The sequence below is a fragment of the Kitasatospora sp. NPDC054795 genome (genome assembly GCF_053611565.1).
Genome location: NZ_JBSHAP010000052.1, coordinates 1 through 56,371 on the forward strand (window position 1 = coordinate 1; position 56,371 = coordinate 56,371).

Here is a 56,371-nt window from a genome sequence, read left to right on the forward strand (position 1 = left end):
CCGTCCTGGACCGCCTGGCGGTCCTGCCGCTCGCCGCCGACGACCCCCTCGCCCCGCTCGCCCGCCACCTGCCCGCGGCCGTTCTGCCCGCGCTCGGCCGGCCCGCCACGCCGCTTCGGCCCGTCCGGGAGGCCGTGGAGGCCGCCCGCCGGGCAGGGGCCGACAGCCCGGTCGACCTGGTCCAGCTGTGCGGCGCCACCCTGGTCCTCGGGCGCGACGAGGAGACCGCCGAACTCGCTGCCGAACTGATCGCCGAAGCCCGCGCCAAGGGCACCGTCGGAGTGATGCCCACCCTGCAGTTCTTCCTGGCCGAGGCCGAACTCTTCCACGGCCGGCACCGCGACGCCGAACTCACCGCCACCGAAGGCCTCGGCCTCGCCCGGGACACCGGCCAGCACCAGTGGGTCAGCCAACTCGCCGCGCTGCTCGCCTTCCTGGCCGCGCTGGACGGCCGCGCCGACCGCTGCGCCGAACTCGCCGCGACCGCCCTCGCCACCACCGGCCCGCAGACCGCCGCCCCCGCGGCCGGCCTGGCCTGGGTCCAGTGGGCGCTCGCCCTGCTCGACCTCGGCCAGGGCCGCGCCGGCGACGCCGCCGACCGGCTGCACACCCTCACCACCGGCCCGCACCGGCACCACATCAGCGCCACCCGGGCCGTCCCCGACCTGGTAGAGGCCGCCGTCCGCCTCGGCGCCCCCGAACGCGCCGCCGAACCCTACGAGCGCTTCGCCCGCTGGACGGCCGCCGCCGACCGCCCCTGGGCCGACGCCCTCCGCCTGCGCTGTCAGGCCCTGCTCGGCCCCGACGAACTCGCCGAGACCGCCTACCGCGCCGCCCTCTCCCGGCACGCGACGGCCCACCGCCCCTTCGAACAGGCCCGCACCGCCCTCCTCTACGGCGAATGGCTGCGCCGCACCCGCCGCCGCACCGACGCCCGCCCCCACCTGCGCGCCGCCCTGGAGACCTTCGACCGCCTCGGCGCCCACCCCTGGGCCGCCCGCGCCCGCACCGAACTCTCCGCCACCGGCACCCCCGCCCCGGCCACCCCCACCGGCACCCCGCAGTCCCCCCTCACCCCCCAGGAACTCCAGATCGCCCGCCTCGCCGCCCAGGGCCTCACCAACCGCGACATCGCCGCCCAGCTCTTCCTCAGCCCCCGCACCGTCGCCCACCACCTCTACAAGGCCTACCCCAAGCTCAACATCACCTCCCGCACCGAACTGACCACCGTCCTCTGACCCGACGCCGCCCGGCGCGCCGCGTCCACTCGCGCCCGCGTGCCCGCCCCGCTGGTGGTCCGAGACCCTTCCCGGCGTCCGCTCCGGAGCTTTCCAGGGGCCGAACACGGCGCGAACCACGACCTGTTCCGGGGGCCGCGCGGCGGGCCCCTCCGCGACGATCGCGATGGCCCCGTCCGTCGATGCCGAGCGCGATTCCGGGGCCGGAGCGGAGGCGGCCGCGGGCGAACCGGCCGGCGACGGCACCACGGGCGTGCAGGGAGCTCCGACGGGCCGTCCGGACGGGGCGTCGCCGCAGGTCCGCGATCCGGAGCCCGGTCGACGGCCGGACCCGGCACACCTGGACGGCGGAACCCGCCGGCCACCGACCGGCGGACTCGGCGGCAGGCCCCCACGGCCGGAGCGGCTGAGGGTCGGTCACCCGGGCGGCCTCGCACAACGACAGAGGGCCTGCCGGATTTCTCCGGCAGGCCCTCTGTACTGGGTCGGGGTGGCGGGATTTGAACCCACGGCCTCTTCGTCCCGAATGACGTCCGGGATGGTGGACGACGTGCGCAAGCTTACGGACGCGCAGGTCAATGCGTTGGTCTCCGTTGGTCCTGCCTCGGCTCAAGCGGCCCCAATCTCAAGATCTTCTCCCAAGCTTCTCCCAAGGTCGGTCGCGGCACGGGCCCACGGTGTGGGCCCCGGATCATGCTCGGACCCAGACCAGACAGGACGCTAGCCAAAACCGCTTCGCCATCCGAGCCGCGGCAGCTTCCCATCGATCTCCTCAGGAAATTTTCGTCATTCCTCGACTCGAACCCACTTCCCGGTGGGGGACCGCAACGGTCCAGTTTGACTCACGCGCCCAGCTGACCTCAGATGCCTCAATCGGTGTAGCACTACGTGGGTTGGCAGCTCCAATGCCGCCTCAATTTCTGCCCTCGAAAGGGGACCTGAAGCGAGCAGATCAAAGATGTCTTCGGCGACTTCATCCAGATGCGGTACCGAGGATTTCTTCTCAGCGCTTTGCATCCCTTGCGGATTGCCCAGGCCTTCCTCCAGTGGAAGCTGAGCCGCAACAGGTTTAGCCTCCGCGATCGGAGCGCCTGGGTCTCCCAGAGTGTAGGTGGCCCAGCGGCGGGAACCAGATTGGACTACCACGCCCCTGTCCACTAGATCACGCAGCTCAGATGTCGCTACTCGGCTGTCTACCCCGAGGTGAGAACGGTAGCTGTTGTTATTCAGTGATTCACCATTGCGCATCCGGGCCAACGCCAATGCCTGTGAGTCGCTGAGCCCCTGGAGGCCAAGAGATCCGATCCAACGCACCGTATCTTCATCGAGGAGGGAAGCGTTCGGGAACGTCACCTGGAATGCAGAGATCTGATCCTCAAACTCGGGCAAACCCATGCCGGCCGACCTCAAGGAGTAGATCATTGAGCTGATCCCGGAACCACGAGCTTCACAGACCTTGCCTCCATCTGGCAGGTCAACGTTCTGCAAGATATGAACCAGTGCCTGATTTCGCGCCGACGAAATATGGGAGGTCGCCAAATCCATGAGATTCACTGGCCCATACAGCCCTCCAGGGTTTCTTACGATGAGTCGATCGGGATACATCTCAACCTGCGTGGGCGTGCCAAGCGACCCTTGGGAGAGATCCCTATGCACCAGAGCATTTACCACTGCTTCGCGCAGGGCCGTCTCCGGATATTCCCAGACATCCTGTCGAGAAATTCCAGAAATTACACTTCTCCGTCGCATATTCCGCCGAAGCATAGCCAGGGCAGAGCTGACCACATCTGGGATTGGGCCGCTGAGGGACGCGTTGTCCAGGAATCGCTCTCCGCTTGGCCCGGGCACCCCAGCTGTAATATTCGGATATACGACAAATGTGACATTCAGCTGCGGGAAGAACTGCTGCGGATAGGCCCCCATGCACAGCAATCCAGCAAGTGTCGGAACAACCCGCCCGTCATGCTCCTTTGCGGCCTTCATCATAACAAGAAGCTGATCGTCAGTCTTATTCTCGAATGCCCTCCGTCGCTCCCTCCTCTGGCCAGCAACGAACGACTGGACAATGGTAGGGTCAAGATCTTCAATGGCCGCCTCAATTACGATTCGCTCGTCGTCCCTAGGCTGCCCGCGGCCAGCAAGGAGGAGATTCACCTCGTAATCTGTCAAGCGGCGATCATTGTCGCCCACGCGAATATAGGAGCCACCATACGCCCCCAGTCCCCGATAAAAGCACGGCTTCTGTCCAGATCCCATAGGGGGGATCTCCACGACCACTACATGCTTTCCCTCAACCTCGTGGGTCTGAATTAGTGGTCGAACTGGGGGTTCCATCGTGTCGCCGCTGCAAATATTTGCAATCGCAACCTCCATGGCTCCTGGCTCATCCACACCCGTGACCGAGAATCCCTCCTTTTCATCGATGCCCAAAAGAATTACTCCGCCTTGGGCATTGCTGAAGGCACTGACCGTCTCCCAGAGCTTCTCTGGGAGTCCCCCCTTTGCCTTTTTTGCTTCGATGAATGAAGTGTCAGTCTCCAGGGCGCGAAGAGTCCCCAGTGTGCCGATGAGGTCAGCGGTCTCCATGGTCGCCCCTTGCTGCTTGTAGGTTGCTTGTAGTCCAGACTTCAGCAGACAGCTACAAGTAGCCTACAAGCAGCAGCTTGTTCTCGATAAGTAGCTCACTGTGTCCTCCTCTCCTCCGGGCGGGCTGCATGCGGATCGGCAAACCGCCAACCAGGCGTGGAAGGACCTGGTCAGCCTGTACGTAGCGTGATGGCGCCCGCGAGGCTCCAGGGCCCGCTGGGCGTAGCCTCGGCAGCGCCTGAGTGTCTTACTGCGCTACAACGGCCCCGTACTTCGGCGGACGACCACGGACGCCCAGGGGACGCGTGCCCGGGCCAGTGGCGGTGTACGTGACTTCCTCCGGGAGAAGGGCATCCTGGTGCTGGGACACCAGGACCTCGATCCTCACGTTGCACGAAACCTCGGGCTCGATGTTCCCTTGAAGGGGCAGTGCATCTGTGCTCGCGTTGTTCCTGCGCCAGAGGAGTCCGAGGGGCGCTCGGTTGCTGTCATCAGTGGCACGGCCTGGGTCCGTGCTCGCGAAGGCGATCCGGTCGTGCCTGCCCCGGTTGTGCCGAAGCGCTGACCCCGGCAGACCCCTGCGGAAATGTCAGCCGGTGCCCGTACGATCCGCTCATGCAGAAGGGGAAGTTGAGCCGGGAGTCGATCCTCCGTGCGGCTGCCGAGTGCGATGGCCTGGGTGATGAGGCGTTCCTCGCCGAGTACGGGTACGGCAAGGCACTGGACTACGTCTTGCTGGTCGACGGCCGCGAGTACCACTCGAAGGCAGTGGCCGGCGTGGCCCACAAGTACGAGTACGGCCGCGCCCTGCGACACGATGAGTTCTCGGGCGGCAAGACCGGCGCTGCCGCCTGGCTGAAAGCCGCTGGCTTCACGGTCAAACAGGTCCGCAACCCCGCATGGACCTGGGACGAAGCGGTGCTGGCCTGCGCACTCGTGGTGCAGAACGGTTGGCGGGGACTGCCGGCCGAGCACGAGGAGGTTCGCATGCTGTCGGCTGTTCTGCAGACGATGACGGCGCATGCTGGTACTCCCCGGGATGAGGCATTCCGCAGCTTCAACAGCGTGGCCCGCAAGACGTACGACCTCGCCACCAACCGGCCGGGCTATGTCGGCAAGCCGACCAACGCTGGCAAGAACGACCACAAGGTCATCAAGGCGTTCCTGGACGACGAGGCTGCCATGCTCGAAGTCGCCCAGCGAATCCGCGACCTGGTCACTGCACCCGGGTACGTCCCGGTGCCCGCCGACGATGGCGACATCGACGAGTTCGAGGCCAGGGAAGGCCGCGTGATCGCACGCGAGCACCTGCGCAGGGAGCGGGACGGCAAGCTGAAGAAGCAGAAGATCAAGGCAGTACTCAAGAGCGGGGGCAGCCTCGCCTGTGAGGTATGCAGCTTCGACTTCGAGGCGGTTTACGGGGAGCGCGGCGCCGGCTATATCGAGTGCCACCACATCGTGCCCCTCCACGTTGCCGGGGAAAGCACCACCAGGCTCTCTGACCTCGCACTCATCTGCTCCAACTGCCACCGCATGATTCACCGCAGTGCTCCGTGGCCCACGCCGGCGGAGCTGCGGGTGCTGGTTCAGAAGCAGGCTGGCGGGATCCTGCCGCTGCTGCCGAACCAGCGACCCGAAGCTGAGCACAGCACCACGACCACCTGACGAACTTCAGCTGACCTGAAGATCAGGCTGGCAGTCCGCCTTCAGGTATCGGGAGCGCTAGCCCGTGGGGGCGGCCAGGAAGACAGTTTTCAAGATCAGAGCCGCCTCGCTATGAGTCAGGTCCTCCTACCTGGGACGGAGCGCTCCCACTTCGAACCCTCCGTCACCGCTGGCCCACAACTGGCCCATGCTCACGAGATCTGGCAGAACGCGACCGCCGCGTCGTCGCCTCGCTTGTAGCGCGGCCAGCGAACGCCATCCGGGTCCGTGGCCTCGGCATCACGCACAGCGGAGATCAGCCCATCGGCACCGGCCGCCCTCAGCATCGCGAAGACCTCCGGCCAGGAAGCCGCGCCGTAGTCGGTCACCAGGGTGGAAGCGCCGTCCGACATGACCGCGACCGCGCTGACGCCGGCGGCCGGCACCGCCCCCGTGACCGCGTGCCCGGCCGCCTCCCCGTTGGACGCTGCCACCCAGTAGCCCCCCGCCGTGTTGCGCGTGAGCCTCTGCGCCGTGACCATGCGCCGCACACTCTCCGTGTGCTCCGGCGTTCCGGTGGCGAAGCGCCCTGTCGCCGCCCGGAGTTCCGGCACTACCGCATCCACCCGTAGATCCGTCTTCACCAGGTACTCGCCGTTCCGCTCAAAGACGATCGGCGAGTCGGCAAGCACCAGGTAGTCGAACTGCTCACCGCTGGCCCGGAGGACCGAAACCGTCGCCGACGGGGTCCCCGGGTTGGCCAGGTCGCAGGTGGAGTGCAGCGCCGCCACCTGCTCCAGGGCCTGGGCAAGCCCATCGGTCAGCGGGCGCTCGGCGTCCGCCAGCGCAGCCAGCAGGTGGCCACCGAGTTGGGCGACGTACCAGGGGACGCCGTGCTTGCAGCCGGTGTCGAGCCCGACCGTGCTGAGCCCGTCCAGAACGACGGCCAGCGACGGGGTGGCGCCCACCCAGTCCTCGTTAGCGCCCAGGCCGCCGGGCGCGGTAGCAAGAGAGACGCGCATGTCAGCCCTCGTGTCGGTAGATCGGAGTAACCCTGTTGCTCTCCAAGACCTCAAGGGTCTTCGGGTCGTAGCGGCACGAGATGAGCGTCGAGAAGCGCTTCGTCCTCACCTCCCGGTACAGCTCGCCCAGGTGGTTCTCCAGGTAGTGGACGACGCCGTTCGCGCCGATCGCGTGGATGCCCGCGATGTACAGGAACGTGCCCTTGCCGTCGAGTCGGGGCAACCGGGCCAGATAGCCGACGTCCCCGGCCGTTCCGTCTTCGTCGAGCGGCGAGCGGTACTCGGTCTCAGTTCGCAGGTCCACGAGGTGCCAAGCGCGGTCCTTGCGGAAGCGCAGGTTGTCATCCCCTTCAAGCACCTGGGCCACGATCGGCGACAACCGTGGCCCGCAGACGACCACCAGGTGATCGCGGTTCAGGTTCACAATGCCGGACGGCGCGATCACCTCCGAGTCCGAGTCGAGCTTCAGGCTGGCGAACAGCTTGCGCAGGTGCTCGTAGTTGCTGAGGTCTTCCCTGGTCACGACCTCGCTGGGGTTCTCGTCCTGCGACTTCCCGGCCTCGTACTTGCCGCCGAGCGCCACCGTCATCGGGCCCAAGCCGAAGAACGCGCGCTCCGGAGCGGGGCCGGCGGACGCGAGCTGACCGACACGCCCACGGCTGACACCGAGCAGGGCGGCGATCTCCGTCTGCGACATGCCCGACGCCGACGCCTCTTCGATGGCCTCACGGCGGACACGGGACAGTTCGACTACCCGGTTCTGATAGTCCGCCATCAGCGAGATTGCCGCCTTGGCCCGTTCGATCGGGACGGCGACGTTGGCCACCCGCTCCAGTTCCTCGTGCATGGTCATCCCTTCACTGCCTAGGGGGGCGAAGCAAGAGTACCGCGAGGGGGACTTGACGCCCAGTCGGCCACTGCCTACCTTGGGTATCAGGCAAGCACGAAAGCCCCCCTAAGCACAGCTTGGGAAGGCTTCTCGCTTCTCTGACCTGCATGAATGCGTCCGCGAGTGGTCGGCTACCGCCGAGCCCAGGGCGAAGCGGCCTCACGGGGCCATGGTTCCCGGCGCCTTTTCAGTCCGGAGGGCAGTGATCGCAAGATCCGCGTCTGCCTGAAGCGGGAGCACGCTCCCGAAAGACGCGCCAGATCAACAACGAGTGTCTTTGGTCCCCGATCCGTGCCGCCCGTGGCGGGTCGGGGGTCATGGCTGCTCGTACATCGCGAGTGGTCTGGGCCCGCATGAGTCGGGGCCGCCGCGCGTTCCTTGGCCGGAGCGCGGCAGCCCCTGGGGCCCACCCTCAGCTGGGAGAGGTAGACCCGTGAAGTCGATTGTTGCAGGCCAGTACGCGGTGGACTCCGAGGAGTTCGCGGAGCTGGCGTTGGGCGTGGACGAGGAGCTGTTCGCCGGGGGGCCCGGTGAGTCGGCGCTCGCGTACCGGGCCCGGATGGACGTGGCGCTGGAGGTGCTGGCGGACCTGCGCCGGGAGGACCCGGAGCTGGCCGCCTACGCCGAGCGCCTGATGGACGAGGCGCCCGTGCTGCTGCACGCCGCCCGCCGGCCGGTCGTCCGCGCCGAGCAGGGCAGGGCGGCGGCATGAGCGGGCTGAGCGAGTACCGCGCCGAACGGCGGGCGGACCGGCGCGACGAGCGCGAGCAGGACAGGCTGGACGCCGAGGCGGCCAGGGTCCGCCGGGAGGCCGATCGGCTCGCCGCCGAACAGGCCCGCAACCGGGCCCGCGCGGCCCGAGCAGCCCGTCTCCGCCGGGTGCCCGGCTGGGTGGCCGCGAGTCCGGCGCGGGCGTTCGTGCGCCTGGTGCAGGTGTGCTCGATCGTGCCGGCGGTGGTCTCGCAGGTGGCCGCGCTCGACCACGCGGACGTGGCGCTGCTGCTGGCGGTCCTGCTGGCCGCGATGCTGGAGGGCGGCGCGTGGGCGCTGGTCGCCATGGGCGCGCAGGCTGAGGGCGAGCGTTCCACCCGCACCTACCGGCTCGGCGCGTGGGCGGCCGGCACCGTGGCCGGGGGCATCAACTTCGCCCACGGCTGGTCGCAGTACCCCGACGCCCGGTGGGTCGCCGCGGTGCTGGCCCTGTCCAGCATCGGCGCGGTGTGGCTGACCGACCTCCAGACCCACGGCGGCCGGGGCCCGACCACCGCCGAGAAGAGGACGGCGAAGGAGCGGGCCGAGCACGCCCGCCGCCGGGCCGAGCATCACCCGGAGGTGCGGGCCGTCGCCGACAGGCTCCTGTCCGCCGCCGCGTACGGGGCGCTGGCCGCCGACGACGCGTGGCGCATCGCCTGGGAGTACGTCCACGGCGTCACGGTGCCGGGCCTGACGGCCGATCTGCTGGCCCGCCGGCTCAACGCCCGGGCCCGGGTCGCCGAGCTGAGCGCACTCCCCGCGCCGGCCGATCTGTGGCCGGGAATGCCCGACGACCCGTTCCCCGCCCTCACTCTCCCGCTGCCCTCCGGCCCGCCGGACAGCGTCTACCTGGACACCGTTCCCGAGGCTCTGCGGAACGCTTCCCCGATCACGCTCGAAGCCCTCGAAGCCCTTTACGGAAAAGGGTCGAGCGCACCCGCACCGATCCCCGGCACGACGGTGAACACGCCTCCGGTGGACGACGGCGGGAACGCTTCCGGCGCCGGGGAACGCCCGCTCGACCCGGCCGATCTGGCCCGGGTCCGGCTGCTGGCCGCCGACCTCGCCGCCGCCGGCGAGGAGCTGTCCACGAAGAAGGTCCGCGCCCTGATCGGCTGCCGCAACGACTACGCCGTCCGCCTGCGCGCCGCCGTCCACGCCGAGCGCCACATTCCCGGCACCGACACCACCGAGGAGGCGTCATGACCACCCTCACGAGCGAGGCCGACGCCGCGCACGCGCTCATGATGCTGCTCGCCGAGCACCCGCACATGCCCCGGGCCGACTTCGACGTGCACGAGTACGTGAGCGACGCCGGAGCGCCGGAGTGGGGTGTGGTCCTGGTGGTCGGCGACTCGCTCACCCACTTCGAGCAGTGGCGTTCCGTACTCGACCTCGACCCGGTGTTCGTCGACTTCAGCGCCTGCCCCCACGGCGCCTGCCTGAACGCCGTCGGCGATTTCGACGGCGTGCCGGTGGAGCTGTTCGCCGTCGCCGACACCCCGGGGAAGTAGCCGTGGGCCGTCCCCGCTTCTGGGACCCGGCGGGCGAGCGGCACGGCGGTATGCCCACCTATCCGTGGCGCATGGCCCCGCCCGACCTGCTCACCCGCCGCCAGCTCCGCGCCCGGGGCCTGCGACCCGGCGGCCAGCCGGTCGCCGCGCAGATCCTCTGGCGCGCCCGCCGCAGCAAGGGCGAGCGGGCCGCCTACCTCTACCGCCTGGACCTCGCCAAGCCCGTCCGGCCGATGACGGTCGGCCGCTGGCGGGCCCTGGCCAGCGCCAACCGTGCCCGCCGCACCTGCCCGCGGTGCAGCCGCGACGCCGGCTACGTCCTGCCCGCGCACCTCGGCACCTGCCTGCCCTGCGCGGATTCCGCCGCCCTCGCGGCCTGAACCCCCCTTTCGCTCTGCTCCGCTGCCGATCCGGCACAAGGAGGTCCCTGTCATGTCCATGACCGAGATCCGCGTGATCAGCTTCGGGTACCTGCACGGTGCCCCGCCCGAGGCCCACCTCACCCTCGACCTGCGTCGTCACTTCCGTGACCCGCACGTCGACCCCGCCCTGCGCGAGCTGTCCGCCGCCGACCTGCCGGTCCGCCGGGCCGTGCTCACCACCCCGGGTATCCGCGAGGCCATCGTGGCCGCCGCGCTGTTGGTGGAGGCGTTCGACGCCGGGCCGAGCCCGGCGCCGCTGACCGTCGCGGTCGGCTGCTCCGGCGGTCGGCATCGTGCTGCCACCGTCGCCGGGGCCCTGGCCACCCGCGTGTCCAAGACCGTCGGCCCGGTCGACCTCATCCACCGCGACCTGGGCAAGCCGGTCGTCGAGCGGAGCGCCACCGGGGACACCGTCGCCCCGGCGGGCGCGTGACCAGGGGAGACGCCATGTCCGAGACCCTGATCCCGGCCGAGGTCGCCCCGGCCCGGCCGTCCGCGCCGCAGCCCGTGCCGGACTCCACCGCGGCGGCCCTGCCGATGGAGCCCGCCGCGCCCGCGGCTGCGGCCGGTCGTCGGTCCCCGGCCCGCCCCGCACACACCCGTGGTGGTCTGCCGGTGGTTCCGCTGGCGGTCGCGACCGGGAACACCGCCGTCGGCGCCGTGTCGGCGGCCGCGCTGGCGGGCGGGCCGCTGGCGCTGGCCCTGCTCGCCGGCGGAGCGGCCGCGGCGACCGGTGCCGCCGCCCTGCGCTCCCGCACCGGCAAGACCGCCGGCAGGAAGGGCGCCGGGCCGACGCCGAACCGCTCCGCTGCCCGTCAGCAGTCGGCCCCGGGTGGCCTGTTCGGCACGCCGGGCCCGGCCGGAGCCCGGTCGCCGCTCGGCCAGCAGCACCGTCCCGCACGCCCCGGCGCTGCTGGTGCCGGGCGCCCCCAGGGCAGGACCGGCGTCCCGGCCGGGTCGAACGGCCTGTTCGGCGCCGGTGCGGCGGGCCACCGGAGCACGGGTGCCTTGTCTGCCGGGCGTCCCGCCAGTGCCGTTGGCCGACCCGGCCGGAACGCCGCCGCTGTCGCGGGCTCGCCCTCCGGGTCCGGTTCCCGCGCCGTGGCCGGTCACCGTTCGGTGGCCGGTGGCGGTTCGGGGTCGGGTCTTGGGGTGCGGGCGGCGCAGGTGCGGGCCGCTCGTGCCGATCGGGCCGGGGCGGCGCCGACCCGGCGGGAGAAGCGGGTGCAGGACACCGCGGCCCGCCGCACCGTCGCCGACGCCCGCCGTGCCGCGAAGGTCGCGGCGCGGGAGGAGAAGCGGGTGGCGAAGGCCACCGCCCGCGAACTGGCCCGCACCGGCCACACCAACCCCGGCCCGGCGACACCCGGGGCTGCGGGTTCGGTGAAGCGCACCGCGCGCCAGGCCGCGCGGGACGCGCGCCGCCAGGCCAAGCAGGACCAGCGCCTCGCCGCGCGTCAGCAGGGGCGGCAGGACAAGCGTCTGGCCGGTCGGGTGGCGCGGGACGGGCGGGCGGACGACCGGGTGAGGGGGCGTCGGGTGGCGATGCGCAGGGGCGCGGTGGCGCGGGCGGCCCGCAAGCGGCTGCGTCGCTCGGCCGCCCGGTACTGGGCCCGGTGGGCGCTGGCCGCGCTGCTGGCCGGCGCGGTCGGCCTGGTCGGCGCCGTCACCACCCCGCTCGGCCGGCGCCTGGACATGCCGTGGCTGATGTATCCGGGCCGCAGGTTGTTCGCCCGGATGCTCGGCCGGGCCCGTGACGACCGGCAGGCCCGTGACCAGGCGATCGCTGATGGCCTGGACGCCGCGCTCGCCGCCGCCGAGACCCTCGACACCCCCGACCCCGACACCGACGAGGGGGAGGTCGCGGACACGGTGCCGCGCGCTCCCCGCAACCACAACTCGACCGACAGCACCGCCGTTTCCCCGGGAGGAACCGTGAACACCGCCACCAGCAGCGCGTTCAGCTTCGCCGAGGTCGCCGCCGAGATGGAGGCCCTGGCCAACACCTTCGACCCCGACGGGATGATGCAGGTCCTCGCCATGTGCGAGGAGATCCCGGACGCCCTCCAGTCGATCGCCAACGTCTTCCGCATCCTCGCGGAGAAGGCTGACGCGGAGTTCCCGCTGGAGGCCCCGATCGCCGAGGCCCTGACCGAGGTCTACTCCCACATCCAGCTCGCCGTGCAGACCGCCGGCGAGATCGGACAGGTCTTCCGCCGGCTCCACGAGCAGGACATCCGCCGCCACGAGGACCCCCGCAACGGCGAGGAGAAGTGGGACACCAACAACAACTAGCCCACCAGCAGGGCTAGTTCGTCAATCTCTCCACCACCCTCCGGGGCGGGCCGCACAGTACGTGCGGCCCGCCCCGGCCCACACCCGGAGACTCGCATGACCGACCGCCTGAACCTCACCAACCTCCCGCCCGACCACACCCCGCAGGCCCAGACCGCGCCGTCGCCGGTGGAGAAGCCCGCCAAGGCCCTGCGGCCCCGGACGCCGAAGCGCGGGGTGCCGTTGGACTGGGCCGCCCCGCACGGCCCCGCCACCGGCGCCCTGTCGGCTGCGACCGGCGCGGGGGCGCTGGCCCTGCTCGGCGCTGCGACCGGCATGCCCGAGGCCCTGCCCCTCGCGGTCGGTACCGCGGGGGCGCTCGGCCACGGGATCGGTTGGAGCGTGCGCCGCCGCCTGACCGCCATGTCGCTGGTGACGCGCTCGGCGTCGTGGCTGCTTGCCGGCGGCTGGACCACTTGGGCCATCCACACCGGCCCCCTGTCCTGGGCCGCCGCCGGCACCCTCGCCGGTCTCGGCGTCGGCATCGGGGCGATGGCCTCCGCCGCCGCCGTCCACGAGGAGGCCGCCGAGGAGGAACGCCTCGCCGTCTCCCCGCAGACCGCCAAGGCCGCCGACGCCCTCGACCGGCGCCGACGCGCCGTCGCCCGCGAGTGGGAGGAGCGCATCCAGCGCGTCGCCGGCGTCCAGACCCGGGTGTTCGCGGTGGAGTTCTGGAAGACCGGCGGCGGCTTCTCCCTCGCCGCCGAACTCCCCGGCGGCATGGCCACCTGGGACCAGATCGCCGGCCGCGCCCGGGCGCTTGCGGGGGACGCCCGCCTGCCGCTCGGCTGCGTCATCGCCGTGGAGGAGGGAGACATCCAGGGCCGCGTGGTCCTGGACATCCCCACCGTCAACGGCATGGCCGACGCCCAGCCCTACCCCGACGACTACTCGCCGCTGTCGATCCTGACCGGCATCCCGTGGGGCATGCTCCCCAACCTCGACCCGGTCACCGTGTTCCTGCGGGAGGCGTGCGCGCTGCTGCTCGGCCCGCCCGGCTCCGGCAAGTCCACCCTGGTCGACGGCGTGCTGACCGGGTTCGCCCGCTGCACCGACGTGCTGACCTTCGTCATCGACCTCAAGGCCGGGGCGGTCGGCATCCCGTGGACGCGGCCCTGGCTGGAGGCGACGGGCCGCAAGGCCCCCAAGGCCGGGACCGCTCCCGCCCCGGCCGGCACCCGGCCCGGGGTGGACTGGATCGCCTCCACCCCCGAAGAGGCGCTGCGGATGATGCGGGCGGCGCTGCGGATCAACGCGGCCCGCCAGCAGCACTACCAGGACCTGCTGGACGAGATGGACACGACGCTGCTGCCCGTCTCGCCCGCGCTGCCGCAGATCATGGTCGTCGTCGACGAGGGCGCCGAGCTGCTGTCCATCCAGCCCACCGCCCCCCAGGTCCTGAAGGAACTGCGCGAAGCGGTCCGCAAGGCCATGCGCACCACCCGAGCCATGGGCGTCCGCTTCGTGCTCACCGCCGTCGACGGCAACGTGAGCGCGCTCGGTGACACCGAGGTCCGCAAGTTCTCCCCCGTCGGCGTCGCCCTCACGTCTGGGGAGAGCGCCGGGAACAACCTCGCCAAGATGTTCCCGCGGGCGAAGGTCGACACCCGCCAGCTCAACGCCAAGGGCTCCGGCGTCATCGGCGCCGCCGGCGCCGACGGCTTCGCCCCCACCCCCTTCAAGACCTGGAAGACCTCGCCCTCCCAGGTCCGGGCCGCCGTCCTCGCCACCAACCACCTGCGGCCCGCCCTCGACCGCGTCTCGGCCGACGCCGCGGGCGAGGACTACACCCGCCGCTGGGACGACGACCGCGCCGGATGGCTCTGGAACGCCACCGCCACCGCCACCGCCAAGCCGGACCCGACCACCCACGACGCCCCGGCCCGCGGGGCGGGCGGGCTGAACCTGTCGCCCTTCGTAGCCCCGGGCGGGCGGACCGCGGCCGGGGACCGGCTCGTGAAGCAGCCGCGCTCCGGCGGCCTCAACCTCTCCGCCCACCGCACCAACCCCACGCCCACCGCCACGACGGACGAGGGCGACGACAGCGTCTACGAGCCGGTCGTCGACCCCGCACCGGGCCTGCTCGTCCGCGCCCACGCGGCCGTCGTTGCCGCCGGCGGACGGATGTACGTCTCGGCGCTGGCCGAAGCGCTCGGCGTGGACCCGCAGACCCTCGGCATCGACCTGAACGAACTCCTGCGCGGCGTCGGCGTCGAGCGCCCCGGCCAGGGAACCCTGCGTGTCGACGGCGGCCCGGCCCGCTCCGGCTTCTACGCCCGCACCCTCGCCGACGCCCTCAACAGGTACAGGCAGTAACCAGAACAGGCCCATACAGCCCCATACACCGAGCCCCGTACGGACCGTATGGGCCATACAGCCCGTATGGGGTCCCTGACCTGCCTGTGTGGGGCGTATGGGCCATACAGCGGGCCCTGTACAGCCCCCGCCCCGCGCCCCGGATCCGGGCCTATACCCATGCACCGGACCGGCCGTATGCCCCACACAAGCTCATGACGCACCGTCACCGAAACCAGTACGGGAAGGACCGCCACCATGGCCGTCACGCTCAGCGTCACCGTCCTGCTCGCCGTCGCCGCCGTCCTGCTCCTGCGCGCCCGCCGCACCGGCCCCGGCACCGCCGCCGTCATGTGGCTGTCCGGCTTCACCGCCGCCACCACCGGCCTCGCCGGACCCGTGAACGACTTCCTCGGCGCCATCGCCCGACTCGTCACCGGCCACTGACCCCACCCACCCGAACCGAAGGATTTCCCGTCCCGGGCGTGGAACTCCACCCGCCCGACGGGAAATCCTTCGGCCGCCGACGGGAGACCCCGATGGACCGCACCGCCAGCACGCAGCCGATCGCCGCCCCGGTGCACCACGGCCCGGACGGCACCCCCTACTACTTCACCCCCGCGCCCGCCTTCACCGCCCCGCCTGCCGTCTACCACCCCGCCGCCCCGGCCCCGGTGGCGTACGGCCCGGCGCTCGCCCCCACCGCCGTCTACCTGCCCGCCCCGCCGCCCGTCGCCGAGGCTGCCCCGGTCCGGGACCCGTGGCCCGCGCGCCTGCTCGCCGGAGGCTTCGCCCTCGGCGCCGGCGGCCTCGGCGTCGGCTATGCGGTCCAGGCCGTCGCCGCAGCCGCAGGGAGCATCGGCGGCCTCGCCGCGCTCGGCGTCGGCGCCTATGCCCTCGCCAAGACCACCAGCGGGAGCGGGGGCCGGGGCGGCGGGCAGGGCGCCGTGAACGTGCACGTCAACGTCACCAACCGCAACCGCTGACCAGGAGAAACGTCATGGCCCGCATGCGACTGCGCTTCAACCCCTGGCCCCGCCCGGTGATCCAGCTGACCGACACCCCGAACCCCAAGTGCCGCACCTGCGGCGGACACGGCGGCTGGCCCGAGGACTACGCCGGCGAGCACGGGGAGTACGGCGGCACCGAATGGTGGGACTGCACCTGCTGGAACCCGAACCGTGTCCGGCCCCTGCTCCCGCTCCCCGGCTGGATCGCCCACCTGCTCTTCGGCTGGATCCCGCCCGTCTACTCCACCGAGGCGCCGTTCTAGCCCGGCCTGCCCGACCGGCCGTGCCACCCGCGCCCCGCCGCACCCAGCGGCAGGGGCGCGGGCGGTGCGGGGGACCGGACAGACCCGCTCCCGAACAGCACAAAGCCCCACACCAGCCAACGTTTCCTGGCAGAGACCGGCTGATGCGGGGCCGTGCATCCCACAACGAGACGGGACCAAGCATGCCCGAGTTCGACCGCTTCACGCTCGCCGTCATCGACGACATCGCCGACCGGGAGCAGGCCAGCGACAGCCACTCCCGCTACGGCACCTACCTCGCCCGGCACGCCGAGGACTTCCACGAGGACGGGGAGCCGCTCCGGCCGGTGGACTTCGCCGCCGTCGCGTGGTCGGTGGCCACGTTCCCGGTGATGGCCCCCGGGTACGTCGCCGTGCGCCCCGACGTCCACCCGCTCACCGTGCGCCGCGACCACGACGGCCGGGCCGTACTCGGCACCAAGGTCGGCCTGCAGCACGGCGACCTCGCCCGCCGCCCCGCCGGTCGCTTGCGCACGCTCGACTGGGAGCGCAACCCGTGGCACGCCCACGAGCCGTGGCCCGTGCTCATCGGCCCCGACCGCACCGACCGGCCCGCCGTCCTGGTCACCGCCACCCTGCTCGTCCCCGTCCCGGACAGCATCCTGGTGCAGCCGACCGCGGCCCGGCCCGGCCGCACCCTCACCCACGAGGCCAAGCAGGCCGTCGCCGCCCTCGCTGCCCACGCCAACAGCACGCTGGCCCCGCTGGTCGACGACCTGCTCGGCGGTGCCCGGTGAACACGACTGCTGCCCTGGGCGCCCTGTTCCTGGCGGCCCGCCCGTCCGCCGCGTGGCTGCCCGCCCGGCCGTGGAACGGCCTGACCGTCCTCGACACCTACGGGTGCCAGGGCGGCGCCGGCATGGGCTACCACCTCGCCGGATACCGCGTCCTCAGCCTCGACAACGCCCCGCAGCCGCGAAACCCGCTCGCGTTCGTCCAGGCCGACGCCGTCCGGTTCATCGCCGAGTACGGGCACCTCTTCGACCTCCTGCACGCCTCCCCGCCCTGCCAGCGCTACACCCGCTGCCAGAAGATCCGCGGCCGCGAACACCCCGACCTCATCGCCCCCACCCGCGAAGCCATGCAGGGGACCGGGCGCCCGCGGGTGATCGAGAACGTCGAAGAAGCCCGCGACCAGTTGCGGGAGCCGGTGATGCTGTGCGGGGCCGCGTTCGGCCTGCGCACCTACCGCCACCGCCTCTTCGAGCCCGGCGGCGGCCTCACCATCACCCCGCCCCAGCACCCCGTACACACGGCGCCGCTGGCGAAGATGGGCCGCCCCGTGGCCGACGGGGAGTTCATGCACGTCGTCGGCAACTTCTCGAACGTCCCCCTCGCCCGCAGCGCGGCCGTGATGGGCATGCCCTGGGCCACCCGCGACGGCCTGCGCGAAGCCGTCCCCCCGGCCTACACCGAACTGATCGGACGCCAGGCCGCCGCCCAGACCGGCGCCGGGGCCGGGGCGGTGGCGGCGTGAGCGGCCGGATCCCGCCGCTCGGCGACACCACGGGCCTGTGGCAGGCCGTCCTCGCCGCCGCGGCCGGGCGCTGCCAGTGCCGCGGCACTTGCGGCAAGAGCCACGCCAAGGACGGCGGGCGCTGCCCCACCGTCCACGGCGGCTATGCCCGCCACGGCACCGGCCCCGTGAGCCTGCTCGCCGCCGCAGCCGACCCCGCCAGCCTGCTGCTGCCCGCGCACCGCGCCGCCGCCCTGCCCAAGCAGGAGCTGGCCGCGTGGTGCCCGGCCTGCCACGACGCCACCCGCCGCATCGCCGCCAAGGCCCAGCAGGCCGACGCCCCGGCCGGGCCGGACGCCCTGTTCTGACCCGGAGGAAACCGTGCCCATCAAGGCCGTGACCTGCCACGTCGCCGTCTGCGACGTCTGCGGCACCCACTACGGCTCCGACCGCGCCGACGAGTGCGCCGTCCACTCCACCACCCGCGAGGCCGCCGTCGAAGCGGTCCACTCCGACCCCGAGTGGCTGGTCACCACCGACGGCCGCGTCATCTGCCTCCTCGGCGACCCCGACCACCAGGCGGCCCTGGACGCGCTGCTGCCGCCCGCCCCCGCGGCCGTGTGCGACGGACAGACCGCCCTCGACATCTGACACCCCACCGCCCCGCGGCCCGCACCCGGCACCACCCCGGATGCGGGCCGCCCCGCTCCGCACGAAAGGAGCCCCCTGCGTTGAGCACCGAGTACGCCCACCCGAACGTGATCCCGTTCCGGCCCGAGCCTGCCGAGGTCAAGGCCGCCGAACAGGCCGTCATCGGCGCCGCCCTCCTCGACCCCGCCCAGATCCCCGCCCTCGCCGCCCAGCTCGGCGACCCCGGGGTGTTCCACCACCCGGCGCACGAGACGATCTGGCGGGCCATCACCCGCATGGCCGGCGGTGAGCGGCCGGTGGACCCGCTGCTGCTGACCGGCGTCCTGCGTGCGCAGGGCGACCTCGGCCGCATCGGCGGACCCGGCTACCTGCACACCTGCATCGAAGCCACCCCCACCGCCGCGAACGGCGACTACTACGCCGAGGTCGTCCGGGTCGCGGCTGAGCGTCGCCGGATCGGGACCACCACCAGCCGCCTGGCCCACATGGCCGGCGACACCGGGACCGACCTGGAGGCGGTCCGCACCGCGGCGCTGTCGGTGCTGGCGGACCTGGCCGGCGGGGACACCTGGCTCGACCCCGTGCCGCTCGGCTCCCACACCGGCCTGCCCACCTTCCCGGTGAAGGCGCTGCCCGGGTGGGTGGGCGCCTACGTCGACGCGGTCGCGGAGTTCACGCAGACCCCGCCCGACGCCGCCGCGACCATGGCGCTGGCCGCGCTGTCGACGGCGGCCGGCGGTCGGGTGGGGGTGGAGATCCGGCCCGGCTGGCGCGAGCAGTCCAACCTCTACCTGACCTGCGCGATGCCGCCGGCCAGCCGCAAGTCCGACGTCTTCGCGTTCACCATGGGCCCGGTCTACAAGGTCGAGGCCGAGCTGCAGGCCGACGCCCGGGCGACGATCATCGAGGCCGAGACCACCCGGGACGCAGCCCTGGCCGAGGTCGAGGCCCTGATGGCGAAGGCGCGCAAGAACCCGGAGGCCGACCGGACCCAGCTCGTCGCGGAGATCTCCGCCGCGAAGATGCTCGCCGAGGAGATCGTGGTCCCGCCGACCCCGCGCCTGACGCTGTCCGGAGACATCACCGCCGAGACCGTCACCCACCATCTCGGCGTGCACCGGTGCCTGGCCGCGCTGTCCCCCGAGGGCGACCTGTTCGACAGCATCGTCGGCCGTTACAGCAGCAAGCCGAACCTGGGCGTGTTCCTGCAGGCCCACAAGGGCGAGCGGCTCCAGACCGACCGGATCACCCGCGAGCAGCCCACCGTCGACAAGCCCGCGCTGACCATCGGCGTCACCCCGCAGCCCGCCGTGCTGCAGGAACTGGGCGCCGCCCCCGGCGCCCGGGACCGCGGCCTGCTCGCCCGCTTCCTCTACTCGCTCCCGCCGTCCAACCTCGGCTGGCGCAAGGTCCGCACCGACCCCATCCCCGAGCCCGTGGCGAACGCCTACGACCGCAACCTGACCCGCCTGCTCCGCGCCATGACCGACCTCCCCGAGCCCGTGGTCGTCGTCATGGACCGGGCCGCCGACCTCGCCGTGGAGAAGCTGCAGGAACGCGTCGAGGTCCAGCTCCGCCCCGACCAGCCGCTCGCCCACATCAAGGACTGGGCCGGCAAGCTCGTCGGCCACATCGCCCGCATCGCCGTCCTGCTCCACCTCGCCGACCACATCACCCCCGACCACGACCCCGGCACCTGGCGCACCGACCTGGCCGCCGCCACCGTCGAGCGGGCCGCCGAGATCGCCGACTACTACACCGCCCACACCCTCGCCGTCTTCGACCTCATCGCCGCCGACCCCGCCACCGAGGACGCCCACACCCTCCTCCAATGGCTCCAGCGGCCGAAGAAGGACGGCACCCACCGCACCCACATCAAGGCCCACGACGCCGTCGCGTCGTCCCGGCGGTTCAAGAAGGTCGCCGACGTCGAACCTGCCCTCGCCCTCCTCGAACAGCACGGCTGGCTCCGCGCCGACCAGTCGCCCGCCGGCGGTCAGCGAGGCCGGGCTCCGGCCGTCACGTTCCGTGTCCACCCGGCCGTGAGCACCCCCGTGGACGGGGCCGAAGCCCCGTAACCGTCAGGGATGTCAGGGAAAATCCCTGACCAGCCAAAACATCGCCGGACAGCCTGTCAGGGAACGTCAGGGATGTCAGGGGAAAGCCGAATTTCCCTGACATCCCTGACAATCCCTGACGCCCTGCCAGGAGCCAAAACCGCAGGTCAGCGATTTTCCCTGACATCCCTGACACTTTCCGCCCTTCATCTCCGTCCGCGAGAGAGGGCTGTCACGCTCCGCAATCGCCGATCTCGCCCAACAGGAGGCCAGAGAGTGGCAACGAACAGGGGCGACCTGCCCGCCCTTTTCTATCCGGCGGACGTCGCCAAGGCGCTCGGCATGTCCGAGTGGTGGGTGAAGGAGCAGGCCCGGCGCGGGCGTATCCCCTTCACCAAGCCCGGACGGGCTTACCGCTTCACCGCCGAGCAGTTCGCCGAGATCGTCCGCACCTACGAGGCCCGGCCGACCGCCGGAGCGTCGGTGCAGCCCGTGACCCTCGCGGACATGGCACCGAAGGTTCCGCCTCGGAAGCAGCGGCCGACTCAGTCGGCCGTCCGCCTCCGTGCGCGGCCTCCGCGCCGAGTGGCGGCTCCCTCCGCAGCCTGAAGACCGTCCAGCCCCCACGCCCCGCCCGGCGCCAACGTCGGGCGGGGCGTCGTCTTTCGAGAGAGATCACATTGGGATTCGCCGAGAACCGAGGCACTTATTGGCGCGGGCGCTACAAGATCGCGCCCGGCAACTACGGGACCGTCCAGGACGAGAACGGAAGGACGAAGCGCTTCAAGACCAAGCGCGCGGCAGAGAAGGCTGCCAACGTCGCGGAAGAGAAGGTGGCCGAGGAGGCCGCCCGGCCGCCCGCCGCGCCGGAGCCCGAGCGTATGGCGTTCGGTGAGTACGCCAGCGCTTGGTACGAAGACCAGGATCTCGCCGCATCGACCATGCAGAACTACCGCCGCCACATCGAAGAACACCTGCTCCCGGAGTTCGAGGACGTCTTCCTTGACGAGATCACTAAGGGCGCGGTCGACGCATGGGAGCGTCGGGAACGTGAGCGCGACTACGCGCCGAGCAGCATCAAGACGTGGCGCGGGACGCTGCACCTGATCCTCGCTGACGCCGTCGACGCCGGTCTGCGCGACTCCAACCCGGCGAGCCGGCGGCGCGGCCGGGGCAAGCGGGCAGGGCGCTCACGCAACCGCGGCCGCGAGAAGGTGATCACCACCGGGCTTGGCATCCTGCTTATCGCCGAGCGAACCGCGCTGCTGTCGGGCCGGGACGACGAGTTCGTCGGTGTCGTACTCAAGGGCTACACCGGCATGCGCTGGGGCGAGATCGTCGGGCTCGAAGCCGAGTTCATCCGCCCGGCGTCCGTGCGCGTCGAATGGCAGCTGTACGAGCTGGACTCCGGCGAGATGCACCGTTGCCCGCCCAAGGACGACTCCTACCGGACGATCGACACCCCGGCCTTCCTCGCCGGTCTGCTCGCCGCGCAGGTGGTCCGCGCTGGCACGAAGCCGTGCGAGTGCCACGGCCGGCGGTACCTCTTCAGCGGGCACGGCGCCGCCAACGGAGCCGCCCGTCGGCCCGGCGCGAAGCTGGTGGACGTGGCCCGAGCCGCTGGCGTCTCCACCGGCACGGTCTCCAACGTCCTCAACCGCCCCCACGCCGTCGCCCCCGACACGCGGTCCCGGGTGGAGAAGGCGATCGCGGACCTCGGCTACATCCGGTACTGGCCGTCCGGCGAGAACGCCGCGCACTGGCGCCGGAACGGGTTCGCCACGTGGCTGTTCCACCCGGCGACCACCGGCTGGTATCCGAAGAAGGCGCCGGAGGAGGCCCGGCCGGTGCCGCTGCTCGCCGACCCGTGGCCGGGCGTCCCGGCGCGCGGCCGGGGGGCGTCCGGCCGTGCGGAGGCGTGCTGGCTGCCGATTCAGCGCGGTCTCACGCCGCACGGCCTGCGGCACACGCACAAGACGATGATGGACGGGTTCGGCACGCCGCCGAAGCTCAAGGACGAGCGGATGGGGCACGAGGACGGGTCGGTCCAGGCCCGCTACTCGCACATCACGCCCGAGATGCGGAGCAGGCTCATGGACGACCTCACTACTGAATGGGATGCGTCACTCGAAGCCCGGCGGCGGATGTCGCCGGGGTCGCCTGTGGGGGTGCTCGACACCTTGCTGAGGGCCGGTCAGTAGAAGGCCCGCCGGGAGATCGTCCGGAGCGGTTTTCTCCCAGAATTCTCCCGAGAGGCCCCGGAAAGCCAGTCAGGGCCGGTCTCCCTTGCGGGAGACCGGCCCTGAGCTGGTCTTACTGGGTCGGGGTGGCGGGATTTGAACCCACGGCCTCTTCGTCCCGAACGAAGCGCGCTACCAAGCTGCGCCACACCCCGGTCTTGCGGTTTGTCGCTCCGTCTCCTTCGCGACGAGTAGAACTCTACCGGACGCTCGCCGAGACACGAAATCCGGTTTCGGGCGGGCGTCCGGCGGGGGTCAGCGGGGGACCGGGACGAGGGTGAGGAGGGTGGCCTCGGGCGGGCAGGCGAAGCGGACGGGGGTGTAGCGGTTGGTGCCGCAGCCGGCCGAGACGTGGAGGTGGGAGCGGTGGCCGCCGGCGGTGTGGGTGGAGAGGCCCTTGACCCGGCGGGTGTCGATGTCGCAGTTGGTGACCAGGGCGCCGTAGAAGGGGATGCAGAGCTGGCCGCCGTGGGTGTGGCCGGCCAGGATCAGCGGGTAGCGGTCGGCGGTGAAGGCGTCGAGGACGCGCAGGTAGGGCGCGTGGACGACGGCGAGGGAGAGGTCGGCGTCGGCGGAGGGGCCGCCGGCGACGTCGCTGTAGCGGTCGCGGCGGATGTGGGGGTCGTCGAGGCCGGTGAACTCCAGGTCGAGCCCGTTCACGGTGAGCCGGCCGCGGGTGTTGGTGAGGTCGAGCCAGCCGGCTCCGTCGAAACCGTCGCGGAGCTTCTCCCACGGGTTGTGGACGGCTCCGGTGATGCCGCGGCGGGCGGTGCCGTCGGGGTTGTTCATGCCGTGGGCGCCGCTGCGCATGGCCTGGAGGTAGCGTGCCGGGTTCTTGCGGGCCGGGCCGTAGTAGTCGTTGGAGCCGAAGACGTAGACGCCGGGGAACTCCATGAGGGGCCCGAGCGCGTCGAGGGTGGCCGGGACGCCGAGCGGGTCGGAGAGGTTGTCGCCGGTGTTGACCACCAGGTCGGGGCGCAGGCCGGCCAGGCTCTTCAGCCAGCGCTGCTTCTTGCCCTGCCCGCTCACCATGTGGATGTCGGACACCTGGAGGACCCGGATCGGGCGGGCGCCGCGCGGGAGGACGGGGACCTCGATCCGGCGGAGGCGGAAGGCCCGGACCTCGTACCCGACGGAGTAGGCGAGGCAGGCGGTGCCGGCGGCGGCGATGCCGAGGGGAACGGAGTACAGCGGTCGCATCAGCCCATGCTCTCAGACGGTGGATCAGCGGGCGCACGCCCGGAGTCGGCGGGGAGGGCGGCGGCCGGGGGCGTCTCCTCTGTCTCCCGGCGGGCGCGCAGGGAGCGGACCTTGTGGCGGTTGCCGCAGCGTTCCATCGAGCACCAGCGCCGGCGGCCGGGGCGCGAGGTGTCGACGAAGATCAGTTGGCAGTCGTGGGCGCCGCATTCCCGGATCCGGTCCGCGTACGGGCCGGTGAGCAGGGCGATGGCGTCCCGGGCGAGGGTGGAGGTCAGCTGGGCTCCGTCGGCGGGTGGCGGGGCGGCCGCGGTGCCGTCCGGGGCGATCCGGGGGACCAGCGGCGGGTGCTCGGCGGCCCGGTTGAGGACGGTGTAGTCCTCGGGTTCGCCGGGGCGGCCGTGGGCGCGGGCGGCGGCCAGGTGCCACAGGGCGTTGCGGAGGGTGCGGGTGGCGGTGAGCTCGGCGGGGGAGATCCGTACGGCGTCGGCGGGCAGCCGTAGCCGGGACGGCGGGAGCCAGGCGGCGAGGTCGGCGGGCCGGTGCAGCACCTCGTACCGGGCGTACGGGCCGGGTCCGCCGGTGGTGAGCAGTTCCAGGCAGAGGGCGCCGGGATCGAAGTGGAAGCGGCTGCCTCCGGGGGTGGTGAGGACCAGCCCGGGCGGGGTGTGCCGGCCGGCCGTGCCGTCGGGCGGTGCGTCGGGCGGGTCGGCCGGGTCGGCAGGGCCGGCCGCGTCGGCCGCGTTCCGGGGGACCGGGTCGTCTCCGTCGGTCATGCGCCCCAGGATAGGTGTAACCGGGAAGATGGGTTACGAAGACGGGTTACGGGGCTGGAGGGGGAAGGGGAGAGGGGTGGGCCGGTGTCGGGCGGAAGGGCTGACCCTTGGTCAGGAGGTTCCGCCCGGAGATGCGGAGCCTCCTGTCGCCCGGCTTCCCCGTCGCCCGGAGCGGAACTCCGGGCGACGGGGGTGCGGGCCGGCCTCAGGCCGGAATGGCGTTGACGTACTCGCGCATCATCCGGGGGACCCGGTACGCGTACTGGTGGCCGCGATTCACCTGGACGACGGAGAAGTCGACCAGTTCGGCCAGGACGTCGAGGTTGCGGGAGGGCTCCCGGCCGGCCGGGCCGCCGCCGTCGACGGGCTCCTGCCGGATGTCGTCGATGGAGAACTCCTCGGGGAACCGGGAGAGCCGTCTGAGTGCCCGGCGCTGCCGTTCGTCGAGCAGTCCGTACGCCCAGGCGAGGCTGCGGTGCAGCGAGCGGTGGTGGGAGAGCCCGCCGACCTCCTCCTGGCCGAGGATCGGCAGCACCCGGTACTCGTCCATCAGGACGTGCAGGGGCACCGAGCGCATCCGCACGGCGGCGTTCTCGATCGCGAGCGCCAGGCCGCCGAGGCGTCGGCAGAGCTCGACCACCTGCGGCATCTGGTCGCCGAGGTCGAGCGTCGGGGCGACCGAGTGCACCCGGTGGCAGAACAGCTCGGCGGCCGGCGGGCAGCTGTAGGGGCCGTCCGGGTGGTCGACCGACAGCGGTGAGACCTCCCACAGGTCGGCGGGGACCCCGGCGGGCGCCCGCAGCGAGGTGATCATGATGTGGAGTGCCGGGTGCCGCGCCAGCAGTGTCCTGACCTGCCGGGCCACCGTGTCGATGACGTGCTCGGCGTTGTCGACGACCAGCAGCAGCTGCAGCTCGGAGCTGGTCCGCGGGTCGCGGTCGAAGCCCCGGAGGAGGGCGTCGAGCGCGCGCTGGGCCTGGGCCGAGGCGGCCGCCGGGTCGACGGCCTCGGGGGTGACCGAGCCGAGCTCCAGGACCACGACGCCGTCCCGGAAGCGGTCCAGCAGGTGGGCGGCCGAGTCCAGCGCCAGCCGGGTCTTGCCGACCCCGGCCGGTCCGGTGAGCACCAGTGGACGGCCCGGTCGCAGGGCGGTCACGACGTGCAGCAGGTCGGCCCGTCGGCCGACGGTGATGTCCGTCTTGGGCCGCAGTCCCCGCCACCGCGCGTTGTCCGGGAGTTCGGCGACGCGGGCTGGGAATCCGGGTTCCGGCCGGGTGGGCGGCAGCCCGGCCGGGGCGCCCGCGTGAACGACCTGGGAGAGCAGGGTGTCGTCCCGGTTGGTCGCCGCGGCGAACAGCGCGCCCACCAGGAGTTCCACGGAACTGCGGCGCGGATTCTTGATGGCGCCGGTTTCCAGGTTGCGAATGGTGCGGACGCTGACAGTGGAGTGTTCGGCTAATTGCTCCTGGCTCCAGCCGACCATCTTCCGTTGGGTCACCAACATCGATCGAAGCTGATTGTTGTCCATTCCCCCGCGCTTCCTGCTGTTGTGAGCAGAATAAAAGTCAGAACTCGATGCGCCGCTTTTACGGCGCCCATCGCTCCGAAAAGCGATCACTGTCGCCGGGCGGTCGGGCAGCCGGGCGGAGCGCAGGCGTGCGCGCTCGTTCCGGCAGGGGGCGCAAGGGACCCGGGCCGCCAGGTGTCAGGGCCGCCAGGTGCCTGGGCGGCAGTGTGCCAGTGCCGTGGAATAATGAATCGGGGACGTGATGACGGGTTGTCGCAGTTGTTCGTGGCGGTCTTCGGCGATGATTCGACGGTGATTCGAGGTGAGGTGATCGCCGCCATCGGCTGCTCAAGCGACGCGCGAACGAGTGTACTACGCGGACTATTTTCGGCGAAGCGGTCACAGCGTTCGATTTGCCCCTCCGGGACCGGCAACTTCGCTCCGGATCCGGCAATTTTCGGCATTGCGGCCGATATTATGCAATCATTATCGGCCACCGTGGCCGAATCCCGTCGCTTGTTCCCGGAGTCGGGCATCGATTGTTCATGGAATCGACCGCCGCCCGTTCCCGGGTCGGATCGGCGCCGTCCGGCGGGCTGTCGGGCGCCCTCGGCCGGGGTTCTCGGGGGATACTCGTTCAACTGCGGAAACCCCGGTGGACGCCCAGGGAAACCCGGTTGAGCCCACCCACAGCCGAAGGATAAGAAGAGGAAATGACAACGCTCAAGGAGCAACTGCACGAGAACCTCACGGCTGCCATCAAGGACCGGGACGAGCTGCGCGCATCCACCATCCGGCTCACGCTGGCCGCCGTCACCAGCGAGGAGGTGGCGGGCAAGCAGAAGCGCGAGCTGTCCGACGCCGATGTGCTGAAGGTGATCGGCCGCGAGGCGAAGAAGCGCCGGGAGGCGGCCGAGGCCTTCGACTCGGCGGGCCGGACGGAGCAGGCGGCCCGGGAGCGGGCCGAGGGCGAGGTGCTCGCGACCTACCTGCCCAAGCAGCTCTCCGACGAGGAACTGGCCGCGATCGTGGCGGCCGCCGTGGCCGAGAGCGGTGCGAGCGGCCCGCAGGGGATGGGCGCCGTCATGAAGCTGGTGAAGCCCAAGGTCGACGGCCTGGCCGAGGGCGGCCGGGTCGCGGCGGCCGTGAAGGCCGCCCTGGCCTGAGCCGGGTGCCCGGACGCCCCCGTGGGCGTCGGTCCGCCGGTCCCGTCCCGTCGCCCGGGTGACGCCGCCAGGTGACGCGCCGCCCGGCGATGCGCCGCCCCGGCAACACGCCGAAGGGGCGCCCTCCGCACTGGAGGGCGCCCCTTCGCCGTGTCGACCGTTCGCGGCCCGGGACGGGTCAGCCGTTCCCGTTGCCGCCGCCGTGCCGGCCGCCGTTCCCGTTCCCGTTGCCGGGGAAGGGCGGGAAGGTGAACCCGCCCGGGAAGCCGCCCGGCAGTCCACCGGGGAGCCCGCCGGGCTGGCCGCCGGGCTGACCGGGGTTGCCGCCCTGCTGCGGCGGCGCGGGGTTGCCGCCGGGCTGCGGGGCGTTCGGGTCGGTGGCCGGTGCGGTGGCGCCCGCCGGGGGAGTGGCCGGCAGTGGGTCCGGGATGTTGGCGGTCTGGATCGGCTCCAGCGGCGTTCCCTTGAGCGCCTGGTTCATCGCCATCGCCCAGATCGGGCCGGGGCCGTCGGCGCCGAACACCTCGGGGTAGTACTTGCCGCCGATGGTGATGTTCTTCATCTTGACGCCGCCGGCCGGGCCGCCGAGCCAGACCGCGGCGGCCAGCGACGGGGTGTAGCCGCTGAACCAGGCGGCCTTCTTCTCGTCGGTGGTACCGGTCTTGCCGGCGATCTTGCGGCCGTCGTCCATGGTCAGGGCGGCCGCGGTGCCCTTCTCGGTCACGTTGAGCAGGACGGCGTTGAGCGAGTCCGCGGTCTGCTCGGAGAAGGCCTGGCTGCACTGGGACTGCGGGACCGGGATGTCCTTGCCGTCCACCGTGGTGATCTTGTTGATCGCGATCGGGGTGCAGTACTTGCCGCGGGCGGCGAAGGTCGCGTAGACGTTCGCCATGGTCAGCGGGGAGAGCTCCAGGGTGCCGAGGACCATCGAGGGCACCTCCTGGAAGGCGTCGCCCTTGGCGGACTGGGTGATGCCCAGCTTGTTCGCCATCTGCTTCATCGCGCAGAGGCCGACCTGCTGCTCCATCTGCACGAAGTAGGTGTTGACCGAGCGGGCCATGGCCTCCTTCAGCTGGTACGGCCCGACCTCGCTGTCCTGCTCGTTCTTCACCGTCTCCTTGGGCTTGACGGTGTTCTTCCAGGTGCCCGAGCAGGTGGACATCTGCGGGTACTCGATCTTGTTCTCGGACGGGAACGCCTGGGTGTTCGACATGCCGGACTCCAGCGCGGCCGTGGCCAGGATCGGCTTGAAGGTCGAACCGGTCTGGAAGCCGTTGCCGCCGCCCATCGCGGCGTCCACGTTGAGGTTGACGACGGTCTGGTTCTTGTTCGGGTCCAGGCCGTACGGGCGGGTCTGGGCCATCGCCAGGATCTTGCCGCTGCCCGGCTCCATCATGGTCGCGGCGGCCGACACCGTGTCGGTCACGTTGACCTTCTTGGTGACGGCGTTCTGCGCGGCGGCCTGCTTGTCCGGGTCCAGCGTGGTGTAGATGTTCAGGCCGCCGGTGTTCCACACCTTCTTGCGCTCGTCGGCGTTCTTGCCGAAGGCCGGGTCCTGCTTGACCACGTGGCGGACGTAGTCGCAGAAGAAGCCCATGCCGGCCTGGGCGGTGATGCAGCCGTTCTGCGGGTCCTTGTACTTCAGGCCCAGCGGGGCGGCCTTCGCCTCCTTCGCCTGGTCGGCGGTGATGTGCTTGTTCTCCAGCATCTTGTCGATCACGACGTTGCGGCGCTTGACCGTGTTCTCCGGGTAGCGCACCGGGTCGTAGGACGACGGGTTCTGCACCATGCCGGCCAGGGTGGCGGCCTCGGCGACGGTCAGGTCCTTGTTGCTCTTGCTGAAGTAGCGCTGGGAGGCGGCCTCGACCCCGTAGGCCTGGTGGCCGTAGAAGGTGATGTTGAGGTAGTTGGTGAGGATCTGGTCCTTGGACAGGTCCTCCTCCAGCTTGATGGCGACCTTGAGCTCCTGGATCTTGCGGCCCAGGGTCTTGCGCTGGGCCTCCAGGACGGCCGCCTGGTCGTCGCCGGCCTTCTCCACGTTGACGTTCTTCACGTACTGCTGGGTCAGGGTGGAGGCGCCCTGGGAGGCGGTGCCGCTCTCCGCGTTCTTGCTGACCGCGCGGAGGATGCCCTTGAGGTCGACGGCGCCGTGCTCGTAGAAGCGGGCGTCCTCGATGTCCACCTGGGCGTGGCGCATGAACGGCGACATCTGATCGGCGGTCAGAACCGTGCGGTCGCGCTCGTAGACCTTGGCGATCAGCCCGCCCTTGGCGTCGAAGATCTGGGTGGCCTGGGTGAGCGGCGGGGTCTTGAAGTCGTCCGGGATGTTGTCGAAGCTCTCCGCCGTGTCCTTGGCGGTCAGCCCGATGGCGCCGACGGCGGGCAGGGCGAGACCGGCCAGCAGGACTCCGGAGAGCACGCTGACGCCCAGGAACTTCACGCCGTTGCCGGCGTGCTCCAACGGTGATCCGCCGGTCCTGCCGCGCGGAGCTCCGGTGTTGCCTGGGGGCTGGGGTGCCTGTGGGCGCTTCGGTGCCATGGGGAGAACCCTACGTCGCGGATTCCCGCACACAGCGGCAGGCGTTCGCCTAGGCTTGTCACAAGCTTGCGACAGCTTCGGTGCGTCAACATCGCTCACTCTTGTGGGCGAGGAGACTTGCCCGAAATACCCCGTGATGGCCGGGTTTTGAGGCAGCTGTGGCCTGCTGTACCCGTGTGTTCAGTCACGCTCCGTGGTGACTCCTGTGGCGAGAGTACGGGCTCCGCTTTTGGCAAGGCGTGCGACCTGCGATCACTCCAACGAGTGAGCTGATCGATACCCATAGTCCAATCGGGTCATTCGAGATTGAGCCCGAAGGGGCTGTTGCAAGCTGTCGTTCTTCCGTAACGTCCTCAACTGGCAACGGTGAATATGCCGTTGCCGCCGTGGGGGAGCCTCGAAACGGGAGAGGACGGCGCCGGCATGGGCTGGGTTGACGACTGGAGTGCGCAGGCCGCCTGCCGCACGAGTGATCCGGACGAACTGTTCGTCCAGGGGGCGGCGCAGAACCGCGCGAAGGCGGTGTGCAGCGGCTGCCCCGTCCGGACGGAGTGCCTCGCGGACGCCCTGGACAACCGGGTGGAGTTCGGGGTGTGGGGCGGGATGACGGAGCGCGAGCGCCGTGCGCTGCTGCGCCGACGCCCGACCGTCATCTCGTGGCGGAGGCTGCTGGAGACGGCACGCACCGAGTACGAGGAGTCCCTCGCGACCGGAGTGATACTGACGGACTACGCCCAGGCGGGCTGAGCCCGGCCGCACCGCGCGGTCCGGGCCGGTCGGCCCCCGGGCACGGGCTACACCGCGCCGTTGAGCCGGTCCCCGATGGCCCGGAGCCCGTCCAGGTCGTGCACGTCGCCCGGCAGCGCCGGTACCTCCACGATCGGCACGTCCGGGTACACCGAGACGAAGCGGTCGCGGGTGCGGCGTTCGCGCCCCATGATCTGCATCCGCTCGGCGTGCAGTCGCAGCAGCCCGGCCGCGAGCAGTTCCGCAGCGGGCGAGGCGTGCTCCGAGCCGTTCTCCTCCAGGGCCTCGGCGGCCGCCAGCGCCCGCTCCGCGGTGAGCTGCGGTGCCCCCGTGTCGTGCACCCGGTTGAGCACCAGCCCGGCCAGCGGCATCCGGTCCGCGGCCAGCCGGTCCACGAAGTACGCCGCCTCGCGCAGCGCGTCCCGCTCCGGCGCGGCCACCACCAGGAACGCCGTGCCCGGCGCCTTGAGCAGCTGGTACGTGCGGTCCGCGCGCTCCCGGAAGCCGCCGAACATCGAGTCCATCGCGCTGACGAAGGTCTGCACGTCGGTCAGCAGCTGAGCACCGAAGATCTTGCCCAGGGTGCCGGTGAGCAGTCCCATCCCGACGTTCAGGAAGCGCATCGCGCTGCGCCCGCCGACCTTGGCCGGGGCGGTGAGGATCCGGATCACCCGGCCGTCCAGGAAGGACCCGAGCCGGTTGGGCGCGTCCAGGAAGTCCAGCGCCGAGCGGGACGGCGGGGTGTCCACGACGATCAGGTCCCACTCCTCGGCGGCGCGCAGCTGACCGAGCTTCTCCATCGCCATGTACTCCTGCGTGCCCGCGAAGCCGGCCGACAGGGACTGGTAGAAGGGGTTCTCCATGATCGCCTTGGCCCGTTCGGGCTCGGCGTGGGCCAGCACGACCTCGTCGAAGGTCCGCTTCATGTCCAGCATCATGGCCTGGAGCTCGCCGTCGCCGGTGACCCCCTTGACCACCCGGGGGGTGTTGTCGAGTTCGGTCAGGCCCATCGACTGGGCGAGCCGGCGGGCCGGGTCGATGGTCAGCACCACGACCTTGCGGCCGCGCTCGGCCGCCCGCAGGCCGAGTGCCGCGGCGGTGGTGGTCTTGCCGACGCCACCGGAGCCGCAGCAGACGATGATCCTGGTCTTCGGGTCGTCGATCAGCTCGTCCACCGCGAGTCGCCGCCCGGTGCTCCGCACCCCGCTGTTCGAGGTCATGCCGCCCCCTGCCGCTTCAGTTCGCCCGCCAGCCGGTACAGCCCGCCGAGGTCCACGCCCTCGCCCAGCAGCGGCAGTTCGTACGTCGGGAGCCGCAGCTGCTGGATGTCGGCGCGCTGCGCGCGCTCCAGCTCGACCCGCTCGGCGTGCTCCCTGGCCTGCGCCAGCAGGGGGTCGATCAGCGGCTCCACCGCCGCCCGGACCTTCTCCGGGGCGCGCGTGCGGCCGCCGAGCCCGGCCTCGCCGAGCGCCACGGCGACCTCCTCGCGGTGGTCCCCGTCCACCGCGGCCACCGCCGCCGCGTCCAGCACCGGCGGCCGGACCATGTTGACCATCACCCCGCCCACCGGGAGCTTCATCTCGCGCAGCTCCCCGATGCCGTCGACCGTCTCCTGCACCGGCATCTCCTCCAGCAGGGTGACCAGGTGCACCGCGGTCTCCGGCGACTTCAGCACCCGCATCACGGCCTGCGCCTGGGTGTGTATCGGGCCGATCCGGGCCAGCCCGGCGACCTCCGCGTTGACGTTCAGGAACCTGGTCAGCCGCCCGGTCGGCGGGGCGTCCATGACCACCGCGTCGTAGCGCCGCCGGCCGTCCGGGTCCTTGCGCCTGGTCGCCTCGCAGGCCTTGCCGGTGAGCAGGACGTCCCGCACACCGGGCGCGATGGTGGTGGCGAAGTCGACGAAGCCGACCTTCTGGAGCGCCTTCCCGGCCCGGCCGAGCTTGTAGAACATCTCCAGGTACTCCAGCAGCGCCAGCTCGGTGTCGATCGCCAGCGCGAAGACCTCGCCGGGCCCGCCCCCACCGGCGGCCAGCCCCAGCTGGGCGCGGGAGACCGAGGCGATCCGGCGCTCCTCGTACGGCAGCGCGGCGATCCCGAACAGCTCGGCGATGCCCTGCCGGCCCTCGACCTCGATCAGCAGCACCCGTCCGCCGTCGGCGGCGAGCGCCAGGGCCAGTGCCGCGGCCAGCGTGGTCTTCCCGGTGCCGCCCTTGCCGCTGACCACGTGCAGCCGGACGCCCTCCCAGTCGGGGTCGCGCCGGGCCGCCTGGCCGGGGGTGCGTGCCACGCTCCGTCTCCGTCCGTCTCCGTCCTACGGGCGTCCCCTCCTGACGAGGGTGCCCCTCACCAGGGTCCCCTCCCGACGGGGGTGCCCTTCACCAGGGTGCCCTCTCGCGAGGGTAACCAGGGAGCGCACCGGATGCCCGGAGCACCTGGGCCGTCAGGCCGGATCATGCCCTCTTTGTGCCCCACCTCACACGCCTCGCGGCCGTCGGAGCGGATCACCGCGACAGCTCGTCTAGAGTCTGGCCATGACCAAGTGGGAATACATGACGGCGCCCCTGCTGGTGCACGCCACCAAGCAGATCCTGGACAACTTCGGCGAGGACGGCTGGGAGCTCGTCCAGGTCGTGCCCGGCCCGAACCCGGAGCAGCTGGTGGCCTACTTCAAGCGGGAGAAGAACGCATGAGCAAGGTCGAGGAGAAGCTCGCCGAGCTGGGTCTGACCCTGCCTCCGGTGGCCGCCCCGGTCGCCGCCTACGTGCCGGCCGTGCACTCCGGCGACCTCGTGTTCACCTCCGGCCAGCTCCCGGTCGTCGGCGGCAAGCTGCCGACCACCGGCAAGGTCGGTGCCGAGGTCTCCCCGGAGGAGGCCAAGGACCTCGCGCAGATCTGCGGGCTGAACGCCCTGGCCGCCGTGAAGTCCGTGATCGGCGACCTCGACCGGATCGAGCGGGTCGTCAAGGTCGTCGGCTTCGTCGCCGCCGCCCCCGACTTCATCGGTGTCCCGGCCGTCGTCAACGGCGCCAGCGAGCTGCTCGGCAAGGTGCTGGGCGACGCGGGCGTGCACGCCCGCAGCGCCGTCGGCGTCGCCGTGCTGCCGCTGGACGCCCCGGTCGAGGTCGAGCTCGTGGTGCGCGTCAAGACCGTCTGAACGTGATCGCGGGGGCGGGGCCGGGACTGTCCGGCCCCGCCCCCGTGTGGCCGGAGTGTGTCCGATCGATCCGTGAGCCTGGCGGGAATCGCCGGGCACGCCCTAGCATCCGGGCATGGACCATCGAGCGACGACGCTCCCGATGCCGCCCGGCTGGCCCGCCCGGATCCGGGCGGTCGCATCCGGCGCGGTGACCCCGCCGGTGCCCAGGCCCGCCGCGACCGTCGTGCTGCTGCGCGACGCCGCCGGGGGGCCGGAGGCCTACCTGTTGCGCAGGCGTACCTCGATGGCCTTCGCGGCCGGGATGTACGCCTACCCCGGCGGCGGGGTGGACCCGCGGGACGCCGAGGTCGAGCCGGGCTGGGCCGGGCCGACGCCCGGGGAATGGGCGCGACGGCTCGGGGTGGACGCCCGGACGGCGCGGGCGGTGGTCTGCGCGGCCGTCCGGGAGACCTTCGAGGAGGCCGGCGTGCTGCTGGCCGGCCCGGACGCCGACAGCGTCGCCGCGCCGCGCGACTGGTCCGCCGAGCGGGCCGCGCTGGAGGCGCACGAGCTGTCCTTCGCCGAGTTCCTCCGCGACCACGGCCTGGTGCTGCGCAGCGACCTGCTGGGCGGCTGGGCCCGCTGGATCACCCCCGAGTTCGAGGAACGGCGCTACGACACCTGGTTCTTCGTCGCCGCGCTGCCGGCCGGCCAGCGCGCGGCCCTGGAGGTCGGCGAGGCCGACCGGGTCGCCTGGCTGACCCCCGCCGAGGCGGTGCGCGGCCACCGGGAGGGCCGGTTCGGCATGCTGCCGCCGACCGTGACGGTGCTGCGCGAGCTGTCCTCGGCCCGGACCGCGGCCGAGGCACTGGCCGCGGCCGCCGACCGCCCGCTGACGCCGGTCCTGGGCCGGGCCGAGATCCGCGGCGACCGCCTGACGGTCCGCTGGCCCGGCTACCAGGAACTGACCATCGACGGGGAGTTCCCCGAGGGCTCCTGACCGTTCCACCGGTGGGGCCACCCGGGCCCCCGTACCGGCTGCGGGTCGTACACCCCGCAGGACGCGACCTTCCCGTACCGACGCAGAGAGAGGACCGACGCCCGATGACCCACAACGACGTGGCTCGCCGGACGGCGCCCGAGATGCCCGCCCGCCGTCTGACTCCCCGTGACCCCGCCTGCGAGAGCCAGGTCCCGTTCGTCGAGGTGGCGCAGCGCGCCCTCGTCCGGGCACTGCCGCTGCGGGCCCTGCACCGAGAGGGCGGAGGCGGCCGGTGAGCGGACTCCTGCCGGGCGACCCCGCCGCCGCCGTCGGCGGCGAGGCCACCCCTCGGGCGCTGTGCGTGCTGGCACCGAACCCGTCGCCGATGACGCTGGACGGCACCAACACCTGGCTGCTCTCCGAGCCCGGCTCGGACCTCGCGGTGGTGATCGACCCGGGCCCGCTGCACGAGGGCCACCTGCGCCGGGTGGTCGACCTCGCGCGGGAGCGGGGCAAGCGGATCGCGCTGACCCTGCTCACCCACGGCCACGCCGACCACTCCGAGGGCGCGGCCCGCTTCGCCGAGCTGACCGGCTCCGAGGTGCGGGCCCTGGACCCGGCGCACCGGCTGGGCTCGGAGGGCCTGGTGGGCGGCCAGCGCCTGGACGTCGGCGGCCTCGACCTGCGGGTGGTGGCCACCCCGGGGCACACCTCGGACTCGCTGACCTTCCACCTGCCGGACGACGGCGCGGTGCTCACCGGCGACACCGTGCTCGGCCGCGGCACCACGATGGTCGCGCACCCCGACGGCCGGCTGGGCGACTACCTGGACTCGCTGCGCCGGCTGCACACCATGGCCTCCGACCACGGCGTGCGCACGGTGCTGCCCGGCCACGGCCCGGTGCTCGCGGACGCGCTGGGCGCCGTCGACTTCTACCTGGCCCACCGGGCCGCCCGGCTCGCCCAGGTGGAGACCGCGGTCGAGGCGGGCTGCCGGACCGCGCCCGAGGTGGTGGCCCGGGTCTACTCCGACGTGGACCGGGCGCTGTGGCCGGCCGCCGAGCTGTCGGTGCGGGCCCAGCTGGACTACCTGGAGGACCACGGGCTGATCCCGGGCGCCGAGTGATCCCCTGAAACGCGGGAACTGCGGGGGTGAACGCGGAGGGGCCCGTCCGGATTGGACGGGCCCCTCCACGTTGGCGGGCGTCAGCGGCGTTCGCCGACGTCAGCGGCGTTTCACCGGCGTCAGCGCGAGCGGCGCGACAGCCGCTCGACGTCCAGCAGCACCACCGCGCGGGCCTCCAGCTTCAGCCAGCCGCGGCCGGCGAAGTCGGCGAGCGCCTTGTTGACCGTCTCGCGGGAGGCGCCGACCAGCTGGGCCAGCTCCTCCTGGGTGAGGTCGTGGGCGACGTGGATGCCCTCCTCGGACTGCACGCCGAACCGGCGGGAGAGGTCCAGCAGGGCCTTGGCGACGCGGCCGGGCACGTCGGAGAAGACCAGGTCGGACATCACGTCGTTGGTGCGGCGCAGGCGGCGGGCGATGGCCCGCAGCAGCGCGATGGAGACCTCGGGGCGGGCGTGCAGCCAGGGCTGGAGGTCGCCGTGGCCGAGGCCCAGCAGCTTGACCTCGGTCAGCGCGCTGGCGGTCGCGGTGCGCGGACCCGGGTCGAACAGCGACAGCTCGCCGATCATCTCGCTGGGGCCGAGCACGGCCAGCATGTTCTCGCGGCCGTCCGGCGAGGCACGGTGCAGCTTGACCTTGCCCTCCGCCACGACGTACAGCCGGTCGCCCGGGTCGCCCTCGTGGAACAGCGACTCCCCACGGGCGAGGGTGACCTCGGTCATGGAAGCGCGCAGCTCGCCGGCCTGTTCGTCGTCGAGTGCCGCGAAGAGTGCGGCGCGCCGCAGAACGTCGTCCACGTGCTTCCTCCTTCTCGGCCGTACGGCGGGTGGGCCGTCCGGCGCAAGTTCCGTTCAGTGTTCTGCATCACCAAGCATGGCGCATGTCGCTCCGATCATATGAGGAGGGGGTGTGCCGAGGTGCGCCGTGCGGGGCCATTCGTACCGGCGGATCACCGGCCGGACCCGGTGACGGGAGCCCGGGGGAGGCCGTCGGTCGAACCTTTGTCCATTCGATTCGAACAGGGAAACGGGCCCCGTCGCGCGGGCGTGTCCCGCCGCCGGACCGCCCGGCGACGAGCGCCGCCGGAGCCCCTCGGTCCGTCCGGCTCAGGGGCCGGGCGGACCGAGGGGCGGACCGTACCGGAGCCGGGCGATCAGCCGGTGAAGCCCAACTCGGCGAGGGCCCGGTCGATCCGGGCGCGGTGCGCGGCCTCCCAGTCGTCCAGGGTCTCGGCCGCCTCCTTGGCCAGCTTCGCCCGGGCCGCCTCCAGGACCCGCGCCCGCTCGGCGGCGGGCACCACCACGACGCCCTCCTCGTCGGCCACCACGATGTCGCCGGCTGCCACCGACACCCCGGCGCAGGTCACCGGGGCGCCGTGGGTGCCCAGCCGCTCCTTCGCCCCGGGGATCGGGATCACCCCGCGGGCGAAGACCGGGAAGGCCGGCTCCCGCACCTCGGCGAGGTCCCGGATCAGGCCGTCGGCCACGAACGCCGCCACGCCCCGGCGCTGCGCCACCGCGCAGACGTTGCCGCTGGCCAGCGCGTGGTCCAGGTCGCCGGACTCCACCACGATCACCGAGCCGGGCCCGGCCCGGTGGATCGCCGCGTGCAGCATCAGGTTGTCGCCGGGCGGGCACCGCACGGTGAAGGCCGGTCCGGCCACCCGGGGCATGCCCGTCCACAGCGGGCGCAGGCCGGCGTCCATGACCTGGGCGCGGCCCAGGACGTCGGCCGGGGTGGTGGTGGGGATGTCCTTGAAGTCCTCGTCCATGCTTCCTCGTCCGTCGGGTGGTCGTGCGCCGGAGAAGCGACGCCGGTGATCGTCGGAAGACCAGACGGTGCCCCCGGGCCGCGCGTCAGGCGTAGAACTTCAGCAGTTCCGGCGCCAGCACCTCGGCGGACACCTCGTGGGTCTGGCCGTCCAGCGTCCGGTACTCGGCGTCCGGCACGGCCGCCGCCACCGCGCGGGCCGGGGCCCGCAGCGTCTCCGGGCTGGCGCCGCCGTCCAGGACCAGGGTCGGCACGGCGATCGTGGCCAGCAGGTCGACCGGGACGACCGCGCCGGTCCGGTCGCCGAGCGCCGCCGCGTCGTACGCCAGGGTCGGTGCGACCGCCTCGAACAGCGGCCACACCGGCGCGCCGCGCATCCCGTCCACCATCTCCGCCGGCGTCCCGGCGTAGACCATGAGGGCCGCGACCGCGTCCCCGCGGCGCCCCTCGGCGAGTGCCGCCGTCAGCTCGGCGACGTAGTGGCGGAAGCGCTCGCTCTGCGCCTCCCCGGTGCTGAACGGCGGCTCGTAGACGGCGAGCCGGGTGATGCCGGTGCCCGCGGCGGCGGCCCGCAGCGCGAGTGCGGCGCCGGAGGAGTGGGCGAGGACGTGGGCCGAGCCGCCCGCCGCCGCGATGACGGCGGCCAGGTCCTCGATCTCGCGCTCCACCGCGAAGGGCGGGGTGTCCCCGCTGTCGCCGCGACCGCGCCGGTCGTAGGTCCACACGGTGTGCCGCGCCGCCAGCTGTTCGGCGATCGAGGCGCTCGGCCCCATGCCGCGGTGGCACAGCGCGCCGTCGACCAGGACGACGGCGGGGCCGGACCCGGTGACGGAGCAGGCGAGGACGGTGCCGTCGGTGGAGACCACGGTGTTCATGGGTGTTCCTTGCTGTCGTACGAATCGGTCGTGGAGGTAGACCGGGGTTCGCCGCAGAACTCATCGCTCCGGCCGAAACTTTCTTCCGGACCTTCCGGACCCTCCGGACCCCTGTGGCGAGGTGTCCGAGCGCATATGTTTCACGGGTAAATTACCTGCTAACCTTTTTGCATGGTCACAACCGCCCAGTTCCGCCAGGCACTTCGGGTCGGTCCGGCCGGGGACGGCTGGCACAAGCCCGCGCTCTGCGCCGTGGTCACCCTCGGCGCGCTCAACCTCACCCTGCTCGGCCTCGGCCGGCTCGACCTCGCCCTCTACACCTCGGCCGGCGGCCTGGGTGCGCTGTACGGGCACGGCCTGCCCTACCGGGCCCGGGCCCGGACGCTGGCCGGCGTGCTGCTCGGCACCGTGCTCAGCACCGGCGCCGCCCTCACCGCCGCCGCACTGACCCGCGACGCCGCCGTCCTGGTCGCGGTGGCGGCGGTGCTCGCCGCCCTGCACAAGCTGCTCTGCGACGCCGCCCGGATCGGCCCGCCCGGCAGTCTGATCATCACTTTCACCTCCGCCAGCTGCGCCTTCCTCCCGCAACGGCTCGCCGAGGTCCCGCCGCACCTGGCGCTCACCGCGCTCGGCGCCGCGCTGGCCTGGCTGGTCTGCATGGCCCCGGCCCTGGTGCGCCCGTACGGGCCCGAGCGGATCGCCACCGCCCGCGCCCTGGAGGCCGCCGCCCGGCTGCTGCGGACCGGGCCCGGCCGCCCGGACGCCGCCGCCCGAACCGCCCTGGTCGGCGCGGTCGAGGCGGCCTGGCAGAGCCTCGCACTCTCCACCCCGTCCCGGCGGCGCGCCCTCGGCGACGCGCCCGAGCGGCTGCTGGTGCGCGCGGAGGCCGCACTGGCCGGACCGGCCCGGCCCGAGGACGCCGCGCGGTACCTCGACCTGGCCCGCGACCTGCGGCGCGGCCGCCCGCTGCCGACGCTCGACCTCACCGAGGCGGAGGCGGCCGAGCCTTCCGCCCGCCGTCCCGGCCCCCGGCCGCCGCTCCGGCGGGCGCTGCGGCCCGGCTCGGCGCTGCTGCCGATCGCGCTGCGGGTCGCCGTCGGCTGCGCCGGTGCCGGGTGGATCTCGCTGGCGCTCGGCGTCGGCCGGCCGTACTGGGCGGTGGTCACCGCGGCCTCGGTGTTCCAGGCCAACAGCGCGCTGTCCTGGCAGCGCGCGCTGCAGCGGGTGCTGGGCAACCTGCTCGGCCTGCTGCTGTTCACCGCCGCGCTGCCCGTCGCGCACACCGGCCCGGTGGCGATGATCGGGCTCGGGCTGGTCTGCCAGTTGGGGGCGGAGGCGACGATCGCCCGCAGCTACTGGCTGGCGACGGTCTTCGTGACCCCGATGGCGCTGCTGATGACGGAGTTCGCGGGCCCGCAGCCGGCCGGGGCGCTGATCGCCGACCGCTGGCTGGACACCTGCGTCGGGGCGCTCGCCGGCCTCGCGGCCTGCCTGCTGGTCACCAACCGCCGCGCCGCCGCCCGGCTGACCCGCGCGCTCGCCGGAGCGGAAGCGGCCGGCCACCGCGCGTCGGCCGCCGTCCGCGCCGCCTCGCCCGCCTCGCCCGCCTCGCCCGCCTCGCCCGCCTCGCCCGTCCCGGGGGTCCGGGCCGTCGCGGGCGCCCTCGCCGCGAGCACCCCGGACGCCCTCGCCGCCCGAACCGGCCTCGCCGCGGCCCTGCTGGAACTGCGCGAGGCCACCGACACCGCCGCCGGCGAGTGGCGCCGACCCGCCCTCCCGCACCAGCGCGCCACCGCCACCGAGCAGCAGGCCCACCGCCTGCTGGCCGCGCTGCTGGAACACCGCGGCCGCGGCGGCGTGCCCGATCCCGGCCCGACCCTGCCGGACACGGCCCGGGCCGCGACGGGCACGGCCGGGGCCGTGATCGGCACGCCCTAGGATCGAAGCCGATCGGCAGGCCGCAGAACGGGAGCAGCACACGTGGAGGACGTCGTCGCAGGTGTGCTGCGCCAGTGGGAGCGGGCCTACCCGGGGCTGGACACCGGTCCGATCGCCGTCCTCGGCCGGATCAACCGCTGCGCCGCGCTGCTCCAGCAGACCCCCGACCCGCTCACCCGGGCCGGCCTCACCCGTGCCGAGTTCGACATCCTCGGCGCCCTGCGCCGCCTCGACCGAGAGCTGACCCCCACCCAGCTGGCCCGGGAGAGCTTCGCCTCCGGGGCCGCCGTCACCAAGCGCCTGCGGCTGCTGGAGGAGCGCGGCCTGGTCAGCCGCCGCACCGACGACCGGGACCGCCGGGTCGCCCACCTCGCGCTCACCGAGGAGGGCCGGACGCTGGTGGACGGTCTGATCCAGGAGCTCGTCGCCCACGACCGCGCCCTGCTGGCCGGACTCACCCCGGCCGAGCAGGACCGGCTCGCCGAGGCCCTCAGCGGCCTGCTGAACAGCCTTGAGGGGACGATCGGCCGCACCCCGGCCTGAGCCGGCGAACCGTGGCGGAGCGTCAACGGTGTTGCTCCGGCTGGAAACTATGCTCGTGGTACGGGCGTACGGGGGCGCCGGGTGCGCGGCGGGCTCCCGCTGGGCGCGCGGTGTGTCGAGCCGTCTACCGGGAGTTCCCCTTGGGCCACAGCGCGGACCGAACCGACGCCGATCGCTCCCGTCCGAAGCGCCCCGGCGGATTCGGCAGCCCCGACAGCCCCGACAGCTCCGGCGGCTTTGGCAGCTCCGGTGACCCGCTCGCGCGACTCACCCGGGGCATCGTGGTCATGGTCGCCGTCGGCTTCTGCGCCGCCTCGGTGGTGGCCACGGTCCGCAGCCACGACGGCCTGGCCTACCAACTGCCCGCCGCCGCACTGCTGCTGGTCCTGCTCGGCCTGCAGATCGGGCACGCCGGTCCGTGGCGTCTGGCGCGGCGCTGGTGGCCGTGGAGCCTGGTCGTCCACGGGGTGCTCACCTACCTGCCGTTCCTGTTCTTCGACGGGGCGTGGGTCGGCATCCCCGGGTCGTTCGCCGGTTCGGTGCTGCTGACCGTCGCACTGCCGCGTTCCTGGGTGCTGTTCGTCGCACTGGTGGCCGCCCAGTACCCGCTCTGCGCGGCGCTGGGCGGGAACCCCGGCCAGTGCGTCAATGCGTCGGTGTCCACCGCCGTGGGCGGCATCGTGGTCTACGGGGTGGCCCGACTCGCCGATCTGACAGCCGAATTGAGGGCGGCCCGGACCGAGCTGGCCGAGCTCGCGGTGGACCGGGAGCGGCTGCGTTTCGCGCGCGACCTGCACGACCTGCTCGGCCCCAGCCTCTCGGTGGCGGCGCTGAGGTGCCAGCTCGCCGAACGGCTGGCCGCGGACGAGCCGGAACGCGCCCGCGCGGAGATCGCCGAGGTGCTGGCACTGGTGCGGCAGGCGATGGCGGACACCCGCCGGCTCCCCAGCGGCGACCTCGGGATGTCCCTGGCGCGGGAGGCGTGTTCGGCGGTCTCGGCGCTGCGGGCGGCCGGGATCAGGGTCGAGGCCGAACTGGGCTGCGAGGGGCTTCGGCCCGAACTCGACGCGGTGCTGGCCACCGTGCTGCGCGAGGCGGTCACCAATCTGCTGCGGCACAGCGCGGCCCGGCGCTGCGGGATCCGGGCCGCCCGGGACGAGTTCGGCACGGTGCGCCTGGTGGTCTCCAACGACGGCGCGCCGCGCGAGCCGGATGGTGCTCCGGGTGAGCCGGGCGGTGCTCCGGCACGCGAACCGGGCGGTGCACCGCGCGAGGAGGGCGGCGGCCACGGCATCGGGAACCTCACCGAGCGGCTGCGGGCCGTCGGCGGCCGGCTGACCGCCGAGCGGGACGGAGCGGGCTGGTTCCACCTCACGGCCGTCGTCGCGGCCGAGCCCGCCCGGGAGGCCGCCCGCGCCGCCTGACCGGGCCCGGGGCCGCTACTCGCACGTCCCCATCGTCTCGACCGGCTTCCGGCGCAGCGCCAGCTGGGTGGTCAGCAGGACGGTGCCCATCCCCAGCAGCGCCGCCCCGCCCAGCACCGCGGCCACCCAACTCCCGGGCGGCGCGGGCCAGGCCGTCCCGGTGAGCGCCAGGCTGACCGGGACCAGGACGGCGGCGGTGACCGCCGCGCCGAGGGCAAGGGCCACCGCGACCGTGATCCCGCCCTCCCAGGCCGCCATCCGCAGCACCTGCGGCCGCGTGGTGCCCACCAGCCGCAGCAGCGCGAACTCGCGCCGCCGCTCGCCGGTGGCCATCACCAGGGTGTTGACCACGGCGATCGCGGTGAACAGGCCGATCATGCCGAGCAGCAGCCGTCCGACCGCGGTGGCGGACTCCTGCCGCTGCCGGCGGGCCGCGTCGTACTCGGCCCGGTCGCCGACCCGGGCCATCGGGTAGGCCGCGGTGAGGTCGTGGAGTTCCCGGCCGACCTGCCGCGGGTCGGTTCCGGGGGCGGTACGGACCAGGACGGTCGGGGTGAGCGGGTCCGGGGCGTGGACGGCGGCGAAGGGGGCGGGCAGCAGGGCGTCCGCGAACCGCGCGTCGCGGTCGTACACGGCGGCCACCGTCGCGGTGCTGCCGGTGCCGTCCGGCCATTCGATCCGGACGGTGGTGCCGACGCCGGCCTTGAGTGCGGCGGCCGTCCCCTGCCCCAGCGCGATGCCCGCGTCGCGCAGCCCGTCCAGCGAGCCGGCCGTCACCCCCGGGTCGACCAGCTCCGCCAGCCCCTGCGGCTCGACGATCCGGGCGTTCAGCCCGTACTGGTCGACGTCCCCGGCGGAGGCTCGGACGGTCGTGGAGACCGTGCCGTCGGCCGCCGCGACGCCCGGCAACCGCCGTACCGCGGCGGTGAATTCCGGCGGCAGGCCGATCCCGACGGCCTGGACCACGTGGTCGGCCAGCAGCCGTCGGCCGTCCTCGGCCGCGGTGGCCCGGGCCTTGACCACCGGGACGAACAGCACCGTGCCGGTGAAGGCCACCGCCAGCACCAGCGGGGTGACGGTGGCGGCGAAGCGGCGCGGCCGGGCCCGCAGCGCGGCCGAGGCGAGGAAGCCGGTTGCCGGGAAGAGCCGGCCCACCGGCCCGCCGATCGCCACGCTCGCGACCCGGCCGATCAGCGGTCCGAGCAGGGCCACCCCGAGCAGCAGCACCAGCACCATGCTCTCGGCCGTCCCCGCCCCGCGGTGGCCGTCGGTCGAGTCGGCCAGCACCGCGCCGGACCCGGCGAGCGTCACGAGCCCGAGCCCGGTCCGGATCCGGCCGATGCCGGGCGGCGGCGCCGAGGCGTCGCGCAGCGCCCGGGTGGGCTCGACCCGGGAGGCCCGGCGCGCGGCGGCCGCGACGGCCAGCTGCGCGGTGACGACGACGCCGCCGAGGACGATCAGCGGGGCGGTCGGCCCGATGTGCAGCGGCACGTCCGGGCCGACCACCCCGCGGTCGACCAGTTCGCCCCGCAGCAGCGCGGCGAGGCCGGTCCCGGCGGGGAGGCCGACGACCGCGGCCGCGAGGGTCAGCACCAGCGTCTCCAGGGCGATCATCCGCCGCACCTGCCCGGTGGTGGCGCCGACCGCCCGCAGCAGGGCCATCTCGCGCAGCCGCTGCTGGACGGAGAGCGCGAGCGCCCCCGCGACCACGAAGGCCGCGACGAACAGCGACAGCACGCCCGTCGTCCCGGCCAGCGAGGAGAGGCCGTCGCCGGGCCCGGGAGCGCCGGAGAACTCCAGCTCGCCCCGCTCGTCGCCGGTGTGCACCCGGGGTCCGGACCAGTCCGGCGCGCCGGCGCGGTCCCGTGCCGCGGCGAGTACCCGCCGGGCCTGTTCGGCCGGTGCCCGCAGGTCGGTCCCCTCCCGCACGGTGAGCCCGATCGCGTCCGCGCCGGCCGCCGTCCCGGCGAGCCGGGCGGCCTGCCCGGGGCTGAGGAAGAGCGCGCTCTGACGGCCCAACTCCTGCGGTGCCGCAGCCAGTCCGGCCACGGTGTAGCCGCGCGGCGCCTCGGTGGTGGCCAGCTGTACGGTGCCGCCGACCGTGATCCCGGCGCGGCCGGCCGTCGCGGTGTCGAGGACCACCTCGTCCGGCCCGGTCGGGGCGTGGCCGGCGGTCAGCCGGAAAGGGGTGAGGGCGGCGCTCGTCCAGGAGTGCCCGAGTGAGGGGCCGCCGTGCGGTCCGGTGAGGACCTGCCCGGAGGCGGTGACCACGGCCGCCGGGAAGGAGACCTCCGGGACGGCGGCCGTGACGCCGGGCAGCCGGGCGAGTTCCGCGGTCAGCGGTCCGGCGTCCGGGATGCGGGTGCCGTCGCCGACCACCACCGGGGCACCGGCGTAGCGCTCGGTGGGGGTGCCCGCGCGCAGGGCGGACTCCAGCAGGACCCCGCAGGCGACGGTCAGGACCAGGGCGCAGACGAGCGCGGTGAAGGCGCCGGCGAAGCCCGCCTTCCGGGCCCGCACCGTTCGCCAGGCCAGCTTCAACACGCGGCTCGACCCCCCGGGTGGTTCGCCCTCGATGACATCGCGAGCCTAGCTCCGGGGGCATCGGCCGGATTTTGGTTCGTCGACGAAGGGAGGCCTCGTTGAGACGCTCCGTGGGCCGTCCACGGGCGGATCCATGCGAAACGCACGGTCCGTCGAACCGGCGGGGCCGTCCTGCCGGGGTGTTGGGGCGCCGGTCGTCGAAAGCGCGCGGCGCGGCGCGCGGGGAGTGCCGGGGGCTACGCCGTCGGCAGCCAGCCCATCTCCTCGGCGATCCGGATCGCGTCGACCCGGCCGCGGCCCCCGGTCTTGGCCACCGCGGCGGCCAGGTGGTTGCGCGCGGTGCCCGTGGAGATGAACAGCCGGCCGGCGATCTCGGTGGCGGAGTCCCCCTGCGCCGCGAGCCGCAGGACCTCCGACTCCCGGGGCGTCAGCGGGCTCTCCCGGGTGTCCAGGGCGGCCAGCGCCAGCTCCGGGTCGACGACGCGCTCGCCGGCGGCCACCTTGCGGATCGCCGCCGCCAGCTCCTGCGCCGGGGCGTCCTTCCCGAGGAAGCCGAGCGCGCGGGCGGAGAACGCGGCGCGCAGGTGGGCGGGTCGCACCAGTCCGGTGAGGACCAGCGTCCGGCAGCCGGGGAGCTTCTCGTGCAGTTCGGCCGCCGCCCGCAGCCCGTCCAGTCCGGGCAGGTCGATGTCGAGCACCGCGACGTCCGGGCGCACCTCCAGGGCGGTCGGCACCACCAGGTCCCCGCGCTCCACGTCGGCGACGACCTCCAGGTCCTCCTCGTACGCGAGGAGGGCCACCAGCGCGCCGCGCACCATGCTCATGTCCTCTGCCAGCAGGACCCTGATCATCCGTACTCTCCCCCTGTCAGGTGACGGCCACGGGCGGACTTCATTAGACAACAGGCCTTGCCAGGACCGGTTTCCGTGCTTGATCGGCCGCGAGCGGTCCGCCGGTCGGCGTAGCCTTCGTGCATGGCAGAGAGCAAGGTCCGGAAGGCCGCGGCGCAGGAGCCGGTGGCGAAGAAGGCGGCGGTGAAGAAGGCGGCGGTGAAGAAGGCGGCGGTGAAGCCGAGGAAGCCGGAATCGCGCCTGGCGATGGTGCGGCGGGCCCGGCGGATCAACCGCGAGCTGGCGGAGTTGTACCCGTACGCGCATCCGGAGCTGGACTTCGAGAACCCGTTCCAACTGCTGGTGGCCACCGTGCTGTCGGCGCAGACCACCGACCTGCGGGTGAACCAGACCACCCCGGCGCTGTTCGCGAAGTACCCGACGCCGGAGGACATGGCGGCGGCGAACCCGGAGGAGCTGGAGGAGATCATCCGCCCTACCGGCTTCTTCCGGAACAAGGCGAAGTCGCTCCTGGGCCTCTCGATAGCGCTGCGCGACGAGTTCGGCGGCGAGGTCCCCGGCCGGCTGGCCGACCTGGTGACCCTGCCCGGCGTCGGCCGCAAGACCGCCAATGTCGTCCTCGGCAACGCCTTCGGGGTCCCCGGCATCACGGTGGACACCCACTTCGGACGCCTGGTCCGGCGGTTCGGCTGGACCACCGAGGAGGACCCGGTGAAGGTCGAGGCGGCCGTCGCCGAGATCTTCCCGAAGTCGGAGTGGACGATGCTCTCGCACCGGGTGGTCTTCCACGGCCGCCGGATCTGCCACTCCCAGAAGCCCGCCTGCGGCGCCTGCCCGATCGCGCCGCTCTGCCCCTCGTACGGCGAGGGGGAGACCGACCCGGAGAAGGCACGCAAGCTGTTGAAGTACGAGATGGGCGGCCGGCCCGGGCAGCGGCTCCGGCCGCCGGCCGACTTCCCCGGCGAGGCGGCCGCCCGCGCGGACGCCGCCGGCCACCACGGGCACGTCGCGGACCTGGCGGTGGACGCATGAGCGGGCGGTGGGGCCACCCCGGGCCGGAGGCCGGGGGAGTCGCCCGGGGCATCGAGCCGGACGGGCTGCCGGGCTGGCTGGAACCGGTCCGGGAGGCGGCCGAGCGGGTGCTGCCGGAGCAGCTGAGCCGCTTCCTGCCACCGGCCGAGGGCGGCCGGCCGGCGGCCGTGCTGATGCTGTTCGGCGAGGGACCGGAAGGTCCGGACCTGCTGCTGATCGAGCGGGCCCGCTCGTTGCGCTCGCACGCCGGCCAGCCGTCCTTCCCCGGCGGCGTGCTGGACCCGGAGGACGGCGACCCGAACGGCCCGGGCCCGATCGCGGCGGCGCTGCGCGAAGCCTGGGAGGAGACCGGCCTGGACCCGGCCGGGGTGCAGGTGTTCGCGGAGCTGCCCCGGCTGTACATCCCGGTGAGCAGCTTCGTGGTGACCCCGGTGCTCGGCTGGTGGCGCGAGGAGACGCCGGTGCGCCCGGTGGATGCGGCCGAGACCGGCGCGGTGTTCCGGGTCACGATCACGGAGCTGGCCGACCCGGCGAACCGGGTGCGGCTGCGCCACCCGTCGGGGCACATCGGGCCGGCCTTCGCGGTCGCCGGGCGGCTGGTCTGGGGCTTCACCGCCGGGGTGATCGACCGGGTGCTGCACCACGGCGGCCTGGAGCTGCCCTGGGACCCGTCCCGGATCGTCGACCTCTCGGACGACGCACTGGCCCTGGTCCAGGGAGACCTCGAACACTCCCGGGTGCTGCCGGGCGGCGACGCCGACGCTTCGTGACCGGACGTCGGCGCGTGCGGCGCGCGGACCGTGGGAGGGTGTCCGAGTGAACGTCCTGGATGTGCTGCTGATCGCCGCGGCCGTGGCATTCGCCGTGTCGGGCTATCGGCAGGGCTTCGTGGTCGGCGTGCTCTCGTTGGTCGGCTTCCTCGGCGGCGGCCTGCTCGCGGTCGAGCTGCTGCCGCTGCTGGTGCTCGACCACATCGGCCCGGGCACCACGGCCTCGGTGGTGGCCGTCGTGGTGGTGATCGTCCTCGCCGCGATCGGCCAGGCGATCACCGCGCACTTCGGCTGGAAGCTGCGCGGACACATCGGGCGCCGCCCGGCCCGGGTGCTGGACGCGAGCGGCGGCGCGGTGGTGAACGTCGTCTCGATGCTGCTGGTGGCCTGGCTGATCGGTTCGGCGCTGGCAGGGGCGTCGCTGCCGACGGTCTCCAAGCAGGTGCGCTCCTCGGCGGTCCTCGGCGGGGTGCAGAACGCGCTGCCCGGCGACGCGCCGAACTGGTTCTCGGACTTCTCCAAGGTGCTCGCCCGCAACGGCTTCCCGCAGGTCTTCAACCCCTTCGAGCACGAGCCGATCACCCAGGTCGACACCCCCGACCCGGCGCTGGCCAACAACCCGGCGGTGACGCGGGCCCGGCAGAGCCTGGTCAAGGTGGTCGGCACGGCGACCTCCTGCGGCAAGACCCTGGAGGGCAGCGGCTTCGTCTTCGCCCCGCACCGGGTGATGACCAACGCCCACGTGGTCGGCGGGGTCAACGAGCCGACCGTGCAGATCGGCGGGGTCGGCCAGCTGTACGACGCGACGGTGGTCCGCTACGACTGGCAGCGCGACATCGCCGTCCTGGACGTGCCCAAGCTGAACGCGCCCGCACTGACCTTCGCCGGCGAGGCGAAGACCAACGACAGCGCGATCGTGGCCGGCTTCCCGGAGAACGGGGCCTTCAACGTCCAGCCGGCCCGCATCCGCGGCCGGATCCAGGCCAACGGCCCGGACATCTACCACCGCGGCCAGGTGGTCCGCGACGTCTACTCGGTGCGCTCGGTGGTCCGCCAGGGCAACAGCGGCGGCCCGCTGCTCACCCCGGACGGCGAGGTGTACGGCGTGGTCTTCGCCAAGTCGCTGGACAGCGCGGACACCGGCTACGTGCTGACCGCGGCCGAGGTACGCGAGGACGTCGAGCAGGGCGGCGCCTCGACCGGCCGGGCGGACACCCAGGGGTGCGCGCTCTGACGGGTGCCGGCGGGCGCGGGGGCGGGGGCGGAGTGGGGTTGGGTTGGGGCTGAGGTCGGGCCGGGGTCGGGCCGGGGTCGGGCTGTGGCCGGGAAGGGCGCGCCGGGCCGGTCCGTCCGATATCCGTCGCCCCGTCAGGCAGCCCTGGTAGCCTCGGCCGCGCTCACCCGTTCGGCTCAACCGGGCGCCGTCCCGGCGTGGGCCCGACGAGAGGTCGTGGCAGTCCGATGATGGGTCACTCGCACGCGGTGAGCGGGGCGATGCTGTACGCGGCCTCGGCTCCCTTCCTGCCCCCGCTGCTCCTGCACACCACCCTGCAGCCGGCGGACATACTGATGGGCACGGTGCTGTGCGCGGGCGCGGCCCTGCTGCCGGACCTCGACCACCACGACGGCTCGATCGCCAACTTCCTCGGCCCCGTCTCCAAGGTGCTCTGCCGCTTCGTGGCCTGGATCTCCGGCGGCCACCGGCACGCCACCCACTCGCTGCTGTTCGTCGCGCTGATGGGCGCCGGCACCTGGGCCGGGGTCACCTACCTGGGGCGCAACTTCACCCTCGGACTGACCTTCTTCCTGCTGGCGCTCGCGATCCGGGCCCTGCGGCTCTGCCCGCCGGGCGACGGACCGGAGGCCTGGATCACCGTCATCGGCCTGGCCGCGCTCGGCACCTTCGGGATGAACACCTGGATGCCCAACTCGCCCGGCTGGCTGCCGTACGCGGTGGCGCTGGGCACGCTGGCGCACCTGCTCGGCGACTGCCTGACCAAGAAGGGCGCACCGCTGCTCTGGCCGCACAAGGAGCGCTACGAGGTCGTGCTGATCAAGCGCAGCGGCAACAGCGTCGAGACCAAGGTGCTGGTGCCGATCATGTCGGTGGCGACCTTCGTCCTGCTCTGGTTCACCGCGCTGTCGCCGACGATCGTGAACTGAACGGGCCGTGCCGGGCGGCCGGCACTGGCCGCCCGGCACCGGGCGCACCGGTGCTCGGCGTGCCGGTGTTCGGCGTGCCGGTGTTCGGCGTACTGGTGCTTGGTGTGCCGGCCGATGCGATGCGGCGCGGGGCCTCAGGTCTCGCGCCGCAGCCGTGCTCCCACCCAGCGGGCGCGCCGGCCGAGGATGCGGGGGATGCCGAGCTGCCGCCGCTCCGTGCGCCGGCGGCCATCGGGGCCGTCGAAGCCGAGGTCGTCCGCCCGGTCGGGTCGGTGGGCGGAGCGCTGGGGGCTGTTGTGACGTCGGCCGCGCGGGGCGCCGCCGCTTTCGGGCATCCAACTCATACCGGAATGGATGCCCCTGGGCCGGTGGAGGTAACCGCCCGGGCCTCGCCGAAATTGGCCTATGCGGTTGTCATATGAGCGTCAACATAAGGGAGTTGGGCCCGAGAGCCCTCCCGGTCGGCCGAGCGTCCGACCGCACGTACGGCCGCGTCCGGCCGCGTCCGGCCGCGTACGGGATCCCCGGTTCCGCGCGCCCGTGCGGTGGCGTCCGGTCGCGTCCGGGGTCACTCCTTGTGGCGGCCGACCCAGTCCAGCAGCTCGGCGGTGAACTCCTCCGGCGCCTCCTCGTGCGGGAAGTGCCCGACGTCCGGCAGCAGCCGCCAGCGGTACGGCGCCGCCACGTACTCGCCGCCGCCGAGCGCGGTGTGCGACAGCAGCACCGGGTCCGCGGCGCCCTGAACGTGCAGGGTCGGCGCGGTGATCGGCTTCTTCATCCGCCGGGCGAACTGGATGCCGTCCGGCCGGGCCAAGGAGCGCAGCAGCCAGCGGTACGGTTCGATCGAGCAGTGCGCCGTGCTGGGGATCTGGATCGCCTGTCGGTACGCGTGCAGCGCGGCCTCGTCCAGGCCGTTCGGACCGGTCCACGAGGTCAGGTAGCGGCCGACCTGCTCGGCGTCGTCGGCGACCAGGCGGCGCTCCGGTATCCACGGCCGCTGGAAACCCAGCACGTGCTCGAAGGCGGCGAACTGCCGGCGGTCGGTCAGCAGCGCCCGACGCAGGTCCCGCGGATGCGCGGCGGAGACCACGGTGAGGCTCTGGATGACGGACGGCCGCATCACGGCCGCCACCCAGGCCAGGGTGCCGCCGGAGGCGTGCCCGACCAGGTGCGCCCGGCGCTCGCCGAGCGAGCGGATCACCCCGGTGATGTCCAGGGCGAGGTTGCCCGGGTCGTACCCGCGCGGGGTGCGGTCGCTGCCGCCGATGCCGCGCAGGTCGAGCGCCACCGCCCGGTAGCCGGCCTCGGCGAGCGCGGTCAGCTGGTGGCGCCAGGCCCACCAGTACTCGGGCCAGCCGTGCACCAGCAGCACCAGCGGGCCGGAGCCCAGCTCGGCGATGTGGAAGCGGGCGCCGTTGGCCGCGAGGTCGCGGTGCGTCCACGGGCCGGCCTGCCGGATGCTCCAGGGCTCCGCGTCGCCCGCGGCCGGGGCCCCGGAGGAGGCCGCCGCGAAGGCTTCCCGACCGGTCCCCCGCCCGCTCTCCCGCCCAGGCTTCCGCGCGGGTGCCGGGCCGGTGCCCCCGGGGGCGGCGCCGGGGTCTTCGGGGCCGGCGGGGCCTTCGGGGGTGAGTCCGGCGCCGGAGTCGGGGCCGGATTCGGCGGACGGCTGCGCGGGCACGGGCTTCTGGTCAAGCGGCATACCGAGAGCGTGTCACATCCCGGCGCCGGACACGTGCCCGGCACTCGTGGTCGGCGGGTTCGGAGCCCGCCCCGGCGGGCCCTCTCCGCTCACGGCGCGGCGCCGTCCCCGCCCGCCCGGGCCGGTCACCGGCGCCGGGTGGGTTACGGGATGCGGCCGAACGCCCGGTCGATCTCCTCCTGGGTGGCCGGCCGCGGCCGGGCGTTCTTCAGCACGTCGGCGGTCTTCTGGGCGCCCTCGATGGTGCGCACCGGCTTCTCGATCTTCTTGAACGAGCGCCAGGCCAGCATCCCGAGCAGCACCGCGAGCAGCAGGTAGGCGCCCGCCACGACCAGGAAGGACCAGCCCAGCGACAGGCCCAGCGCGTGGATGCCGAAGGCCGCCGCGGCGCTCAGCATCGGGATGGAGAACAGCGCCACCACACCGGCGACGATCAGCGAGACGCCGCCGGAGACGCCGCGCTTGACGTCCGCCCGGATCTCGGCCTTGGCGAGCGCGATCTCGTCGTGGACCAGCGCGGACAGGTCGGCGGTGGCCGCCGCGAACAGCTGCCCCACCGAACGCTCGCCCTCGTAGGGCACCCGGCCGTTGCTGGACGGGTCTGCGGCTCCTGCGGGCATCAGCGGTTCTCCTCTGCGGCTGTGCGGCGTGACGCCGCCGCGGGTGTGCGGTTCCGGGGCCGCTGGGGGTCCGGAGGCGTCTGTGGGTTGTCGACAGTTCAGAATCATGCCCCTACCGGTCAGTCGGACACCACTCCGGGGCCCCGCCGGAGGGATGTGTCCCGGCGGCGGGGGTGCTCCGGGCGCCTCCGCCAGGGCTTCGGGCAGCGCTTCAGCCGGGGCGTCTCAGTCGGTGTGGCCGGGCCGACCCTGGTGGCCGGGGCCGGGGTCGCCTTCCTCACCGGTCGCCGGGCGGGGCGACTCGCCGACCCTGGCCTGCCAGGCCGGGTCGTTCTCCTGGTAGATGTCGGGGATGCCATCCCCGTCCGCGTCCCGGTCCTCCTCCTCGCACAGCTCGCGGTAGTGCCGGTTGCGCAGCTTCAGCAGGACCGTGGCGACGACCGCGGAGAGCACCGAGCCCACCAGCACCGCCGTCTTGGCCCGGGCGGCGAGCGCCGGGTCGTCCGGGAAGGCCAGCTCGCTGATCAGCAGCGAGACGGTGAAACCTATGCCCGCGAGCACCGAGACCGCGACCATGTCGGCCCACTTGAGCCGCGGGTTCAGCTCGGCCCTGGTGAACCGGGCGGTCAGCCAGGCCCCGCCGAACACGCCCACCGACTTGCCGACCAGCAGGCCGATCACGATGCCCAACGGGGCGGCCTGGGTGAACACCTCGCGCAGTTTCGGGCCGGAGACGGCCACCCCGGCCGAGAACAGCGCGAACAGCGGGACGGCGAGGCCGGCCGAGAGCGGGCGGACCAGGTGCTCGATGTGCTCGCCGGGGGAGTGCTGCTCGTCGCCCTCCCGGTGGCAGCGCAGCATCAGGCCCATCGCGACGCCCGCCACCGTGGCGTGGATGCCGCTCTCGTGCATCAGCGCCCAGGTCACGAACGCCAGCGGCACGAAGAGGTACCAGCCGTGGACGCCGCGCCGGTGCAGGAACCAGAACAGCGCCAGCCCGACGAAGGCGAGGCCGAGCGCCCAGAACTTGATGCCGTGGCTGTAGAAGATCGCGATGATCAGGATCGCGATCAGGTCGTCGACCACCGCCAGGGTGAGCAGGAAGGCACGCAGCGGGGACGGCAGGTGGCTGCCGACCACGGCCAGCACACCGAGTGCGAAGGCGATGTCCGTGGCGGTCGGGATTGCCCAGCCACTGGGATGCCCGCCGCTGCCGGAGTTCACCAGGGCGAAGAGGATCGCGGGCAGCGCCACCCCGCAGACGGCGGCGACCACGGGCAGCAGCGCGGCACTGGGCGTGCGCAGCTCACCCGCGACGAACTCGCGTTTGAGCTCGATCCCGGCGACGAAGAAGAAGATCGCCAGCAGGCCGTCCTTGGCCCAGGTGGCCAGGGAGAGGTTCAGGTGGAGCGGGGCGGAGGGGCCGACGGTGTAGTCGAGCACGCTCTGGTAGGCCTGCGGCCAGGCGTTGGCCCAGATCAGTGCGACGACGGCGGCGCCCAGCAGCAGCATGCCGCCGACCGTCTCGGTGCGCAGGGCGTCGGTGATGAAGGTGCGCTCGGGCAGTGACAGCCGGCCGAGGAACTGCCGGCGGCGGGTCGTCGGCTCATGGGCAGGCGGCTGGTCGGTCACGCGGGACCTCCTGGGGCTGGGAGCGGCAATGGATACACCTGTGGTGCAGTTGCCGACCAGACTTCCCGGCGCGCCCTGTGACGCCCGCGACTCCCGTCAAGGGATCTTGATGCGTCCTTAATAGTCTAGCGGGACGTTTGGGTGACATCCGGATTGTCCTAACAAAGGACTTAATCCCTGCGGGCTGGTTTCGCACTCCGGGGGAGCAGCGGCCCGTACGTGGAACGGCGGCCTGTACTCGAACGGCGGCCGCGTACCCGACGGGCGGCCCCGTGCTCGAACGGCGGCTCGGCACCGGACGGCGGCCGGGTCGCTGGGAGAAGGCGGGATGCCGGGGCGGGCCTCGCTGTCCGAACGGGTGACCGACGGGACGACTGTGCCCCGGGCGGTGATCGCCGCCCGGGGCACAGTCGTCGTCTCAGTGGCGCTCGGAGGTTGCCGGCGCCGCGGCCTCAGCCGTTGTCGTGCGCTCAGCCGTTGTCGTTGCTGTTGCCGTTGCCGTTGTCGGAGGGCGGCAGCTGGGCCTGGATCTGGCTCATCACCGTGCTGTCGGCCAGGGTGGTGGTGTCACCGACCTCGCGGCCCTCGGCGATGTCACGCAGCAGGCGGCGCATGATCTTGCCGGAGCGGGTCTTCGGCAGCTCGCCGACCACCTTGATCTGCTTCGGCTTGGCGATCGGGCCGAGCGTGCGGCCGACGTGCGCCCGCAGCTCCTCGACCAGCTCGGGGCTCTCGGTGACGCCGCCGCGCAGGATCACGAAGGCGACGATGGCCTGGCCGGTGGTGGCGTCGGTCGCGCCGACCACGGCGGACTCGGCCACCGAGGGGTGGCCGACCAGGGCCGACTCGACCTCGGTGGTGGAGATGTTGTGGCCCGAGACGAGCATGACGTCGTCCACCCGGCCGAGCAGCCAGATGTCCCCGTCCTCGTCCTTCTTGGCGCCGTCGCCGGCGAAGTAGCGGCCCTCGAAGCGCGACCAGTAGGTGTCGATGTAGCGCTGGTCGTCGCCCCAGATGGTGCGGAGCATGGACGGCCACGGCTCGGTGAGCACCAGGTAGCCGCCGGAGCCGTTCGGCACCTCGACGGCGTTGTCGTCCACCACGGTGGCCGCGATGCCCGGCAGGCCGCGCTGGGCCGAGCCCGGCTTGGTCTCGGTGATGCCCGGCAGCGGGCTGATCATGATGGCGCCCGTCTCGGTCTGCCACCAGGTGTCCACGATCGGACAGGTGCCGCCGCCGATGTGCTCGCGGTACCAGACCCAGGCCTCGGGGTTGATCGGCTCGCCGACGCTGCCCAGCACCCGCAGCGAGGACAGGTCGAACTTCGCGGGGATGTCGTCGCCCCACTTCATGAAGGTGCGGATCGCGGTCGGCGCGGTGTAGAGGATGGTCACGCCGTACTTCTGGACGATCTCCCAGAACCGGCCCTGGTGCGGGGTGTCCGGGGTGCCCTCGTAGATGACCTGGGTGGCGCCGTTGGAGAGCGGGCCGTAGACGATGTACGAGTGACCGGTGACCCAGCCGATGTCGGCGGTGCACCAGTAGACGTCGGTCTCCGGCTTGAGGTCGAAGACCGCGTGGTGGGTGTAGCTGGCCTGGGTGAGGTAGCCGCCCGAGGTGTGCAGGATGCCCTTGGGCTTACCGGTGGTGCCCGAGGTGTAGAGGATGAACAGCGGGTGCTCGGCGTCGTGCGCCTCGGGGGTGTGCTCGGTGGACTGGCGCGCGGTGATCTCGTGCCACCAGACGTCGCGGCCCTCGGTCCACGGGACGTCCTGCTCGGTGCGGCGGACCACCAGGACGTGCTCGACGCCGTCGACCTTGGTGAGCGCCTCGTCGATGGCCGGCTTCAGGGCGGAGGGCTTGCCCCGGCGGTAGCCGCCGTCGGCGGTGATGACGAGCTTGGCCTGGGCGTCCTGGATGCGGGAGGCGACGGCGTCGGAGGAGAAGCCGCCGAAGACCACCGAGTGGGTGGCGCCGATCCGGGCGCAGGCGAGCATCGCGACGACCGCCTCGGCGATCATCGGCAGGTAGACGGCGACCCGGTCGCCCTTGCGGACACCGAGCTCCAGCAGTGCGTTGGCCGCCTGCGAGACCTCGTCCTTGAGCTGGGCGTAGGTGATCGAACGGCCGTCGCCGGGCTCGCCCTCGAAGTGGATCGCGACCCGGTCGCCCAGGCCGTTCTCCACGTGGCGGTCGACGCAGTTGTACGCGACATTGAGCTTGCCGTCGGCGAACCACTTGGCGAAGGGAGGGTTGGACCAGTCGAGGGTCTCGGTCGGCTCGACGGCCCAGGTGAGGCGACGGGCCTGCTCGGCCCAGAAGCCCAGACGGTCCTCGGAGGCCTGCGCGTACGCGGCCGCGGTGACGTTGGCGGCTGCGGCGAGCTCTGCCGGCGGGGCGAAGCGCCGCTCCTCCTTGAGCAGGTTGGCCAGGCTCTCGTTGCTCAACGCGCACTCCTCATCGAGTCATGATCGGGGGCGTTCCCGTGCGTGGGGATTGTCCCGTGTGTCCCAGCGCACAGCTCACCAGGCGAACGGGGCAGTTGACAAGAGGCTCCTGGGAATTGGTGTAGACCTTTGACCGATGGCCGGTCGGGTTCCGGTCCGATCCACCGCGGAGGACCGGACGGCCGTTCGGGGGTGGGTGGGCCCGTGCCCCGGCCCGCCCGGCGGGACACGGACCCGGCTCTCAGGCGGCCAGTCGGGGGCCCTCCCCACCGTCCCCGGCCGGAAGCCGATCATCCGCATTCACCCGTTCGGCCGATGCTGTGTCCGGCCGGTCCTCGGGGCCGGTTCCGGTGGGGTTCTCGGCGTGGTGTTCGATTCCGTTCGTGCGATTGCCGGTGCGGGCCTCGATCGGGCTGAACGTCCCGGCGGCCCGGTCCAGGACATAGGCCTGGGCCGTCGCGAAGTCGAAGTACA

Annotated in this window: 54 protein-coding genes and 1 tRNA gene (1 of these 55 cut by a window edge); 34 read left to right on the top strand and 21 right to left on the bottom strand. The window is 72.9% G+C overall.

Annotation, left to right across the window (positions count from 1 at the left end; all coding sequences use genetic code 11):
- A partial coding sequence (locus ACWGJO_RS19950; protein ID WP_452185446.1) for a helix-turn-helix transcriptional regulator occupies positions 1-1,238 on the top strand: 1,238 nt, incomplete at its 5' end.
- Between the two features lie 786 nt (positions 1,239-2,024).
- Here the strand turns inward: ACWGJO_RS19950 and ACWGJO_RS19955 are convergent.
- Positions 2,025-3,824 (bottom strand): ATP-binding protein, encoded by a 1,800-nt coding sequence (locus ACWGJO_RS19955; protein WP_452185448.1) that lies wholly within the window; start codon positions 3,822-3,824, stop codon positions 2,025-2,027.
- Positions 3,825-4,074: 250 nt separating this feature from the next.
- Here ACWGJO_RS19955 and ACWGJO_RS19960 point away from each other — a divergent pair, with 250 nt between their 5' ends.
- Together ACWGJO_RS19960 and ACWGJO_RS19965 are read left to right on the top strand one after the other, a co-directional pair.
- Positions 4,075-4,389: a NaeI family type II restriction endonuclease gene (locus ACWGJO_RS19960; protein ID WP_452185525.1), complete on the top strand. Its 315-nt coding sequence runs from the start codon at positions 4,075-4,077 to the stop codon at positions 4,387-4,389.
- 50 nt (positions 4,390-4,439) lie between these two features.
- Positions 4,440-5,489: an HNH endonuclease gene (locus ACWGJO_RS19965; RefSeq protein ID WP_452185450.1), complete on the top strand. Its 1,050-nt coding sequence runs from the start codon at positions 4,440-4,442 to the stop codon at positions 5,487-5,489.
- Positions 5,490-5,680: 191 nt separating this feature from the next.
- Here the strand turns inward: ACWGJO_RS19965 and ACWGJO_RS19970 are convergent, their stop codons facing one another.
- Together ACWGJO_RS19970 and ACWGJO_RS19975 are read right to left on the bottom strand one after the other, a co-directional pair.
- Entirely contained in the window at positions 5,681-6,436 is a 756-nt protein-coding gene (locus tag ACWGJO_RS19970; protein ID WP_452185452.1) for a protein phosphatase 2C domain-containing protein, read from the bottom strand.
- Between the two features lie 55 nt (positions 6,437-6,491).
- Positions 6,492-7,337, bottom strand: coding sequence for a sigma-70 family RNA polymerase sigma factor (locus ACWGJO_RS19975; RefSeq protein WP_452185454.1), 846 nt, complete (start codon positions 7,335-7,337; stop codon positions 6,492-6,494).
- Between the two features lie 475 nt (positions 7,338-7,812).
- Between ACWGJO_RS19975 and ACWGJO_RS19980 the strand changes: the two genes are divergently transcribed.
- The 17 genes from ACWGJO_RS19980 (at position 7,813) to ACWGJO_RS20060 (ending at position 22,374) form a co-directional block, all read left to right on the top strand.
- The gene (locus ACWGJO_RS19980) at positions 7,813-8,091 is read left to right on the top strand and encodes a hypothetical protein (protein WP_452185456.1); all 279 of its coding nucleotides are present in this window, start codon (positions 7,813-7,815) and stop codon (positions 8,089-8,091) included.
- Positions 8,088-9,338: a hypothetical protein gene (locus ACWGJO_RS19985; protein WP_452185458.1), complete on the top strand. Its 1,251-nt coding sequence runs from the start codon at positions 8,088-8,090 to the stop codon at positions 9,336-9,338. The genes ACWGJO_RS19980 and ACWGJO_RS19985 overlap by 4 nt, the downstream gene beginning before the upstream one ends.
- Positions 9,335-9,646, top strand: a complete 312-nt coding sequence (locus tag ACWGJO_RS19990) for a hypothetical protein (RefSeq protein ID WP_452185460.1) — start codon at positions 9,335-9,337, stop codon at positions 9,644-9,646. The genes ACWGJO_RS19985 and ACWGJO_RS19990 overlap by 4 nt, the downstream gene beginning before the upstream one ends.
- Positions 9,647-9,696: 50 nt before the next feature.
- The gene (locus ACWGJO_RS19995) at positions 9,697-10,026 is read left to right on the top strand and encodes an RRQRL motif-containing zinc-binding protein (protein ID WP_452185527.1); all 330 of its coding nucleotides are present in this window, start codon (positions 9,697-9,699) and stop codon (positions 10,024-10,026) included.
- A gap of 52 nt (positions 10,027-10,078) precedes the next feature.
- A complete protein-coding gene (locus ACWGJO_RS20000) occupies positions 10,079-10,501 on the top strand; it encodes a RapZ C-terminal domain-containing protein (protein ID WP_452185462.1) in 423 nt (140 codons plus the stop codon).
- Positions 10,502-10,515: 14 nt separating this feature from the next.
- Positions 10,516-12,363 carry a hypothetical protein gene (locus ACWGJO_RS20005; RefSeq protein ID WP_452185464.1) on the top strand — a complete coding sequence of 616 codons (1,848 nt, stop codon included), beginning with the start codon at positions 10,516-10,518 and terminating at the stop codon, positions 12,361-12,363.
- A 96-nt stretch (positions 12,364-12,459) separates the two neighbouring features.
- A complete protein-coding gene (locus ACWGJO_RS20010; protein ID WP_452185466.1) occupies positions 12,460-14,718 on the top strand; it encodes a hypothetical protein in 2,259 nt (752 codons plus the stop codon).
- A gap of 237 nt (positions 14,719-14,955) precedes the next feature.
- Positions 14,956-15,144: a hypothetical protein gene (locus ACWGJO_RS20015; protein ID WP_452185468.1), complete on the top strand. Its 189-nt coding sequence runs from the start codon at positions 14,956-14,958 to the stop codon at positions 15,142-15,144.
- Positions 15,145-15,236: 92 nt separating this feature from the next.
- Complete coding sequence (locus ACWGJO_RS20020; protein ID WP_452185470.1) at positions 15,237-15,683, top strand: hypothetical protein; 447 nt, start codon at positions 15,237-15,239, stop codon at positions 15,681-15,683.
- A 14-nt stretch (positions 15,684-15,697) separates the two neighbouring features.
- Positions 15,698-15,970 carry a hypothetical protein gene (locus tag ACWGJO_RS20025; RefSeq protein ID WP_452185472.1) on the top strand — a complete coding sequence of 91 codons (273 nt, stop codon included), beginning with the start codon at positions 15,698-15,700 and terminating at the stop codon, positions 15,968-15,970.
- Between the two features lie 182 nt (positions 15,971-16,152).
- Positions 16,153-16,746, top strand: coding sequence for a hypothetical protein (locus ACWGJO_RS20030; RefSeq protein WP_452185473.1), 594 nt, complete (start codon positions 16,153-16,155; stop codon positions 16,744-16,746).
- Positions 16,743-17,486 (top strand): SAM-dependent methyltransferase, encoded by a 744-nt coding sequence (locus ACWGJO_RS20035; RefSeq protein WP_452185475.1) that lies wholly within the window; start codon positions 16,743-16,745, stop codon positions 17,484-17,486. The genes ACWGJO_RS20030 and ACWGJO_RS20035 overlap by 4 nt, the downstream gene beginning before the upstream one ends.
- Positions 17,483-17,833, top strand: a complete 351-nt coding sequence (locus ACWGJO_RS20040) for a hypothetical protein (protein ID WP_452185477.1) — start codon at positions 17,483-17,485, stop codon at positions 17,831-17,833. Before ACWGJO_RS20035 ends, ACWGJO_RS20040 begins: the two co-directional genes overlap by 4 nt.
- Positions 17,834-17,846: 13 nt before the next feature.
- Entirely contained in the window at positions 17,847-18,116 is a 270-nt protein-coding gene (locus tag ACWGJO_RS20045) for a hypothetical protein (protein WP_452185478.1), read from the top strand.
- 80 nt (positions 18,117-18,196) lie between these two features.
- On the top strand, positions 18,197-20,194 hold the full coding sequence (locus ACWGJO_RS20050; protein ID WP_452185480.1) for a DUF3987 domain-containing protein: 1,998 nt from the start codon (positions 18,197-18,199) through the stop codon (positions 20,192-20,194).
- Between the two features lie 255 nt (positions 20,195-20,449).
- A complete protein-coding gene (locus ACWGJO_RS20055) occupies positions 20,450-20,782 on the top strand; it encodes a helix-turn-helix domain-containing protein (protein ID WP_452185482.1) in 333 nt (110 codons plus the stop codon).
- A gap of 71 nt (positions 20,783-20,853) precedes the next feature.
- Entirely contained in the window at positions 20,854-22,374 is a 1,521-nt protein-coding gene (locus ACWGJO_RS20060; protein ID WP_452185484.1) for a LacI family DNA-binding transcriptional regulator, read from the top strand.
- 120 nt (positions 22,375-22,494) lie between these two features.
- On the opposite strand, the gene ACWGJO_RS20065 is transcribed toward ACWGJO_RS20060, so the two are convergent.
- From ACWGJO_RS20065 to ACWGJO_RS20080, 4 genes are all read right to left on the bottom strand, one after another.
- A tRNA-Pro gene (locus ACWGJO_RS20065) sits at positions 22,495-22,568 on the bottom strand.
- 100 nt (positions 22,569-22,668) lie between these two features.
- A complete protein-coding gene (locus ACWGJO_RS20070) occupies positions 22,669-23,613 on the bottom strand; it encodes a metallophosphoesterase (RefSeq protein ID WP_452185486.1) in 945 nt (314 codons plus the stop codon).
- The gene (locus ACWGJO_RS20075; protein ID WP_452185488.1) at positions 23,613-24,386 is read right to left on the bottom strand and encodes a CGNR zinc finger domain-containing protein; all 774 of its coding nucleotides are present in this window, start codon (positions 24,384-24,386) and stop codon (positions 23,613-23,615) included. Before ACWGJO_RS20075 ends, ACWGJO_RS20070 begins: the two co-directional genes overlap by 1 nt.
- A 205-nt stretch (positions 24,387-24,591) precedes the next feature.
- Entirely contained in the window at positions 24,592-25,884 is a 1,293-nt protein-coding gene (locus tag ACWGJO_RS20080; RefSeq protein WP_452185490.1) for a helix-turn-helix domain-containing protein, read from the bottom strand.
- A 722-nt stretch (positions 25,885-26,606) separates the two neighbouring features.
- On the opposite strand from ACWGJO_RS20080, the gene ACWGJO_RS20085 reads away from it, so the two are divergent.
- Positions 26,607-27,059 carry a GatB/YqeY domain-containing protein gene (locus ACWGJO_RS20085; RefSeq protein ID WP_452185492.1) on the top strand — a complete coding sequence of 151 codons (453 nt, stop codon included), beginning with the start codon at positions 26,607-26,609 and terminating at the stop codon, positions 27,057-27,059.
- Between the two features lie 178 nt (positions 27,060-27,237).
- Here ACWGJO_RS20085 and ACWGJO_RS20090 read toward each other — a convergent pair whose 3' ends face one another.
- A complete protein-coding gene (locus tag ACWGJO_RS20090) occupies positions 27,238-29,598 on the bottom strand; it encodes a transglycosylase domain-containing protein (RefSeq protein WP_452185494.1) in 2,361 nt (786 codons plus the stop codon).
- Positions 29,599-30,021: 423 nt separating this feature from the next.
- On the opposite strand from ACWGJO_RS20090, the gene ACWGJO_RS20095 reads away from it, so the two are divergent.
- Positions 30,022-30,345, top strand: a complete 324-nt coding sequence (locus tag ACWGJO_RS20095) for a WhiB family transcriptional regulator (protein WP_030240986.1) — start codon at positions 30,022-30,024, stop codon at positions 30,343-30,345.
- A 47-nt stretch (positions 30,346-30,392) separates the two neighbouring features.
- On the opposite strand, the gene ACWGJO_RS20100 is transcribed toward ACWGJO_RS20095, so the two are convergent.
- Positions 30,393-31,565 carry an ArsA family ATPase gene (locus tag ACWGJO_RS20100; RefSeq protein WP_359905699.1) on the bottom strand — a complete coding sequence of 391 codons (1,173 nt, stop codon included), beginning with the start codon at positions 31,563-31,565 and terminating at the stop codon, positions 30,393-30,395.
- A complete protein-coding gene (locus tag ACWGJO_RS20105) occupies positions 31,562-32,635 on the bottom strand; it encodes an ArsA-related P-loop ATPase (protein ID WP_452185496.1) in 1,074 nt (357 codons plus the stop codon). Before ACWGJO_RS20105 ends, ACWGJO_RS20100 begins: the two co-directional genes overlap by 4 nt.
- A gap of 244 nt (positions 32,636-32,879) precedes the next feature.
- Here ACWGJO_RS20105 and ACWGJO_RS20110 point away from each other — a divergent pair, with 244 nt between their 5' ends.
- From ACWGJO_RS20110 to ACWGJO_RS20130, 5 genes are all read left to right on the top strand, one after another.
- Positions 32,880-33,038 (top strand): DUF4177 domain-containing protein, encoded by a 159-nt coding sequence (locus tag ACWGJO_RS20110; protein ID WP_094743074.1) that lies wholly within the window; start codon positions 32,880-32,882, stop codon positions 33,036-33,038.
- A complete protein-coding gene (locus tag ACWGJO_RS20115) occupies positions 33,035-33,502 on the top strand; it encodes a RidA family protein (RefSeq protein WP_380541469.1) in 468 nt (155 codons plus the stop codon). The genes ACWGJO_RS20110 and ACWGJO_RS20115 overlap by 4 nt, the downstream gene beginning before the upstream one ends.
- 115 nt (positions 33,503-33,617) lie before the next feature.
- A complete protein-coding gene (locus ACWGJO_RS20120) occupies positions 33,618-34,484 on the top strand; it encodes an NUDIX hydrolase (protein ID WP_359905707.1) in 867 nt (288 codons plus the stop codon).
- Positions 34,485-34,588: 104 nt separating this feature from the next.
- A complete protein-coding gene (locus ACWGJO_RS20125; RefSeq protein ID WP_452185498.1) occupies positions 34,589-34,762 on the top strand; it encodes a hypothetical protein in 174 nt (57 codons plus the stop codon).
- Positions 34,759-35,592, top strand: a complete 834-nt coding sequence (locus ACWGJO_RS20130) for an MBL fold metallo-hydrolase (protein ID WP_452185500.1) — start codon at positions 34,759-34,761, stop codon at positions 35,590-35,592. Before ACWGJO_RS20125 ends, ACWGJO_RS20130 begins: the two co-directional genes overlap by 4 nt.
- Before the next feature lie 119 nt (positions 35,593-35,711).
- On the opposite strand, the gene ACWGJO_RS20135 is transcribed toward ACWGJO_RS20130, so the two are convergent.
- The 3 genes from ACWGJO_RS20135 to ACWGJO_RS20145 all read right to left on the bottom strand — a co-directional run bounded on the left by ACWGJO_RS20135 (position 35,712) and on the right by ACWGJO_RS20145 (position 38,234).
- A complete protein-coding gene (locus ACWGJO_RS20135; RefSeq protein WP_030288117.1) occupies positions 35,712-36,386 on the bottom strand; it encodes a Crp/Fnr family transcriptional regulator in 675 nt (224 codons plus the stop codon).
- A 356-nt stretch (positions 36,387-36,742) separates the two neighbouring features.
- Positions 36,743-37,360: an RraA family protein gene (locus ACWGJO_RS20140; RefSeq protein ID WP_452185502.1), complete on the bottom strand. Its 618-nt coding sequence runs from the start codon at positions 37,358-37,360 to the stop codon at positions 36,743-36,745.
- Between the two features lie 85 nt (positions 37,361-37,445).
- Positions 37,446-38,234 carry an alpha/beta fold hydrolase gene (locus ACWGJO_RS20145; protein WP_452185504.1) on the bottom strand — a complete coding sequence of 263 codons (789 nt, stop codon included), beginning with the start codon at positions 38,232-38,234 and terminating at the stop codon, positions 37,446-37,448.
- A gap of 171 nt (positions 38,235-38,405) precedes the next feature.
- Between ACWGJO_RS20145 and ACWGJO_RS20150 the strand changes: the two genes are divergently transcribed.
- From ACWGJO_RS20150 to ACWGJO_RS20160, 3 genes are all read left to right on the top strand, one after another.
- A complete protein-coding gene (locus ACWGJO_RS20150) occupies positions 38,406-40,172 on the top strand; it encodes an FUSC family protein (protein WP_452185505.1) in 1,767 nt (588 codons plus the stop codon).
- A 42-nt stretch (positions 40,173-40,214) separates the two neighbouring features.
- Positions 40,215-40,715: a MarR family winged helix-turn-helix transcriptional regulator gene (locus ACWGJO_RS20155; RefSeq protein ID WP_452185507.1), complete on the top strand. Its 501-nt coding sequence runs from the start codon at positions 40,215-40,217 to the stop codon at positions 40,713-40,715.
- A 140-nt stretch (positions 40,716-40,855) separates the two neighbouring features.
- Complete coding sequence (locus ACWGJO_RS20160; protein WP_452185509.1) at positions 40,856-42,139, top strand: sensor histidine kinase; 1,284 nt, start codon at positions 40,856-40,858, stop codon at positions 42,137-42,139.
- Positions 42,140-42,154: 15 nt separating this feature from the next.
- On the opposite strand, the gene ACWGJO_RS20165 is transcribed toward ACWGJO_RS20160, so the two are convergent.
- Together ACWGJO_RS20165 and ACWGJO_RS20170 are read right to left on the bottom strand one after the other, a co-directional pair.
- Complete coding sequence (locus tag ACWGJO_RS20165; RefSeq protein ID WP_452185511.1) at positions 42,155-44,683, bottom strand: FtsX-like permease family protein; 2,529 nt, start codon at positions 44,681-44,683, stop codon at positions 42,155-42,157.
- 236 nt (positions 44,684-44,919) lie between these two features.
- On the bottom strand, positions 44,920-45,534 hold the full coding sequence (locus tag ACWGJO_RS20170; RefSeq protein ID WP_452185513.1) for a response regulator: 615 nt from the start codon (positions 45,532-45,534) through the stop codon (positions 44,920-44,922).
- 123 nt (positions 45,535-45,657) lie between these two features.
- Here ACWGJO_RS20170 and nth point away from each other — a divergent pair, with 123 nt between their 5' ends.
- The 4 genes from nth (at position 45,658) to ACWGJO_RS20190 (ending at position 49,499) form a co-directional block, all read left to right on the top strand.
- Complete coding sequence (gene nth / locus ACWGJO_RS20175) at positions 45,658-46,566, top strand: endonuclease III (RefSeq protein ID WP_452185514.1); 909 nt, start codon at positions 45,658-45,660, stop codon at positions 46,564-46,566.
- Positions 46,563-47,336: an NUDIX hydrolase gene (locus ACWGJO_RS20180; RefSeq protein WP_387688944.1), complete on the top strand. Its 774-nt coding sequence runs from the start codon at positions 46,563-46,565 to the stop codon at positions 47,334-47,336. The genes nth and ACWGJO_RS20180 overlap by 4 nt, the downstream gene beginning before the upstream one ends.
- A 46-nt stretch (positions 47,337-47,382) precedes the next feature.
- The gene (locus ACWGJO_RS20185) at positions 47,383-48,570 is read left to right on the top strand and encodes a MarP family serine protease (RefSeq protein ID WP_452185517.1); all 1,188 of its coding nucleotides are present in this window, start codon (positions 47,383-47,385) and stop codon (positions 48,568-48,570) included.
- 227 nt (positions 48,571-48,797) lie between these two features.
- On the top strand, positions 48,798-49,499 hold the full coding sequence (locus ACWGJO_RS20190) for a metal-dependent hydrolase (RefSeq protein ID WP_359901991.1): 702 nt from the start codon (positions 48,798-48,800) through the stop codon (positions 49,497-49,499).
- Positions 49,500-49,633: 134 nt separating this feature from the next.
- On the opposite strand, the gene ACWGJO_RS20195 is transcribed toward ACWGJO_RS20190, so the two are convergent.
- From ACWGJO_RS20195 to ACWGJO_RS20220, 6 genes are all read right to left on the bottom strand, one after another.
- Positions 49,634-49,843 (bottom strand): hypothetical protein, encoded by a 210-nt coding sequence (locus ACWGJO_RS20195; protein WP_359901994.1) that lies wholly within the window; start codon positions 49,841-49,843, stop codon positions 49,634-49,636.
- 224 nt (positions 49,844-50,067) lie between these two features.
- On the bottom strand, positions 50,068-51,198 hold the full coding sequence (locus ACWGJO_RS20200) for an alpha/beta fold hydrolase (RefSeq protein WP_452185518.1): 1,131 nt from the start codon (positions 51,196-51,198) through the stop codon (positions 50,068-50,070).
- Between the two features lie 143 nt (positions 51,199-51,341).
- The gene (locus ACWGJO_RS20205) at positions 51,342-51,818 is read right to left on the bottom strand and encodes a phage holin family protein (RefSeq protein ID WP_359902000.1); all 477 of its coding nucleotides are present in this window, start codon (positions 51,816-51,818) and stop codon (positions 51,342-51,344) included.
- Between the two features lie 225 nt (positions 51,819-52,043).
- Positions 52,044-53,450, bottom strand: coding sequence for a Na+/H+ antiporter NhaA (gene nhaA / locus ACWGJO_RS20210; protein ID WP_452185520.1), 1,407 nt, complete (start codon positions 53,448-53,450; stop codon positions 52,044-52,046).
- Between the two features lie 470 nt (positions 53,451-53,920).
- Positions 53,921-55,897: an acetate--CoA ligase gene (gene acs / locus ACWGJO_RS20215; protein WP_452185521.1), complete on the bottom strand. Its 1,977-nt coding sequence runs from the start codon at positions 55,895-55,897 to the stop codon at positions 53,921-53,923.
- Positions 55,898-56,138: 241 nt separating this feature from the next.
- On the bottom strand, positions 56,139-56,371 hold the 3' portion of the coding sequence (locus ACWGJO_RS20220; protein ID WP_452185523.1) for a SulP family inorganic anion transporter. 2,200 nt of this gene lie beyond the right edge of the window; 233 of the gene's 2,433 nt are visible here — the last part of the coding sequence; its start codon lies beyond the right edge, outside the window; the stop codon is at positions 56,139-56,141.

Excerpts from the sequence above, each read along its gene's own strand:
- ACWGJO_RS19955 (WP_452185448.1), bottom strand. The coding sequence starts at position 3,824 with ATGGAGACCGCTGACCTCATCGGCACACTGGGGACTCTTCGCGCCCTG.
- ACWGJO_RS19965 (WP_452185450.1), top strand. The coding sequence starts at position 4,440 with ATGCAGAAGGGGAAGTTGAGCCGGGAGTCGATCCTCCGTGCGGCTGCC.
- ACWGJO_RS19975 (WP_452185454.1), bottom strand. The coding sequence starts at position 7,337 with ATGCACGAGGAACTGGAGCGGGTGGCCAACGTCGCCGTCCCGATCGAA.
- ACWGJO_RS19985 (WP_452185458.1), top strand. The coding sequence starts at position 8,088 with ATGAGCGGGCTGAGCGAGTACCGCGCCGAACGGCGGGCGGACCGGCGC.
- ACWGJO_RS19990 (WP_452185460.1), top strand. The coding sequence starts at position 9,335 with ATGACCACCCTCACGAGCGAGGCCGACGCCGCGCACGCGCTCATGATG.
- ACWGJO_RS19995 (WP_452185527.1), top strand. The coding sequence starts at position 9,697 with ATGCCCACCTATCCGTGGCGCATGGCCCCGCCCGACCTGCTCACCCGC.
- ACWGJO_RS20000 (WP_452185462.1), top strand. The coding sequence starts at position 10,079 with ATGTCCATGACCGAGATCCGCGTGATCAGCTTCGGGTACCTGCACGGT.
- ACWGJO_RS20005 (WP_452185464.1), top strand. The coding sequence starts at position 10,516 with ATGTCCGAGACCCTGATCCCGGCCGAGGTCGCCCCGGCCCGGCCGTCC.
- ACWGJO_RS20010 (WP_452185466.1), top strand. The coding sequence starts at position 12,460 with ATGACCGACCGCCTGAACCTCACCAACCTCCCGCCCGACCACACCCCG.
- ACWGJO_RS20015 (WP_452185468.1), top strand. The coding sequence starts at position 14,956 with ATGGCCGTCACGCTCAGCGTCACCGTCCTGCTCGCCGTCGCCGCCGTC.
- ACWGJO_RS20020 (WP_452185470.1), top strand. The coding sequence starts at position 15,237 with ATGGACCGCACCGCCAGCACGCAGCCGATCGCCGCCCCGGTGCACCAC.
- ACWGJO_RS20025 (WP_452185472.1), top strand. The coding sequence starts at position 15,698 with ATGGCCCGCATGCGACTGCGCTTCAACCCCTGGCCCCGCCCGGTGATC.
- ACWGJO_RS20030 (WP_452185473.1), top strand. The coding sequence starts at position 16,153 with ATGCCCGAGTTCGACCGCTTCACGCTCGCCGTCATCGACGACATCGCC.
- ACWGJO_RS20070 (WP_452185486.1), bottom strand. The coding sequence starts at position 23,613 with ATGCGACCGCTGTACTCCGTTCCCCTCGGCATCGCCGCCGCCGGCACC.
- ACWGJO_RS20075 (WP_452185488.1), bottom strand. The coding sequence starts at position 24,386 with ATGACCGACGGAGACGACCCGGTCCCCCGGAACGCGGCCGACGCGGCC.
- ACWGJO_RS20085 (WP_452185492.1), top strand. The coding sequence starts at position 26,607 with ATGACAACGCTCAAGGAGCAACTGCACGAGAACCTCACGGCTGCCATC.
- ACWGJO_RS20090 (WP_452185494.1), bottom strand. The coding sequence starts at position 29,598 with ATGGCACCGAAGCGCCCACAGGCACCCCAGCCCCCAGGCAACACCGGA.
- ACWGJO_RS20095 (WP_030240986.1), top strand. The coding sequence starts at position 30,022 with ATGGGCTGGGTTGACGACTGGAGTGCGCAGGCCGCCTGCCGCACGAGT.
- ACWGJO_RS20100 (WP_359905699.1), bottom strand. The coding sequence starts at position 31,565 with ATGACCTCGAACAGCGGGGTGCGGAGCACCGGGCGGCGACTCGCGGTG.
- ACWGJO_RS20110 (WP_094743074.1), top strand. The coding sequence starts at position 32,880 with ATGACCAAGTGGGAATACATGACGGCGCCCCTGCTGGTGCACGCCACC.
- ACWGJO_RS20115 (WP_380541469.1), top strand. The coding sequence starts at position 33,035 with ATGAGCAAGGTCGAGGAGAAGCTCGCCGAGCTGGGTCTGACCCTGCCT.
- ACWGJO_RS20120 (WP_359905707.1), top strand. The coding sequence starts at position 33,618 with ATGGACCATCGAGCGACGACGCTCCCGATGCCGCCCGGCTGGCCCGCC.
- ACWGJO_RS20125 (WP_452185498.1), top strand. The coding sequence starts at position 34,589 with ATGACCCACAACGACGTGGCTCGCCGGACGGCGCCCGAGATGCCCGCC.
- ACWGJO_RS20140 (WP_452185502.1), bottom strand. The coding sequence starts at position 37,360 with ATGGACGAGGACTTCAAGGACATCCCCACCACCACCCCGGCCGACGTC.
- ACWGJO_RS20145 (WP_452185504.1), bottom strand. The coding sequence starts at position 38,234 with ATGAACACCGTGGTCTCCACCGACGGCACCGTCCTCGCCTGCTCCGTC.
- ACWGJO_RS20150 (WP_452185505.1), top strand. The coding sequence starts at position 38,406 with ATGGTCACAACCGCCCAGTTCCGCCAGGCACTTCGGGTCGGTCCGGCC.
- ACWGJO_RS20170 (WP_452185513.1), bottom strand. The coding sequence starts at position 45,534 with ATGATCAGGGTCCTGCTGGCAGAGGACATGAGCATGGTGCGCGGCGCG.
- nth (WP_452185514.1), top strand. The coding sequence starts at position 45,658 with ATGGCAGAGAGCAAGGTCCGGAAGGCCGCGGCGCAGGAGCCGGTGGCG.
- ACWGJO_RS20180 (WP_387688944.1), top strand. The coding sequence starts at position 46,563 with ATGAGCGGGCGGTGGGGCCACCCCGGGCCGGAGGCCGGGGGAGTCGCC.
- ACWGJO_RS20190 (WP_359901991.1), top strand. The coding sequence starts at position 48,798 with ATGATGGGTCACTCGCACGCGGTGAGCGGGGCGATGCTGTACGCGGCC.
- ACWGJO_RS20195 (WP_359901994.1), bottom strand. The coding sequence starts at position 49,843 with ATGAGTTGGATGCCCGAAAGCGGCGGCGCCCCGCGCGGCCGACGTCAC.
- ACWGJO_RS20200 (WP_452185518.1), bottom strand. The coding sequence starts at position 51,198 with ATGCCGCTTGACCAGAAGCCCGTGCCCGCGCAGCCGTCCGCCGAATCC.
- ACWGJO_RS20205 (WP_359902000.1), bottom strand. The coding sequence starts at position 51,818 with ATGCCCGCAGGAGCCGCAGACCCGTCCAGCAACGGCCGGGTGCCCTAC.